Raw genomic sequence first — 52,401 nt, 5'->3', positions numbered from 1 at the left:
CAGATAGGTGATGTCCACACAGCAAACCTGATTTGGCCGGTCCACACGCAGGCCTCGCAACAAGTAGGGGTAAGCCTTATGTCCCTTCGTCGGCCGGCTGGTATTGGGCTTCTGGTAAATGGGCATCAGCCCCATAAGGCGCATGAGCCGACGGACACGCTTCTCGTTCACCTCGTGGCCCTCGTTTCGCAGGTGCCACGTCATCTGACGAACACCGAAGAACGGCGTCTCAAGGAACGGCACATCGATCAACCGCATCAGCGAAAGGTTACGCCCCGTCTCACCCTGCGGGGTGTAATAAAACGACGAGCGTGGGATCGATAGCAGGGCACACTGCTGACCGATCGACAGGTCTGGATGATCAGGTTCGATCATGCTCCGCCTCACTTGCCGCCCCAAGGCTTCAGCTTTCTTTCCAAAAAAGAGTTGGCCACTGCCAGCTCCCCGATCTTGGCATGCAGATCCCTGACCTGGTCTTCGTCGATCATCGGTGCCTTCCGGCTGCCGCGTTCGAAAACACCGGACGCTCCATCCAGCAGCGCGCGTTTCCACTGATTGATCATCGTCGGATGCACGCCGAACCGGCTCGCCAGCTCCGACACCGTCGCTTCGCCTTTAAGGGCCTCCAGCGCCACCTTCGCCTTAAACTCAGGGACGTGCTGCTTTCGTTTCGACATCATCGATCTCCTGAGTGGTGAAGATCAGCAGATAGCAAAGTAGAGCTTACGTCAGTGTCCAGTTTTCGGGGAGCACCTCAGTCCCCGGTGAAAATGCGCTTATCGAGGGCAGTTTTACAATGGACGGATCAGCCTCTCCCAAGCGCATCGACTGGATTGACAGCACAGGTGATGATGCGGGGAAGCTGATCCCAGCGATATACGAGCTTGAGGGAGATAGCTTCAGGTTCGCGGCGGCGGACCCCGATATGACGCGGCCAGAAGATTTCTCCGGCGGGCAGGGAATCACGATCCGCGCTTTTGTCCGCGTGTAGATCGACCGGTGACTATGGGCTCAGGCTGTGTGAAAACTCGGTCGGAGCTGGTGTCGCCGGGGAGGATGTTCTCTCATTGGTGCTGCTCTGATATTTCGTTCTGGGGTGAGGCCTTGAGGCCAGCTCCGTAAGGAGGATATTCTCTGCGGATTGCGGAAATTGACGTTTTTCACACAGTCTCGGCTCAAAGTAACATCCTTACCCGGGTAGGTGGATGTTCAGCCTATTTGGGTACTCTCGGCCCAAAGCAGCCCGTCAGCTGCGCCAGATGGCGTGACCCTCTCTGCAGTCAAATTCGCCACCCGTTCGAGTGGGATAGGTCAAGGAGCCTGCAAAGCAGAACAGTATCGACTCCAACCGCGCCTGTGGCGGCTGTCGCAGCGGCCTGAAGCTGCGTCCACAGGGGCCGACGGCCGTCACGCCTTCCGTTAAATCAGCTGCGATCGCGATGGCTTTCTCTCTGATCGCTTCAATTTCCGCCACGACCGCTTAAGCTGCATGCGCGATACTGCCGTCGTGCATCTCGATGAAGGCTGGCCTTCACGGGCAAAAGCCGGGGCCGTTGCGCGGCCTGGGTATGATCTTATCCGATCGCCAGCCCTAGGTGTTTGATCCCACGGTTTGATGGTGCGATCCTTTCCAGGGAATGGAAGGATGCCCTATGGGACAAATTCGTCATGGATGCGCCACGATCGAGCCATGGCACGCCACTGGTTCGAGTGACCATGGCGAGGGCACGCCGTCCGAGTTGCAATAATGAGGGCTTGCCCGCCATCGGCTCAACGGCAGGCCCGAATGATCGCAAGACGAAAGCCTGCCTGCCATTGGTTCAAAGGCAGGCTTGAGTGCTCTCGGAGTTGAGCAGGGAATCAGGGTCAATCCGAAGACTGTCGCCAGGTGGCGTAAGAGGTCATCGGTTGAAGACCGGAAGACGGGGCCGAGGGAGCCCCGTTCGACCGTTCTGACCGAGGGAGAAGAGGCTATTGTCGTGGCTTTCCGGCGCCACACCCTGCTTCCCCGGGATGACTGTCTCTATGCCCTCCAGCCCGGCATCCCGCACCTCAGCAGGTCGGCTCTTCATCGCTGTTTACGGCGGCATGGGATTTCCCGGCTGGAGGATGTCAGCGGCGATAAGCCCAGACGGCAGAAGTTCAAGCGCACCCCGATCGGATTTTTCCACATCGACATAACCGAAGTGCAGACTGCAGAGGTATGAGGAGGATCAGCAAACGATCCGGGGGATCGTTTGCCCGACGATTGGCTGTATCTCTTTGTTGGCATTGACAGAACGAGCAGGTTCGCTGTGACCCAACTGGTCGACAAAGCGGATCGAAAAACCGCCTGGGAGTTCCTCCAACACCTTCTCAGGGCCGTGCCCTACCGGATCCACACCATACTCACTGACTGAGCCATTGAGGCGCCATTGGCTCAAGCCCAATGGCGAAGGGCATCCGGTTCGCAGATCAGCCGCGCAACAGAAACCAGGTCTGGTCCCGCCCCATGCGCTTCGACATGATCTGCGAGGCGCATGGTATCGAGCACAGGCTGACAAAGCCCAATCACCCGTGGAGTTTGGAGGATCAGAAAACAGTCCGGGTATGAGCAGGGCAAGCATTTGATCCGGGGGATCAAATACCCTGCGATTGGTTTTCCCGACAAACGGTCAGGTCGGGCGGATGAACCGAACGATCAAAGACGGTGAAGCAGATCAGAAAACGATCCGAGGGATCGTTTTCCTGCTGAACGTCAAGCGCTTCCATTATCAGGGTCATCAGCAACTCAGGGCGCACCTTGGCGACTACATCTTGCGTCGGGGTTAACAGTCCACTGGACTGTTAACTGTTCCCTCCTCACCTACAACTACGCCCGCCGGCTGAAGACCCTGAACGGCCTGACGCCCTACGAATACATCTGCAAAATCCGGACTTCAGAGCCGGAAAGATTCATCCTCGATCCGATCCACCAGATGCCGGGACTGAACACCTAGCAAAGGCCGTTCGGCTTTGCAGTGAGCGTCGGGCAGCAGCACCCGCGCAAGGGCGGGCACAGGCGAAGGAAATTATTCCGGCACCCTCAAAGATCAGCCTGCGGGGCGAAACACCCGGAACCGGGCCAGACAACCGTCGCATTTTGTTGCAACCAGTCATTTTTCTGTAGGGGGGTATTTAGGCGGGTATAAACCCTATTCCAGTGATTTATTCAATTAAATCAAAGGGTAATGGCGGAGCGGAAGGGATTCGAACCCTCGAGACGGTTCCCCGTCTGCACCCTTAGCAGGGGTGTGCCTTCGACCACTCGGCCACCGCTCCGCTGATCCGTATATGGAGGAGAGACGGCCTGAGCAAGAGGCAATTATCCTGTTCTCAGAATAATTTGCACTCAGGAGCGATTTTTATCTTCCGCCCGCTCCCGCATGGCCCGGCGATGCGCGTTGCGCGAGCGGCGGCGGTGCAAACGGGCTTTCAGGCGCGACCAGCCTTTGAAAAGGCCACGCCGTCCGGGGGCCTCAAACATCTCGTCGGGGCCATGCGGATCGAGAATTTCATTATCGGCCAGCCAGCCCTGAAATTCGGACAACTCCGGCACCTCATAGGGCACCAGACTGCGCGCCTCTCCGCGCAGCGCCTCGATTGTGTCGATCAGCGAGCCGCGGGCGGTATACTCAGCGGTGACCTTCTGCGGGGTCACACCGAGATGCTCTGCCAGAAGGCGTGCGCGCAGATCAGAGATCATTCTTGCGGCGTCCTGATCGGCATTCATCCCATCGCAAAGGATCACGTCGCATTCGCTGTCGAGCCGCATGGAGCGGTTGTTGATATTGGACGAGCCGACCCGCAGGCAGTCGTCATCAATAATCATCAGCTTTGAGTGGACGTAGATCGGCTTTCCGCCTGCGGTCCGGGGATGATAGATCCGGAAGCGGCCCCGATGATCGAGCCGTTGCAGCGCCCCCATCAGCCGCGCGCGCGCGGTATCCATGGCCAGCGGCTCCAGCCAGCCCTCAGAGCTGTGCGGGGCGATCAGCACCACCTCGGGGGGATCCTCCTCCATCAGCCGCCCTGCAAGAGCATGGGCAAAGCGGCGGGAGGCGAAATACTGCGCCTCGGCAAAGATCACCCGCTTCGCCCGGGCAATCATCGCCAGGGTGACCGCCTCAACCTCATGGGCAGGCGTGACACCGGCCATCTTGGGAATGGTCCGCGCAATGGCGAGCCTCACTCCGGTCAGATCGGGTTTCAGATAGTCCGGCCAGACGTCGGTCTCGGGCCGCACGGGGGACAGAAGATCGCCGCTGGCGCGCTGCCAGCGCTCGCGGGCCAGTTCCCCCATGGCTTTCGCCGCGGCCCCGTCAAAGACGGTGGCGCTGTCGTGCCAGGGCTCATGTGCCCGCCCGCCCGGGCTGACGCGGCGCGGATCCTCATCCAGATGCTCAGGCGTGTCCCAGCGGTTCATCGTCATATCAATGCCGCCGCAAAAGGCCAGGCAGTCATCAATCACCACGATCTTCTGATGGTGAGAGCCGGCAAAGGGATGGGCCGCATCGAGGCGCAGCGTGATCTGCGGATGGGCTTTCCAGCGCATCACCGTCATCAGCGTATTGCCGCGAAAAAGCGTCTTAAGCGCCCCGGTATCCCAGCGCAGCACCCGCACCTCCAGGCCCGGCCTGCGGTCTGCAAGCCAGAGAATAAAATCGCCCAGCGGCCCCGGACCGCTCTGCCCCTCCGGACCGCCCAGCTCTATGCGGGCGTCGAAATCCCAGCCGATCAGAAAGATGGAGTGCCGTGCCCGCAGCATCGCCGCCCGAACGGCGCCGAAATACTCCGCCGCGTCGATCAGGACCCGAAAGCGCTGCGCTTTGGCAATCTGCCAGCAGGTCTCTCCCGGGGTCAGCCAGGAGGCAGGTTCAATAGGACGATCAAATGACATAGTCGCCTCTGCGGTCTTAGGGTCCGCGGCACCAGGGTCGAGGCCAGGCAGGGGCCGGGAGAAGGGATGACGGGCTCTGCAGGGTTACGGGCGCGTTCGGAAAGTGACAGGCCTTAGGTCGGGGCGCAGACTGCGGAGCGGTCGCAGCTGCCTGGACTTGGAAACGCCGCCCCGCCCCGGGTGGTTCCAGACACCGGCCTGCAGGTTTCGCAGATCTGTTACACGAAGGGCATGGCGCGCTGTCTGCTGTTTTGCAGACGGGGAACCACCGCAGCCACAGCGTGTTAACGCCAGGGCTGCCGGTGGAACGCAGCCCGGGTTTTCGACAGGTATCATTGACGCGGAGGTTCGTATGGACGATCAGGCAGTGGGCTGGATTGCAGCCATCATCATCGGGGGTCTTGCGGGCTGGATTGCCTCGGCCGTGATGAAATCTGACACCGGAGTTTTTCTCAATATCATCCTTGGCATCATCGGTGCCGCGATTGCCAGCTTCCTCTTTGGCGTGCTGGGCGTCAGCTTTGGCGGCTGGATCGGCTATCTGGTGGCCGGGATCGTGGGCGCCTGCATCCTGATCTGGGGTGGCCGCGCCCTGCGCTCAAACAGGCCCTGATCACAACACAGGGCGGAGCGATAAAACCCGGCGCAGTTCGCTGCGCCGGGTTTCTTTGAACACGGCATTCCAGCGGATCAGTTCAGCTGTCCGGAACCGTCCAGGACTGCAGTTCTGCCCGTGTCCAGCGCGCATCGGCGCGCAGGGCCTGACCGGCATCCCGGCTGAAACTCAGTTCTGACAGCGGCAGCGAAACAGGTCTGCGGCTGTCTCTGAGATCTACCAGCACCCGCGCCTGCGTGCCGCCGCCCTGCAGCGCACAGACATGGCCCACCCGCTCCTGCGAGGGGCCGAAAATGGTTGCTCCGTTCAGGTTTCCGGCGGTCAGATCGGCAGCCTGAAGGGGGGTGTGTTGCGTCACATGCATGAGGTTTCTCCTCCGCTCTCACGGTCTTTGAGAAGGGGGAAACACCAGGCAGACCCAAATGGTTCCCGAAGCCTCAGCGGCTGCGGCAGTCACACTCTTGACCCGCAGCCTCTGAAGCTCCACCTTAGGGGCATGACAGAGGAAACCTTACCCCCTTTCCGTCGCGGCGTTCCGCGCTGAAACCGGCCTCAGGCCGGTTCGTCTGTCGTTTACCTTCTTATGAAATGATCACCCTGGGTCGGCCTGCCCTTCAGCGCCGCCCCATTTACGGAGCAAACCCATGTCCCCGATGCCCCATCCGCCGCCGATCCTGATCGATGCCGATAAACTGTCGTTTTTTGAATCCCTCGCTGAGGGGCTTGAGACCCGGTTCCCCGATCTGGCGGACCGCTTTCTGGAAGAACTGTCGCGTGCAGAGATCCGCCCGGCCGGCAAAATGCCCGCTGATGTCGTCGATCTTGGCCGTCAGGTCACCTATGTCGATGAAACCACCGGACGCGAGCAGACGATCACCCTCGTGCGTCCGGAAGAGGCCGACATCACCTCGGGCCGCGCTGCGGTCAATACGCCGGTGGGCATTGCCCTTCTCGGCCTGCGCAAGGGCGCGAGCTTTAACTGGCAGGCCCGTGACGGCCGCGACCATCAGCTGAAAATTCTGGCGGTCAACTGAGCCACAGAATGGAAAACGCCGCCCCGAAGGGCGGCGTTGACGGTTTTCGTTCAGATCAGTTGTCAGCGCGCGACTGGCGCTTACGCTCATGGGGGTCGAGGTAGCGCTTGCGCAGACGGATGACCTTCGGGGTCACTTCGACCAGTTCATCGTCATCAATATAGGCGATCGACTCTTCGAGCGACATCCGGATCGGGGTCGTCAGGCGGACCGCTTCGTCGGTGCCCGAGGCCCGAACGTTGGTCAGCTTTTTGCCCTTCAGCGGGTTCACTTCCAGATCGTTCTCACGGCTGTGCTCGCCGATCAGCATGCCTTCATAGACAGCTTCCTGCGCGCCGATGAACATCTTGCCACGCTCTTCGAGGTTCCAGAGCGCGTAAGCGACCGAAATCCCGTTGTCCATCGAGACGAGAACGCCCTGACGACGGCCCTGCATCGGACCCTTGTGGGGTGCCCAGCCGTGGAAGATCCGGTTCAGCACGCCCGAGCCGCGGGTGTCGGTCATGAACTGGCCTTGATAGCCGATCAGACCGCGCGACGGAACATGCGCGATCAGACGGGTTTTGCCCACGCCTGCCGGCTTCATCTCAACCAGGTCGCCCTTGCGCTCGCCGGTCAGCTTTTCGATGACTGCGCCCGAATATTCATCATCAACGTCGATGGTGACTTCTTCGATCGGCTCCATACGAACGCCGTTCTCTTCTTTGAAGATCACGCGCGGACGCGAGATCGACAGCTCGAAGCCTTCGCGACGCATGTTCTCGATGAGAACGCCCATCTGAAGTTCTCCACGGCCCGAAACGATGAAAGCTTCGCCGCCCGGGGTGTCTTCGATTTTGATCGCGACGTTCGATTCGGCTTCTTTGAACAGACGCTCACGGATGATGCGCGACTGCACTTTGGTGCCGTCACGACCGGCCAGCGGCGAATCGTTGATGCCGAAGGTGACCGAGATGGTCGGCGGGTCAATCGGCTGTGCCGGCAGCGGCACATCGATCGACAGATCGCAAAGGGTGTCCGCCACGGTGGCTTTGGTCATGCCGGCCAGGGTGACGATGTCACCGGCGACAGCCTCGTCCATAGCGGTCAGCACCAGGCCGCGATAGGCCAGGATCTTGGTGACGCGGAACTGCTCGATGCGCTCACCGCCACGGGTCAGGGCTTTCAGCGAAGCGCCGACCTGGATGGTGCCCGATTCCACACGGCCTGCCAGCAGACGGCCGAGGAAGGGGTCCGACGACAGCGTGGTCGCCAGCATCCGGAAAGGCTCTGCAGCGGCGGCCTGCTGCTTCGGAGCGGAGACATGGGTCATCACCAGATCAAACAGCGAGGTCAGATCTTTGCGCGGACCGTCCAGAACCGGATCCGCCCAGCCAGCGCGGCCCGATGCGTAAAGCACAGGGAAATCAAGCTGTTCGTCGGTTGCGTCCAGGTTGGCGAAGAGGTCGAACACTTCGTTCAGAACGCGGTCCGGCTCGCCGTCGGCTTTGTCGACTTTGTTGACGACAACGATCGGGCGCAGGCCGAGTGCCAGCGCCTTGGAGGTCACGAATTTCGTCTGCGGCATCGGGCCTTCGGCCGCGTCCACCAGCAGAACGACGCCGTCCACCATGTTCAGAATACGTTCAACTTCGCCACCAAAGTCGGCGTGGCCGGGGGTGTCGACGATGTTGAAACGGGTACCTTTGTAATCGACCGAGGTGGCCTTCGCGAGAATGGTGATCCCGCGTTCACGCTCGATGTCGTTGCTGTCCATGGCGCGTTCGGTAACGGCCTGGTTTTCGCGGTAGGTGCCCGCCTGTTTCAGCAACTCGTCGACCAGCGTGGTTTTGCCGTGGTCAACGTGCGCGATGATCGCGATATTGCGAATGTCCATTGAATTTCCCTGGATGCTGCGCCGCCGCACATACAGGAACGGGGCGCAAATGACTAGTCGGGACGGTGACGCAGGGGATTTAACCCGGCAGATACCAGTCCCGGCGATGATTCATTGCGATGACGATATTCAGAATGACGGATCCGATCAAAGACCAGATCACCAGATCCAGCGGCAGCAAAAAGGCCGCTGCCGCAAAGAGGCACAGATCCCAGATCATCTGAGTCCAGCCTGCCCGAAAGCCAAAACGGTCCTGCAGGATCAAGGCCACGATCCCCACACCGCCAAGGCTGGAGCCGTGCCGAAACAGGCCCAGCACCCCCACCCCGCCGATCGCGCCAAACAAAAGCGCGGCCAGGCCAGGATGCAGATAGCTGAAATTGGCCCCCGACGGCAGAATTTCAACCAGCAGCGAGACCGCCGCCACCGAAAGAAAGGTCTTCAGCGTGAAAACCATGCCGCGCCGGGTCCAGGCGAACCAGTAAAACGGCAGATTGATCACAAAAAATACCCAGCCAAAGCCGAAGCCGCTCAGATAGGAAATCATCAGCGCCAGGCCGGCCGTGCCCCCCGTGATCAGCCCCGCCGCCCCCAGCAGCATCATGCCAAAGGCTCCGCCGATGGCAGACACCAGCAGGCCCTGAAAGTCTTCAAAACGGGTGTAACGCGGGGAGGGATGCGAAATCTCGGCCATGGATCTTTCTCGGGCTGGTGTGACCCGCATGCTGCATCGCGGCATTTAAGTCAATCAACCTGACCCTCTGTCAGAGTGACGCAGATCCGCTATGCAGCAGACGCATAAAATCCGGGCACCAAAAGCAAACGGGCCCCCAAAAGGGGCCCGCCGCGGTCTGCCTGTGACGTTCAGCCCTTCAGGGCTTTGTTCAGATATTCGTCCACCTTTTCCAGGTAGCCCATGGTCGAGAGCCACTTCTGCTCGGGGCCGACCAGCAGCGCCAGATCTTTGGTCATGAAGCCGTCTTCAACGGTCTGCACGGTGACTTTTTCCAGCGTGTCAGCAAAGCGGGCCAGCTCGGCGTTGCCGTCGAGTTTCGCGCGGTGCTTCAGACCACCGGTCCAGGCAAAGATCGAGGCGATCGAGTTGGTCGAGGTCTCTTTGCCCTTCTGGTGCTCACGGTAGTGACGGGTCACGGTGCCGTGGGCGGCTTCGGCCTCAACAGTCTGCCCATCGGGCGTCATCAGCACCGAGGTCATCAGACCCAAGCTGCCGAAGCCCTGCGCCACGGTGTCCGACTGCACGTCGCCATCGTAGTTTTTGCAGGCCCAGACATAGCCGCCCGACCATTTCATCGCCGAGGCGACCATATCGTCGATCAGGCGGTGCTCATAGGTGATGCCCGCCGCTTTGAACTTATTGGCGAATTCTTCGTCAAAGACCTGCTGGAACAGATCCTTGAAGCGGCCGTCATAGGCTTTCAGGATGGTGTTCTTGGTCGACAGATAGACCGGCCAGCCCTTCATAAGGCCGTAGTTCATCGACGAACGTGCGAAGTCGATGATCGACTGATCAAGGTTGTACATCGCCATGGTGACGCCGGCGCCGGGGGCGTCGAAGACGTCTTTCTCGATGACGGTGCCGTCATCACCGACGAATTTGATCGTCAGCTTGCCCTTGCCCGGGAACAGGAAGTCGGTCGCGCGGTACTGATCACCAAAAGCGTGACGGCCCACCACGATCGGCTGGGTCCAGCCCGGCACCAGACGCGGAACGTTCTGGCAGATGATCGGCTCGCGGAAGATCACGCCGCCAAGGATGTTGCGGATGGTGCCGTTGGGCGACTTCCACATCTGCTTGAGGCCGAATTCTTCAACGCGCTGCTCATCGGGGGTGATGGTGGCGCATTTCACGCCCACGCCGTATTGTTTGATCGCGTTTGCAGCGTCGATGGTGATCTGGTCGTTGGTGCGGTCACGCTCCTCGATGCCCAGATCGTAATACTTCAGATCGATATCCAGATAGGGCAGGATCAGTTTCTTTTTGATGAAATCCCAGATGATCCGGGTCATTTCATCGCCGTCGAGCTCGACGACGGGGTTTGCTACCTTGATCTTGGTCATGCCATGCCCTTTCGAGGTTGGATTCGCCTGATCGCCTCATAGCCTGGGGCGCGGGCTTTGGGAAGTGTTGTATGCCATTGCATACCGAAAATTGCACTCACTGACCTTCACTTGCAGTTCAGCTCGTGCCCCGGTCCGGTAGCGCCCCCAGGGTGTCGCGTGCAAGCGCGATATATTGCTCTGCCACCGCCTCAGGCAACAACCGCCCGCCCTCGCGGTACCAGGTCGTCACCCCCGTCAGCATGGCGATCAGCGCCAGCGTGGCAAGCCGGCTGTCGCGCGGACGAAAGACCCCCGCCGCCATGCCGCGCTGCAAAATCGCCTCCAGATGATCTTCATAGGCGTGGCGAAGCGCTTCGACGGCAGCGAAATTCCCGGGGCTGAGACTGCGCAGCTCCATATAGGCGACAAAAACCGCATCACGGCGGCTGAGGTGGTGCAGAATATGAAAGCGCACAAAGCCCTCAAGTGCGGCCAGCGGATCGGGATCTGCGGGCGGCAGCGCGGCCAGAAGTTCGCGCAGATGCGTGATCATCAGATCGGCCAGAAGGCTTTGTTTGTCAGGGGTATAGAGGTAAAGTGCGCCTGCCTGGACCCCCACCTCTGCCGCAATCTGGCGCATGGTGACCGCGGCAAAGCCATGACGCGCGAAAAGCCGCTCGGCGGCTTTCAGGACTTTCGGGCCGGTGATCTGTGCATGAGAGCCGCTTTTTCGTGCCATGGAGCCTTTTTATCTGAACGAGCGTTCAGTTCAAGCAGCCTTGCTGCCCCCTGTGGCCCTGCGATAGACTGGACCGGACTGAAGAAGGCGAACCCTGATGCTGCGTGCTGCTCTGCTCCTTACGCTCGCTCCGATCCTGCTCGGAGCCTGCAACAGCCTGCCCGAGGCGGCGGCACGGCAGACGAAAATTGCAGCCGAAACGCCCTGGCCCAGGCTTCTGAACACCGCTGAGATGGACCGCGCCCTGCCCCCGGTAACCGCGTCGCCCCCTGCGGGAGAGAGCGCCGTGAACGCCACCGAGGCTGAGTTGAACGCCCGCAGCGCAGGCTTGAAATCCCGCGCTGAGGCGCTGCGCCGCCGCAGCGCAGAGTGACCGCGCTCAGCCGATCAGACGGCTCTTTCCGCCGCTGACCAGCTCATAATGACGCCGCAGACGGTCCAGCGCGATGCGCAGCACCACTTTGCCCGAGCGCGCAGCCCAGCCGAGGCGCTTCTCGGCGGTCTCAACCCCCTCCAGATAGCAGCAGCAGCGCAGCACCATATCGCCAAGGCCTGGCCCCAGCTCGCGCAGAGCCGCCGCCACCCGCTCCCGCGCGGACTGGCTGCCGGGCAGATCGCTGCCCGCCGCCCCCTGAATGCCGCCGCGCACGCCTCCGGTCAGAAAGCGGTCCCAGTTCTGCGCCACCCGCGGCCCCATCTGCGCAAGCTCAAAATCTTCGCGCAGACGCTCAGCAGCCGCGACCTGCTCATGGGACAAAAACGGCTGACCGTCTTTGTCGCGCCGCCGCCCGAGCAGCGCCACCGGGCTTTCCGAGAGGCTCACCCGCAGGCGGCGCGGCCCGACCTCCCCGGGGATCACCCGCTCGCCCCACTCGCGCTGCTGCTGGCCAAAGGGCGTCATCGCCTCTGCCAGACCCGGAGCGGCGGCGGCGGCCTCCTCCTCACTGGCCGCGAGGAGGCGGCGCAGCGCGGCCCGCCCCGCAGCGGTCATTTCATAAAGCGCCACCCGCCCGGTGCCACGGCAGGAGATCCAGTCCTTCATCACAAAACTCTGCGCCAGCGCGGTCGGAATCACGGCAGTGCGCAGCTGTCGCCCGTCGGGAAAGCTGCGCAGCACCATGGCTTTTTCCATCTCCGGGGCCACGGCCAGCTGCGCGCCAGGCTCTGCCAGACGGCGCAGGCCGCGCAGCCCCTCGGGCGAGAGGGGGGCGGGATCGCCCGACCGGGGGTTTGCAGGACGCATGTTGCGGGGCATCTCGCTCATTGCGGGGGTCTCCCTCTCCCATACCGGGGGCTGTCTCTCCGCCGCTGCAAGCCGGTTCAGCGCGGCATCGACCAGAGGGTCATCCCGCAGCCGCTCAACCCGGCGGACCTGACGCATCACGGTTGAGGGATGAACCCCCCGCCGCCGCGCCAGCTCACGCAAAGAGACCCCGTCGCAGGCATGATCGAGATAGATCTGCCAGGACGGCCCTCCCTCACGACTGAGGGTGGCGTGGACGTCTGCGGAAACCGGGCTGCGCATCTGAGAACCTTCAGGACTGGAGGACTTGGTCCGGTAATTGTTTCCAAAACTTGTTACCTGTTGGTTAATATTTACCAACCTGACCATATTCCCTTACAAAAGATAAATTTTGCCAAATCCTCCGCGCGCAGCGGAAACAATATGCGCAACGCCCGGTTGCATCGGGGCACAGTCTCCCGGTTCTCATCAGGAGTGTCGCCATGACGGAATCTCTGACCCGCCGCCTCAGCAGCCTGCGCCGCCCGGCGCTGATCCTGCGTGCCGCCCGCATCGGCGTAAGCGAGTATCGCCGCGAGCGCGATCTGAAGCGGCTTTTGAAAGCGCAAAGCGCGCCCGGACCGCGGGAGGCCCTGAGCGCGCTGTTGCACGAAGAAGAAAAACTTGAGACCACGCGCCGCGAGGGGGACTGCAGCTACAGCGTTGCTGCTCATGTCGATCTGCTGATCGCCCTGCTGGCCGAAGCGCGGCTGGCGACCGCCCTTCGCGCCTGAGGGTTACGAGCCGCGGTGCTTCAGCCGCCCGGTGGCGGGGATCAGTTGTTGCGCGATCCCCGCGCCCATCAGATAGATCGTGGTCACGATCAGACCCCAGTGTGCCCAGCTTTCGGGATGGAAATCGACCCAGGCCGCCCAGCCCGCAAAGAAGGTCCAGGCCAGCGCCATCGGCAGCGAGAGCCAGCGCCAGCGCTCGGTCCGCACGGGGTGGATGAACTTCAGCGGGAAGAACATCGCAAGCGCCAGCACCACCACCAGAATCAGGCTGATCCAGAAATCGGGCTTCAGCGCGAAGATCACAATGACCACCTGGTTCCAGCAGGCAGGAAAGCCCGAAAAGGAATTATCCTTCGTTTTCATGCGCGTATCCGAGAAATACAGCGCCGAAGTATAGGTGATGACGATGATCACCACCCAGCCCGTCCAGCCCGGCAAAAGCCCGCTCGCGAAAAGCGCATAGGCCGGGATGAAAACATAGGTCAGATAATCGATGATCAGATCCAGCAGCACCCCGTCGATGATCGGCGCATTGGTCCGCACCCCGTAGCGCCGCGCCAGAGGGCCGTCGATGCCGTCCACGACGAAAGCCACCACGAGCCACAGGAACATCAGATCCCATTTGCCCTCAACGGCGGCCAGCATGGCCAGCATGGCCAGAACCGCCCCGGTGGCGGTCAGCAGGTGGACGGAATAGGCTTTAAATCCGGTCATCATCGTATCGGTTTCACTTCTTCGGAGAGACGGGCTCACGCGCGGGGGTGGGCCTGCGCATATACTTCCATCAGCCGCGCGGCGTCTACGGCTGTATAGGCCTGGGTGGTGGAAAGCGACGCATGGCCGAGCAGTTCCTGGATCGCCCGCAGATCGCCCCCGGCGCTGAGAAGATGGGTGGCAAAGCTGTGGCGCAGCGCATGGGGCGTGGCCGTGGCCGGAAGACCAAGGCTTGCGCGCACCTGCTCCATGGCCCGCGCGATCATCCGCGCGCTCAGCGCGCCGCCGCGGGCGCCGAGAAACAGCGGCCCGTCGCGGCTGATGTCATAGGGCACCTGCGCCACATAATGGGCCACGGCTTTCCTTGCCGCGGGCAGCACCGGCACGATCCGCTCTTTGCCGCCCTTGCCGGTGATGCGCAGCACCTCGGGCAGCGGGCTGTCGCGGCCGGTCAGCGACAAAGCCTCTGAGATCCGCAGACCGCAGCCATAAAGCAGCGTCACCACCGCCGTATCCCGCGCCGCGATCCAATCTTCCCGGGCCTGATCGCCGATGGTGTCGAGCACGGCGGCGGCGGCATCAATGCTTAAAGGCCGCGGCAGTTTGCGGCGGTATTTCGGCCCCCGCGCCGACAACAGCGCCGTGGCATCCCCCCCCACCCGGTCGGAAAGCCAGCGGGTAAAGCTTTTCACCGCCGAAAGCCGCCGCGCCATCGAGCGCGCGCCAAGACCGCCGCCCTGCTCATCGGCCATAAAGGCGCGCAGCTCGCTCCGGTCCGCCACGGCCACCGCTTTGGGCGAGAGATCCTCTCCGCCGCGATAGCTGGTCAGAAACACCAGCCAGTGCCGCAGATCTGTCGTATAGGCAGCAATCGTCGCCTCACTGGCGCCATCCAGCGCGCGCAGATGCGCCAGCCAGTCGCTGAGCGCCGCGCGCAGAGCCTCGGGCAACAGAATGTCTTTGGTCATGCCAGCCAGCGCCTTAAAGTCAGAGAAAAGACGGATCCGAAGAACCGCAGAAGATCGGTGCCCTGGCGCGGTGCGAACTGCTCGCCCTCCGCCGATCCCATGACCAGCATCCCCGGAAGCCGCCCTGCCCCCAGATCCAGCGCCAGAACCGCCTCAGAGCGGATATGCCCCTCGGCGCGGCCATGCACCTCGCCCGCGCCTTCGATCACGCCGCGCAGGGTCACCGGCGCGCGATATTCGGTCATTTCGTTCAGATATTCGCCAATGAAGCCCGGCTCGACGATATGGATGACGCCGGAGTAGCGCTCCAGCACCGGATCACTGCCCCGCGCTTCCAGCACCAGACGCAGCGAATCAAGGCGCAGCGTCTCAGCCACCCGGGTTTCCAGACGCTCCAGAAAGACGCCGAAATCAGAAGGCTCCAGCAGTTCCAGCACGGCGCGATGAATAAGATTGGTCCCGGCCAGATTTTCATAGGCCGCCGCGATCACCGAGCGGTGCGTGGCCTCCAGCTGGTCCAGACGGCCTTCGAGCCGCTTCATCGCCGCGCCGCGCAGATCGATGATATTGCCGCCAAGGCTGCGCTCATGGGCGCCGACCAGCGCGCGCATCACATCCTTATCCGCCAGAATCACCTCCGGCCGGGAAAGAAGTTCTTCGCGCAGGTCATCTGTCAGGCGCGACCCGCCTGCCAGGGGCTTTTGTTCTGACATCTTCAGGGCTCCGGTACAGGCTGACGCAGGGCCAGCCTATACCGATCCTGTCAGTGTGTCAGAGGATTTTCTGACCGGTGGCCGCCACGTCTTTCATGAAGGCTTCCAGACCTTTGTCGGTCAGGATGTGGTTGGCCATGGCCTTGATGACAGCCGGCGGCGCGGTGGCGACGTCAGCGCCGATCAGCGCGGCCTCTTTCATGTGGTTCGCGCTGCGGATCGAGGCGGCGAGAATCTGGGTTTTGTAGTCGTAGTTGTCGTAGATCGAGCGGATGTCGGCGATCAGCTCCATGCCATCAAGGTTGATGTCATCCAGACGACCGATGAAGGGCGAGATGAAGGTCGCGCCCGCTTTGGCCGCCAGCAGCGCCTGATTGGCCGAGAAGCAAAGCGTGACATTGACCATAAAGCCGTCCTGCGACAGCACTTTACAGGTCTTCAGACCATCCCAGGTCAGCGGCACTTTGACGGTGATGTTTTCAGCGATCTCTGCGAGCTTGCGGCCCTCAGCGATCATCTCATCGGCTTTCAGCGAGACGACTTCTGCCGAGACCGGACCTTTGACGATCGAGCAGATCTCGCGGGTCACTTCGATGATGCTGCGACCGGATTTCGCGATGATCGACGGGTTGGTGGTGACACCATCCACCATGCCCAGATCGTTAAGCTCGGTGATGGCGGCGATATCAGCGGTATCGACGAAAAATTTCATGGTCTGTCCTCAGCTGGCAGCGGCATTTGCAGCGCCCCCCATACCATGCAGCCCGCACGGCGGAAACCCTCGGGCGTGTGATCAAAGGGGCCTGCGGTCTGTGTCCTTTGGAAGCGCCGGGGCCGGGAACAGAGGTGCCGAAGCCCGCAGGCCGCTGCCCGCAAAAGCCCTTTCGGGGGCGGCGGAGGGCGGCCCCTGCCCTGCCGCGCTGCCGCAGCGATCTGCGGGGCGGGCTGTATCAAACCCCTCGAACTTCGCGCCATGATCTGGCACCACTGTCACCGGGAGTGGCCGGTCGATGCCGCAGGGCAGAGCCGGGCGCAAGGCAGGGGCTGTCGCAACAGCAGTCCCCGGGGGAGTGAAACATGGCACAAAACCGCGACGATCTGATTTTCCGGCTGGAGCCGGGGCCTGTGCGCCGCGCGATTGGTCCGGGGCTTTTGCTGCTGACCTCGCTGGCCTTTGGCGTCGCGGTCTTCACCCTGCCCGAGGCCGGGCTTTTGACCCGCGCCGGCGTGGTGGCCCTTGCGGTCTATGGCGGTTTTCAGGCGGTGCAGCTGCGCCGCGCCGCAAAGGGCGCGATTGAGCTGCGCGAGGATGGGCTGCACTGCACCGGCACCGGCCGCCATCTCGTCTCACTCGATGAGATTGACCGCGTTGAGGCAGGCCTGAGCCTTTTGAAACCGGCGAGCGGCTTTCTGATCCGGCTCCGCGCGCGTCAGCCTGCTGCCCGTCAGCCTGGCATGTGGTGGATCCGTGGCAACCGGCTGGCCATCGGCGGGATCACCCCCAAGGGCGGCGGCAAGGCCATGGCCTCTGCTTTGTCAGAGCTGCTGCGCCTCAGCCGGAGCTGAGCGCGCTATTCAGGTGATCGGCAAAAGCGCCTGTGCGCGCATTTTCTCGGTGCTCATCTCATAGAAAACCTGCTCGCTCAGGCCGACCCAGAAGGCGGGGGTCCATTCCTGCCAGGTCTCCACCACCATCAGCGTATCCGCATCGGTGATATTGGGCAGATTGTGGCGCATCTCGGCAATCGTGCGATTGGAATGAACCGCCGCGCGGCTGCTATCCGTGCTGCGCGACCAGAGCACGCGAAACCCCGCGCTCGCCTCTGAGTACTGGATCAGCGTCACCCGCATCCAGCTTGGACGCTGCGCACCAGTGGCATAGCGGTAAACCCGGTGCATCCCGGTGATATAACCCGAATTGATCGACGCGCTTTCGCGCGAAATCATATCCGCCACCGCCACGGTTGCCTTTACGGCGGTGTTTTTGGCGCGAAAGCCGTCCCAATAGACGAAAAGCGCCAGAAAGATCCAGACCAGCAGCGGGGTGACGATAATCATTTCGGTGCTGATCACGCCCCGCTCATCGCGGGAAAACCGGCAGAAAAGGCTGCGCAGGGACTGCAGAATGGCCATGGCTTACCTCGGCTCGTTCACAAAGACCGACATCGCGGCCAGCTGATAACCGCCCGAGTCATCCAGCCGAAGCTGCAGCCCCAGCGGCGTGGTCGGGAAGGTCGGGTTGAAGACCGCACAGGCCCGCACCGCCACCAGTTCATTCGAGCCGCCCTGCACGAAATCGAGATAGGGCTGAATGTCGATGGTCCGGTCAACGCAGGTCGGCGTCGGATCGAGCCCCGCCCAGGTCGTCCGGTCGATCACATTCATCTCAAGCCGCAGATCGGTCAGGCAATCGGGCATGATGAAAGCAAGGCTGCAGAACCGCTCGCGCACCAGATCATGTCCGGGGTTAGAGCCCAGCACCCCGACCCGCAGATCGCGCACGGTCAGATCCAGCGCCCGCTCCAGCCAGACTTTGCGGATGGTGGCAAAGCCTGCCTCAAAGGAGGCCAGGAGGATCATCAGGATCACCGGCAGGCAGATCACGAAATCCATCGTGACATTGCCCTCTTCGCGGCGAAGATAGCGGCGCAGGGCCGCGAAAATCTTCATTGCGTCAGCCTCAGCGTCTGGGTCTGCGCCCGGATAGAGCGGAAAGCCTCGCGCAGATCGAGTCCGCGCACGTCATAAAACCGACCCGGCGAGACGCAGTTGCGGATCACATTGGCACCGCCCGCGGGGGCCTCAAACGCGATCCCGAACACCGCCACGTTCTGCGCTTTCAGCAGGCTGCAGAGGGTGTTCAGCCGGTTGTCCATCAGGGCCACGCCATGGGGACCCGAGCCGATCACCGTGCCTTCGCGGTTGCGCAGCCGCGCGGTCGCCGCGTCGAGCGTAATGCCCAGCGGGCGGCGGTAAAGCTGGTTGGCCACCCATTGCACCCGCAGTTGCTGCCAGACATCTGCCCAGTTCAAAGGCGTCCCGGCACCACCTGGCACAGTCGCAGTGCAGCGGTTGCTGCTGGTGCAGCTCTCACCCGCCCAGCGATGGGCATACCAGGCGCTCTTATGCGGGACATAATATTTCAGCGTCTCACGGGGGCGGTCATGATAGATCGAATAATTGCCGTCGGTATGGCGATAGATCGGCGACGGCCCGGACCGGTAGCCATCCTGCACATGTTCATTCGGCCAGTGCTCTCCATCGGTCATCAGCACCAGAACCTTCAGCGTTTCCCGGTCGTTATACTCCGAAGGACGGCCTTCAAAGGCTTCAGGGACATGGCCCTGACGGATCAGGTTGCTGACCACCGGCCGCGTGGACGGGTCCAGCATCGCCGCCCCCCAGCGCAGACCGGCATCGATCGAGGTTGCCCCGACCGCCTGAAGCGCATTGATCTGCTGGCGCAGTCGCGGAATGTCATTGCTTAACACACGGATGGTGTTGGCGGGCACATTGGGACACCAGATATTGGTGGTGCCCGGCGCCATATTGGTCCTGCTCCAGGAGTTCGAGGTATCGGACGAGTTATAGGTATCGGCATTGGCGTGCTGGGGCATCGGCGTGGCCGGAGAAAGCGCCAGCCGCGAATAGGCGGTCCCCGGCAGATCAACGCAATAAGACTGACTGTGCCGGTCGGTGATATTATACTGCGCCATCAGCGTGGAGCCTACAAAGACCTGCCCGTTGTAGGGCACCACCGAGACCGAGACCTTATCGCCCTGATCTTCGCCGAGCATATTCTCAACAAATTCAATCGCCGCCGACTTCAGGCGAGTAAGCTTAAGGTTGCTGTCCATCGAGCCCGAGAGGTCGAGCACGAGAACAATCTCCACATTGGTGCGCCGCTCTTCGGCGCGGCCCACATGGGTGGAGCGCAGCTCATCCACCCCCAAAAGATGCATGAACAGGTTGCGCGAAACGGCGCGGGTCCGGACCTCCACATCGCGGTAGTTCAGCCCGATATCCTGCTGCACCCCGGTCAGCGCATGGCTGAGGTTCTTCGCCTCAAACCAGTTGTGAACCACATCTTCCGGCGTTGCCACCTGCCGCATTGAGGCCGCCGCAAGCGCTGCGGAATCGGCCGTCGCCATGATCCGCGTGCGCTCGGCCTCATAGCGCATCAGATCCACGGCAGTCCCGCCGACAAACAGCATGATCATCAGCACCACGAGCGCGAGATAGATCATCGCCCCGCTTTCATCGCGGTGAAAACGCACCAGAGCCTGCGCCATGCGCCACCGCGCAGAGAGCCGCTTACCCGGGGTGAGATTTGAACCACTCATGATCTGCTTTCCTCGCAACACCTGCCGCCGCTGCAGAGACCTGGCACCGACTCTGGCGGTTGTCGCGTCTGGCTGTGGCATAAGTTTGACGGATTTTCCTCAATTCTGGCATTTTCAGGGAGAAGAAAACCCCCTGCGACCGCAAAGGATCGGGGATCATGGGGAAATTGCTGACGTTCAGATGCGCGCTGCAGAAGAAAGTAATCGAAAAAAGTTTTGCAAAGATGAACCCCCGGCAGCGGAGTTTTGTCTTTTCGGCTCGAAATTTATGAAGCGGGGCCGCTTCGGCAGCAACACCCTGGCTTGCCCGGGGGAGGGATGAGGTGCCTTCCCGCCACGTCGCGCACCCTGTGCAGAACATCACAGTCACCCGGTCTCTGCACTCACAGCGACGAGGGACTGACACCCGGCCGCTTTCCCTCTCGCAGCAATGTCAGGCCATGGACCGCCCCGCCCTTCGCGCGGACGGATGTCGGCCAGGAGGCTGCGCTGATGTCGGGGGGCGGTCCGGGCCTCGGCGCGCGCGGGGGACGTCAGGCCACCGATCATGTCACCATAAACGGAGCAGCCCGGACTTCTCAGACTTGCCAGCCCGCGTCGCTCAGCTCCCTTGCGCGACAGCGCGCACTGAGACCGCGGCGCGGATCGCCTGCCGTCAGCCCTCCCGCCCTGCACGCGGATCAAGGCTGTAGGGCCGGGCTGCCCCTGCGCGGCTGCTGGCCACCACCAGCGCGAAAAGCGGCGAGAGGCGCAGCAAAAGCCCGCCGGCCTCCTCGACGCTCATGCCGCTCACGGCGGCCAGCAGGCGGGCCACCGGCAGGGCGGTGCCGGGATCAGCGATCATGCCGCTGAACACATCGGCGCTGACCAGAAGGGCGGGCAGAATGCCCAGCCAGAAGCTGCGGGTGCGGCCGATGAAAACCGGGCTCAGCGAAGACAGGGGGCTGCTCATGTTCTGCTCTCCTTTGGCAAAGCGTTCAGACAGATCGCGGTTTCGGCCAGGCGCCGCGCGGTCAGCCCGGCGATCACCCGGCCCCCGGCGCGGTTCCAGCGGGGCAGTTCAGAACAGGCCCCCGCCCAGTCGCCCGCCCGTGCCAGACGCACCAGGGTCGAGCCGCAGGCCGCCCCGGTGCCGACATTGTAACTCCAGCTGGTCAGCGCGACCTGCACGCCCGTGGGCTGCGCGCCAAAGCCCGGCAGACAGCCCGCAAGCGCCTGATGATAGCTGTCCAGCGCCTGCAAAAGCCCCCGCTCACATTCGGCGCGGCTGCGCTGCATACCAGCGCTCACGCCCCGGGTCTCGCCGTAGCAGAGGGTCCAGACCGGCGGCTCGGCCAGCCGGTCAAGATAGGCCTCGGTGCGCAGCCCCTCCCAGGGCATGACAAAGGCTGCGGCGGCCAGCAGAATGGCCGCCTGTGGCAGCAAAGGCGCGGGCTCAGCCGCGGGCCCCGACCTTCGGCCCAGCAGCACCTGAAACAGACTGTTGATCACTGCGGCAAACATTTTCCCCTCCCTGAAAGCTTCAGGGAAAGGCTCTCAAAGCGGCATTAACCTTTACCTGGCAGAGCGTTCTGTGCCGCCAGGGTGCAGGAAGCATTTGCCAGCCGCCGCTGCCGGCTGTAGGAATCGAAGGTCTGAACGGGCGAATACGGGAGGCTCCGGCGTGCAAATCGCCTTTCATCTTGGCGCACATGCGACGGACGACGGGGCCCTTCTGAAGGTGCTGCATCAGAACCGCGCGACCCTTGGCGAACAGGCGATCGCCGTTCCCGGACCCGAGGCCTATCCTGATCTTCTGCGCATGGCCGCCCGCGGCTTTGCCGGCCAGCCCGCCCCTTCGGGGCAGGAGCGCGCAGCCCTTCTCAGCCATCTCGCTCCTGCGCCGGAGGCAGGCCCGGCCCCGGAGCGGCTGGTTCTGTCGTTCGAAAGCTTCCTCGGTTTTGCCCAGGACGCGGCCGGGGTTGAGGGCTTTTACCCCGCCGCCGAGGCGCGGGCGCGGGTGCTGGGTGATCTCTTTGCGGGCCATGATCTGCAGCTGTTCTTTTGCCTGCGAAATCCGGTGACGCTGCTTCCGGCGCTCGATCTGCGCCGCCGCGCCAGGGGGCTTTCCGGCCTGACGCTGAGCCCCGACGATCTGCCCGCCTGGTCCGGCCTTGCGGCGGCGCTGCGCCGGGCCCTGCCGGGCGCGCGGCTGGCCTTCTGGTGTGATGAGGATGCCCCGGTGGTCTGGCACCGCATCCTGCGGGCCGTGGCAGGTTTTGATGAGGCAAGTGACCTGCAGGGCGCGCTCGATTATCCCGCGGCCATGCTGGAGGCGGATCCGGAAGCCGCCCGCGATCTGCGGGCCTGGTTTGAGGCCCGCCGGCCTGCCAGCGATCTGGAGCGCGCGAAGGCATTGCGCAGCCGCCTCGCGCAGATGTCACCGCCTCCGGTGGTCAGCGCCGGGCTTGCAGGCTGGACCCCCGGCGATATTGCCCGGGTGACAGCCGCTTATGACGAAGACTGCGCGCGCATCGCCCGGATGCCCGGCGTCAGCTTTGTGCTGCCCCCCGGACCTTGAGGCCGGGGTCTCAGCGCTCTGCGCCCGTCACATCATGGGCGTGGATCCAGTCATAGCGCCCGACCAGCAGCCCCGGCGTGAACCGCGAGGCGAGCCGCAGTGCCAGATGTGCCGCCTCCCGCGCGGGGGATCTGAGGTGATAATTGCGCGCATTGGCGCTGGCCGCTGCAACCACCCGCGTCACCCGCGCCATCCGCCGGTTCTGATAAAGCTGCAGCGCCGCCGCAAGGCTGTCGGTGCCGCTGAGCGCCTCGGCCAGCACCCAGGCGTCTTCCAGCGCCATATTGGCCCCCTGGGCCAGAAATGGCAGCGTGGGATGGGCGGCATCCCCGATGAGTGCCAGCCCGGCCAGGGGGTTTCCTTCCGCAACCGCACCCCAGCGGGTGGCCACCGGATGACGAAAAAGCCCCCAGAGCCAGCAGGCCTCAACCTGCGACAGCCAGCCCTGTACCTTCGGCGAAAACCCTGCAAAAGCCGCGCGAAGATGTGCCGGATCATCGGGCTGCGACCAGCCCTCTTCGGTCCAGGATCTCCGCTCTTCCACAGCGACGATATTGCGCAGCGTGCCACCCCGCAGCGGATAGCTGACGAGATGGCGGCCCGGGCCCATGTGGATCTCGGCCTTCGCCTCAGCCCCGGGCGCCGCCGGGATCAGCGCGCGCCAGGCCACCTGGCCGGTAAAAAAGGGCTTTGACTGCGGCAGGAGCGCCCGGCGGATCACCGAATGCAGACCATCGGCACCGATCACCAGCCCGGCCTGCATCTGCGCACCCTGGGCACTGCGCAGCCAGGGACCCTCCGGCCCCATGCCCGCCGCCTCAATGCGCTGCAGGAGCCGGATTTCCACCCCCGCAGCACGTGCCCCCTGTTCCAGCAGAGCAATCAGATCAGCGCGGTGCACCAGCCGCCAGTCCTGGCGGGGCCGCAGGGCCTGCATCGGCAGCCGCGCCACCAGGGCATCATCCGCACCATTGCGCAGCTCAACCGCTTCAGAGCGCCAGGCCCCCGGGCCCGGGTCCAGCCCCAGCGCCCGCAGAACCGCGAGACCATTGGGGCTGATCTGCAGCCCGGCACCCGCCTCTGAAATCGCCGCCGCCTGCTCCAGCACAATGACTTTCGCACCGCGCAGAGCCAGGGCCCGCGCGAGGGTCAGCCCCGCAATGCCCGCCCCGAGAATGGTGACGCGCTCTCCGATCAGCATGGCTGCCCCTTTGCATGGCCCCACCCGCGCAGAACCCTCCCTCTGCCCCGGGGTGGTCCCCAAAAGCCTGCGCCGGGGAAAGCCCCGGCGCAGGCAGTCTTAGCTTGTATCTCCCGCGCGCTGCGCGGGGACGGCCAGATCAATCGTCGCGGTGAACCCGCTCGCGGCGCTCATGACGTTCCTGAGATTCAAGGGTCATAATCGCGATCGGACGGGCATCGAGACGCTTCAGACTGATCGGCTCTCCGGACATTTCGCAGTAGCCGTATTCGCCGTTATCGATCCGGCGCAGGGCCGCATCAATCTTGCCGATCAGTTTGCGCTGACGGTCCCGCGTGCGCAACTCCAGCGCGCGGTCGGTCTCTTCAGAGGCCCGATCTGCAATATCGGGCACATTGCGTGCACTCTCACCAAGGTTGTCGAGCGTCTCTGCACTCTGGTCGAGCAGCTCCGTCTTCCAGTTCAATAACTTACGACGGAAATATTCCAGCTGCCGATCATTCATGAAAGGCTCGTCCTCGGCGGGACGGTAATCGTCTGGCAGAAAATTCTCTGCTTTCATGAGCTCTCCCCGGTTGAGGACGGGCCGGATGGTCTTGTCGGATACGGTCATTCGGCCCCTCCTTCGTGGCGGCTCATTAGCGCAGGCACATGGGAATGTCACGGTGATTCTGCCCCGGTCTGCGACTTGCGGCCGCACCCCTCCGTGCTATTGTCGCGCCCGATTGCCAGAAGAAAGAACGGCGGAGCTTCGATGAAATTCACCTCGACCGACAGCTATATTGCCACCGGAGATCTGACCGTCGCGGTCAATGCGGCGGTCACGCTGCAGCGCCCGCTTCTGGTGAAGGGAGAGCCCGGCACCGGCAAGACCGAGCTTGCCCGCCAGGTGGCCGACAGCCTCGGGCTGAAGATGCTGGAGTGGAATATCAAATCCACCACCCGCGCCCAGCAGGGGCTTTACGAATACGACGCCGTCTCACGCCTGCGCGACAGCCAGCTGGGCGATGAACGCGTCCATGACGTGAAGAACTACATCAAAAAGGGCAAGCTCTGGCAGGCTTTTGATACCGATGAGCGCGTCGTCCTGCTGATCGATGAGATCGACAAAGCCGATATCGAATTCCCCAACGATCTGCTGCAGGAACTCGATAAGATGGAGTTCCACGTCTATGAAACCGGTGAAACCATCCGCGCGAAACAACGCCCGGTCGTTATAATCACCTCCAATAATGAAAAAGAACTGCCCGACGCCTTCCTGCGCCGCTGCTTTTTCCACTATATCCGCTTCCCCGATCAGGAAACGCTGAAACGCATCATTGAGGTCCACTTCCCCAGCATCAAAGAAGACCTCCTCAGCACCGCGCTCAGCCAGTTCTTCGAGATCCGCGAAACTCCCGGGCTGAAGAAAAAGCCCTCAACCTCAGAGGTCCTCGACTGGCTGAAACTCCTGCTCGCAGAAGATCTCACCCCCGAAGACCTCAAGCGCGAGGGCAACAGCCTCCTGCCGAAGCTGCACGGCGCGCTTTTGAAGAATGAACAGGATGTTCATCTGTTTGAACGCCTCGCGTTCATGAGCCGGCGCGGCGCGCGCTGAAGCCTCAAGGAGGCCGCGCCACGGGCGCGGCGGCCTCCGGCGGGAGTATTTGGAAAAACCCAAAGATCAGATAGCTCTTCCTGCTTTGGCTTTTATAAAAATACTCCGGGGGAGGCCGCGCCCTGCGCGGTCGGGGGCAGCGCCCCCTGCCCCCCTGGCCCATGCGGAAAATCGCTGTTTCACAGGCGGGCCTGATGGTCTAAACCCCGTCCAACTCATCTTTTGGAACAGGACGCGATGGCACGGCATCTCATCACCTCTGCCATTCCCTATATCAACGGGATCAAGCATCTGGGCAACCTCGTGGGCAGCCAGCTGCCGGCGGATCTTTATGCCCGCTATCTGCGCGGACGCGGTCATGAGGTACTGTTCCTCTGCGCGACAGACGAACATGGCACACCGGCAGAGCTGGCCGCCGCCAAGGCCGGAAAGCCGGTCGATGACTTCTGCCGCGATATGTATGAGGTTCAGGCAGAGATCGCCGATGGCTTCCGGCTGTCGTTTGACCATTTTGGCCGCTCCTCCAGCCTGCAGAACCGGCATCTGACGCAGCATTTTGCCTCGCAGCTCGCGAAAAACGGCATGATCTCGGAAGTCACTGAGAGCCAGATGTATTCGGTCACCGACGGCCGCTTCCTGCCGGACCGCTATGTTGAGGGCACCTGCCCGAACTGTGGCTACGATAATGCCCGCGGCGATCAGTGCGACAACTGCACCAAGCAGCTTGATCCGGCCGATCTGATCAATCCGCGCTCGGTGATCTCGGGCTCGACCGAACTGGAGATGCGCGAGACCCGCCATCTGCATCTGCGCCAGTCGCAGATGAAAGAAAAGCTGGCCGAGTGGATCGAGAGCAAGAAAGACTGGCCGATCCTGACCACCTCGATTGCGAAGAAATGGCTCAATGATGGCGACGGTCTGACCGACCGCGGCATCACCCGCGATCTGGCCTGGGGCGTGCCGGTGCAATATGAGGCTGCGCCCTGGTCTGGCATGGAAGGCAAGGTCTTCTATGTCTGGTTTGACGCGCCGATCGAATATATTGCCTGCTCGCAGGAATGGGTCGATGCCGGCAAAGGCAGCGATTGGGAGCGCTGGTGGCGCACCGACAAGGGCGCAGAGGATGTGACCTATACCCAGTTCATGGGCAAGGATAACGTCCCCTTCCACACGCTGTCCTTCCCCTCGACGATCTTCGGCTCGGGCGAGCCCTGGAAGCTGGTCGATTACATCAAGAGCTTCAACTATCTGAACTATGATGGTGGTCAGTTCTCGACTTCGCGCGGGCGCGGGGTGTTCCAGGATCAGGCGCTGAGCCTGCTTCCGCCCGATTACTGGCGCTGGTGGCTGCTGAGCCATGCGCCGGAAAGCTCGGATGCCGAATTCACCTGGGAGAATTTCCAGGTTTCGGTGAACAAAGATCTGGCCGATGTTCTGGGCAATCTCGTCAGCCGCGTCACCAAGTTCTGCCGCGCGAAGTTCGGCGAAGTGGTGCCGGAGGGCGGCGAATTCGGGCCCCAGGAAGAAAAGCTGATTGCTGAGCTGGAAACCCGCATCCGCGCCTATGAGGGCTATATGGATGCGCGCGAAGTGCGCAAATCGGCGGCAGAACTGCGGGCGATCTGGGTGGCGGGCAATGAATATCTGCAATCCTCTGCGCCCTGGACGGTCTTTAAGACCGATCCGGTGCAGGCGGCGGCGCAGACCCGTCTGGCGCTGAACCTGATCCGGCTTTACGCCGTGCTCTCGCGTCCCTTTATTCCGGATGCGGCGGCCTCGATGCTGGCCTCGGTTCACAGCGAGGACTGGTCCTGGCCGGAGGATCTGCGCGCCGCCCTTGGGGCGCTGCCGGCAGGTCACACCTTCACCACGCCGGAAGTTCTGTTCCGCAAGATCTCGGATGAGGAGCGGGTTGACTGGCAGGCCCGTTTCGCCGGGACCCGCGACTGACCCAAAAGGCGCCCTGCGGGGCGCCTTTTTCATATCTCTTTTGATCCCCTGCCGATCTGCAGCGGGCCTGCCCCGGCTGTGCAGGCTAAAACAGGTCAGGCAGGGTCGCAGCACGCGTCGCCAGAGAAAATTGCCCTGAAAAGGGCCGCCATGCGGGGACGGCGTGACGGTTTGAACCGGATCGGGGCGGCCTGGCGCGGAGGGTCAGTCCAGCCGCTGAACGGCCAGAACCGCGCCGGGGCCCGGTTGCTGCACGATCACCACGAGGGGTTCATCCCCCTCAATTGGCAGGCGCAGCGAGATCGGGGCCTGGCCCTGCCAGTCGGCCAGCCGCGTCCAGGAGGTCACCACATTGCGGTAAGTGATGGTCTGCCCTGCGTTTTCGCCGCGCTCAATCTCGACCTCACTGCCGGGAAGATAGCGCACCAGATGCAGCACGGCGGGGTGCGACAGCGGCGGATCGGCGGAGACTTCGATCTCAAGATCCCCCTCTTCGCGCTTCAGATGCAGGCCGACGGGCACAGGACGGGTGGCAAGTTCGGCGATCTGCGCACGAATCTCGGCCTCGCGCGCGCCCTGCAGACGCTCAGATCCGTTGAGAATCACCTGGGGAGTGTAGATCATCTTCGCCCCTGCCGCGAGCGCGTAGCGCTTTTGCCGCGTGGTATGAGCCGGATCGGCGAAGGCATCCTCCCAGCCGAGATAGTCCCAGTAATCCACATGGAGCGCCAGCGCGATGACGCCCGGCTCATCGGCCAGACGCGCAAAGACCTCATCCGCGGGGGGGCAGGAGATACAGCCCTGTGAGGTGAAGAGTTCCACCAGAACCGGGCTCTGCGCCCCCTCTCCGGCAAGGGCACCACTCAGGCTGAGAAGGGACATCGCGAGCCCTGCGCCGGCCGCGCGCAATGGCCGGCAGAATTGCTGAAATCCCTGATCTGTCATCACGTCCCCCGGGGTGCCCTCCCTGACCGTGCTTAACCTGACCGGAGGGTGGCTGCCAATCAAGCATTTGCGATCCGGATTTGAGGAATTCTCCCGCAGATCCCGGCGCTTGACCCAGAGGCAATCATGAGCGATTCAGGGGCGCAGGATAGGGCTGGATTTTCGGCATACAATTGCATACAACCAGCGCGACTCCCGCCCGCGGACCCCGCGGGCCAGGATCCCAGCAGGACCGCAAGCCAGGAGGCCTCCGCCATGACCGTTCAGGTCGGACACGACAGCCAGAATACCCGTAAGACCCTCACGGTCGGCGGGAAATCTTACAACTATTATTCGATCCCGGCTGCCGAGGCCGCAGGCCTGGGCGAGTTCTCGAAGCTCCCCGCCTCGCTGAAGGTCGTGCTCGAAAACATGCTGCGCTTCGAAGATGGCAAGACCGTTTCGGTCAATGACATCAAAGCCTTCTCCGACTGGGGCAAGCTTGGTGGCAAAAACCCGATCGAGATCGCTTATCGTCCGGCCCGCGTGCTGATGCAGGATTTCACCGGCGTTCCGGCGGTGGTGGACCTCGCAGCCATGCGCGACGGCATCCTGGGCCTCAAAGGCTCGGCTGCGAAGATCAACCCGCTGGTTCCGGTGGATCTGGTCATCGACCACTCGGTCATGATCGACGAATTCGGCAACCCGCGCGCCTTCCAGATGAACGTTGATCTGGAATATGAGCGCAATATGGAGCGTTACCAGTTCCTGAAATGGGGCCAGGGCGCGTTCAACAACTTCCGCGTTGTTCCCCCGGGCACCGGCATCTGCCACCAGGTGAACCTGGAGTATCTGGCCCAGACCGTCTGGACCGATACCGATCAGGACGGCAATCTGGTTGCCTACCCTGACACCCTTGTGGGCACCGACAGCCACACCACCATGGTCAACGGCCTTGCGGTTCTGGGCTGGGGCGTGGGCGGCATTGAGGCGGAAGCCGCGATGCTCGGCCAGCCGGTTTCGATGCTGATCCCGGAAGTCGTCGGCTTCAAGCTGACCGGCAAAATGGTTGAAGGCACCACCGCGACCGATCTGGTGCTGAAAGTTGTGCAGATGCTGCGCAAACACGGCGTGGTCAATAAATTCGTCGAATTCTACGGCGAAGGCCTTGATCACCTGCCGCTGGCGGACCGTGCGACCATCGCCAATATGGCGCCGGAATATGGCGCGACCTGCGGCTTCTTCCCGATCGACGATGAGACCCTGCGTTACCTGCGCAACACCGGCCGCGACGAAGACCGGATTGCTCTGGTCGAAGCCTATGCCAAAGAGAACGGCTTCTGGCGCGGTGCGGATTACAGCCCGATCTATACCTCGACGCTGGCGCTCGACATGGGTGAGATCGTTCCGGCCATCTCGGGTCCGAAACGTCCGCAGGATTACCTGCCGCTGACCGACTCGGCGGACACCTTCTACAAACTCGTCTCGTCCTATCGCGGCATCGACACCTCGGTGGATGCCAAAGAGATGTCCGATGAGGGTGGCCCGGTTGTCGCTCCGCCGAAAGACCCGCGCAAAACCGTGCAGGTTGAAGGCAAAGACTATGCGATCACCGACGGCTCGGTGGTGATTGCGGCGATCACCTCCTGCACCAATACCTCGAACCCCTATGTGATGATCGGCGCAGGCCTGGTGGCCCGCAAAGCCCGTGCGCTTGGCCTGACCCGTAAGCCTTGGGTGAAAACCTCGCTGGCACCGGGATCGCAGGTTGTGGGGGCTTATCTTGAGGCCGCAAACCTTCAGGAAGACCTCGACGCGCTCGGGTTCAACCTCGTGGGCTATGGCTGCACCACCTGCATCGGCAACTCGGGCCCGCTGGGCGATGCGGCGATCTCGAAAGCGATCAACGACAATGACCTCGTGGCTGCGGCTGTGCTTTCGGGCAACCGTAACTTCGAAGGCCGGATCTCGCCGGATGTGCGCGCGAACTTCCTCGCTTCGCCGCCGCTGGTCGTGGCCTATGCCATTGCAGGCGATATGAATATCGACCTGACCAAAGACCCGATCGCTCAGGACAAAGACGGCAATGACGTCTTCCTGAAAGACATCTGGCCGACCAACAAAGAGATCTCGGATCTGGTCCATGCGACCGTGACCCGCGAAGCCTTCCAGTCGAAATACGCCGATGTTTTCAAAGGCGATGAGAAATGGCAGGGCGTGGAAGTTGTCGAGGCTGAGACCTACGACTGGCCGCCGCAGTCGACCTATATCCAGAACCCGCCCTACTTCCAGGGCATGGGCCCGCAGGCCGGTGTCATCTCTGACATCACCGACGCCCGCGTTCTGGCCGTGCTCGGTGACATGATCACCACCGACCACATCTCGCCCGCAGGTTCGTTCAAAGCGACCACCCCGGCCGGGAAATACCTGACCGAGCGTCAGGTTGCGCTGAAAGACTTCAACTCCTACGGCTCGCGCCGCGGCAACCATGAAGTCATGATGCGCGGCACCTTCGCCAATATCCGCATCAAAAACGAGATGCTGGACGGTGTTGAGGGCGGCTACTCCAAGGGCCTGAACGGCGAGCAGACCTCAATCTATGATGCGGCCATGGAATATATGGACGCGGGCGTGCCGACCGTGATCTTCGGCGGCATCGAATATGGTGCAGGCTCGTCGCGCGACTGGGCGGCCAAGGGCACTGCGCTGCTGGGCGTCAAAGCCGTGGTGGCCGAGAGCTTTGAGCGGATCCACCGCTCGAACCTGGTGGGCATGGGCGTGATCCCCTTTGAGTTCACCAATGGCGAGACCCGCAAATCGCTGGGTCTGACCGGCGATGAGGTGATCTCGATCGGTGGCCTGGCCGGTGATCTGAAGCCGCTGTCGAACGTGCCGATGACCATCACCTATAAAGATGGCACCGTGAAAACCACCCAGATCAAATGCCGGATCGATACCGCCATTGAGATCGAATACGTCCAGAACGGCGGCGTGCTGCACTATGTGCTGCGCAACCTCGCAAAGTCGTAAGTCTTTCACAGACCTAAGAAAGGGGCGCTTCGGCGCCCCTTTTTTCATGCGCTGAATGCGCGGACCGCGTCCCCGGCCACACGAGCTGTCACAAAATTCCGATTTGACTCTGCCCCCTCGCGGATTAGCCTGAGCCGGATCGTTCAGAATGGTGACAGAATGCCAAGATCTCTCCTGCCCGCCGCGCTCCTGCTGGCTTTCGCCCTGCCCGCCTTCGCGCAGACCGCTCCGCCTGCGGCGCCCCCTTCGCCGGGGCCTGCGGCCCCCGCGCTCAAGCTCAGCGGGGCTGAGTGGAAGGTGACGCGCCTTGCCGCCCTGAGCGCGATTGAGGGGGAGGCCCCCAGCCTCAGCTTTGGCAAAGATGCCCGCGTCTCGGGCGCTTCCGGCTGCAACCGCTATATGGGCGGCTATACCCAGGACGGACAAAGCCTGACCTTCACCGAGCTTGCCGGGACCATGATGGCCTGCCCGCCCGCCCGGATGGAGCTTGAGCAGCGTATGCTGGGCGCGCTTGGAGAGGTGACGGGCTTTCTGATCACCCCCGGCGGCGCGCTGGAGCTTTATGGCGCAGCGGGCCTGCTGCTGCGGGCTGAGCGCTGAAGCCGCTGTAAGGCCTGCAATTTTCGCCGCGCCCTCTTGACCTTGCGCCGCATTTCCTGACATTGGGCGGGCGTGCGGACGTGGCGAAACTGGTATACGCAGCAGACTTAAACGTGATTTGAGTGCCCCTCGGGAAACCGGGGGTGCAGAACCGCTCAAAGTCGGGGAAAGCTACGGGGGAGACCCCTTGCCAATCCCGAGCCAAGCCTTTGGCAACAAAGGAAGGTGTAGAGACTGGACGGGCGGCACCTGACACCCTGCTACAGGGAATGGTGAAGGGACAGTCCAGCCCACGAACGCCCCTCACCGGGCGGCGGCGAAAGCCGAAGTGGGATGAAAATCTGCCACCCGAAAGGGTTTACGGGTTCGAGACCCGTCGTCCGCACCATTTGCCCCCCTCCCCCCGTGAGCCCCCCTCCGGGGCGGGTTGGACCGCCCTCCGGAAACCGCGTTTCGCCCTGGCCTTCGGCAGAAATATGTCCGGGATCCGCCGAGGCTGGGTGAAAACGTCAATTTCCGCAATCGGCAGAGAATACCTCCTTCCGGAGCTGCCTCACGGACTCACGCCAGAACGAAATCTCAGCGCCGCAGCAATGAGAGAACATCTCTCCCCGGCCACACCAGATCCGACCGGGTTCCCCCCCTCCGCCGGGCGTGCAGGGCCGACGCGGACTGATTTTCCGATCCTCAGAGGCTACGTTCTCCCCGACGTGACGGTTTCAGCCCCCCCGCTACAGCGCCAGCCGCCTGTCCCGGCGATCCAGGTCCCGCCAAAGCCATCGGCGGTGACCTTCACCACCTCAACGCCCAGAGGTCTTTGGTGTGCGGGCGGGTGCAAAGCTTCGCCCCCTGACCTCCGGCAGATCACCCATCGGCGCCAGCCCGATTTCGGTAAGATGTGTCCCGAAGCCCCGGTCTTCTGCGCCACCATCCCCCAGGTCAGGCCGGCGATCCTGTCTTACACTGCAGTCCCGTCCCAGGCGCGGATGCCCCTCGCCGCCTCCGGCACCAGACAGGGCCGCGGCCCGAAGGCGTGATCGCGCAGCCAGTCCGCAAAGAAAATCCGCACCCCCAGGGCGAAGGCATTCGGCAGATTGCTGTCAGAGGGCGCGAGACAGGCACCGGTATCAGCGCGTTCAAACGGGCGAAGCCGGATCCTCTGCATTTTATCAGGCTGGCCTCACCGATGCCCCGGAGCTGACGCCCCATCAGAGCCGCCCTTGCATATTTTTTCTAACCGATTGCGACAAAATGCAATTTTTCGCAAATCCGCTCTTGCAGCGCCCCGCGCCACAGGCTATTCACTCCCCATGGCGGGCGGTTAGCTCAGTTGGTAGAGCGCTTCGTTTACACCGAAGATGTCGGGGGTTCGAGTCCCTCACCGCCCACCACTATAAGATTTTATCTGCGAAACCGCACCGGTAACCGGCGCGGTTTTTGTGGTTTTCGGGGCCTGCTCCTCCCTGTGCCCGCCCCGGTAACGGTGTCATAAAGGTGTGACCCGGCGCGCATAAGCGCAGGGCTGCCTGAACTTTCCGGAGCCCTGAGTCTATGCCCTCCCCCCTCTCCGCCTCTGAAGCCACCCAGGCGGCGCTGCCGCGTGTCGGCATCGTCATCCTGGCGCTTGCCATGGGTGGCTTTTCCATTGGCACCATTGAATTTGCGGCCATGTCGCTGGTGCCCTATTTCGCCGCCGATCTGGGCGTGGATGCGGCCACGGCGGCCAATGCCATCTCGGCCTATGCGGTGGGTGTGGTCTGCGGCGCGCCGGTGCTGGCCGTTCTGGGGGCCAGGCGCTCCCGCCGGACACTTCTGATCGGCTTTATGGGGCTTTATGCGCTGGCCAATCTGGCCGCGGCCTTTGCGCCCGACTGGCAGAGCCTGCTGATCTTCCGCTTTCTCTCCGGTCTGCCGCATGGCGCTTATTTCGGGGTGGCGGCGCTGGTCGCGGCCTCGCTCGTGCCGCCGAACCGGCGGACCTGGGCGGTCTCGATGGTGATGATGGGGCTGACGGTGGCGACGCTTGTGGGGGTTCCCGCCGCGAGCCTGCTGGCCCAGGGACCTGGCTGGCGGTGGGGCTTTGGGATTGCCGCCCTTCTGGCGCTGCTCTGTGTGGCGCTGGTCACGCTTTACGCTCCGAAAGATCAGCCCGATGCCGGGGCAAGCCCCGCGACCGAGCTGGCAGCCCTCGGCAACCGTCAGGTGCTTTTGACGCTTCTGACCGCAGCCGTCGGCTTTGGCGGGCTCTTTGCCGTCTATACCTATATCGCAAGCACCCTGCAGGAGGTGACACTTGCCCCCGCCTGGGCTGAGCCGATGATGTTCACCATCACCGGGCTTGGCATGGTGGTGGGGACCCTGGTCATTTCACGCGTGGCAGACCGCAACCCGCTGCGCTCGGTGGGGGTGATGATGCTTTTGTCGATGGCCATGCTGCTGGCCTATCCCATGAGCACGGGAAGCTTGCCGATGATGGCAGTGACGCTTTTTGGGGCGGGCTTTGCGGGGGCCGTGGGGCCCGCTATGCAGACCCATCTGATGGATGTGGCGGGCAAGGCGCAGACCATGGCCGCCGCCATGCATCACGCGGCTTTCAACGCCGCCAATGCGCTCGGGCCTTTCCTTGCGGCCATGGCGGTCTCGCGCGGTTATGGCTTTGCCTCCTCGGGCTATGTCGGTGCGGGACTGGCCTTTACGGGCTTTCTGATCCTGTGTTTCACCGCCTGGGATGACCAGCGCAGCCGCCTGAAGGCCGCCTGATCTTTTCATCCGTTGCATGAAGAAAAGCCCGGAAGGTTTTCACCTTCCGGGCTTTTCTTTGCCGCCCCTCAAAGCCGGGCCCAGGGAACGAAACCCGGCCCCGGGGGCCGCGCAGGCTTATTTTGCCGGGCGGATGCGCCAGATCATATTGCCGCGGTCATCATCCTGGCCGAGCGATTTATTCACCGCCCAGACGGTGCCCTGACCATCAGCGCGCAGCTGGTTCGGGCGCGATCCGGCATCCAGATTGGCGGTCACTTCGCCTTTGGTATTGACCACCGTGATCGTGCCCGAGCCACGGTTGGCGACAAAGGCCTGACGGCTGACCGGCTCAAAGGTGACGTTCAGCGGCTGCGCACCGACCGGGACATCATGCAGAATGCGGCCGTCCTCAGCGCTGACGATCAGCAGGTTGTCGCTTTGCTGCGAGGCCACGAAGATCAGCTTTTCCTGCGGATCATAGGCGACGCCCGATGCCGCCAGAGCCCCCGGCAGCGGCAGCACTTTGACCGAGCCGCTGTTGAGGTCAATCACCGCGGCTTCATTGCTCGACATCGAGACATTCACGAGGATCCCCGATGCCTCATCCAGATCCAGCGCCATCGAGGACCATTCCCCGCCACGGCGGCTGGTGGTGATCTCAATCGGGTCCAGCTTTTCGAGGGTTTTGGTGTCAAAAACCTCGATGCGGCTGGTCCGGGTGGCCGCCACATAGGCGCGCCCCCGGGTTTCATCCACGACCACATCGCGGCCATGGCTGACGCTGCCCGGCTCAAACTGCTTCACCAGGGCCATCTCTTTGGCATCATAAACGGCGATGCTGTCCTGGCGGGTGTTGCTGACCCAGAGGCGGTCATGTTCGGTATCGATATCAATACCGTAGACCGCGAAGAGACCCGGATCCGCGGCCGCCCCCTCCGGGCCCGGACGCCCCGAGGCCGGGGCTTCGGGCGGCGAGACCTTGCCGGTGACCTTCAGGCTCTCGGCATCGAGACGGGTGATCTCAGACAGTTTCACCGGCGGGCGACCCACCGCGGAGGTGACATAGACCGCGCCGGTCTTCTCATTATGGATGACCTGATAAAGGCCATTGGCGACCGGGCCGGAGGTGATATCAAATTTCTCTGCCCCCGCCAGATCGAGCTTTGGCGAGATTTTCACCGTCACGATCTGCGCGGCGGCCGGTTTTTCCGCCAGCATGACCACCGGCTGCTGACCCGTCGCCGCCTCAGCATCCAGCGTCATCTCAAAGCTAAAGCGCCCCTCGGCATCGACCAGGATCGGGCCTTCTGCGGTCAGAACCGTGGTGCCGCGCATCAGGGTGATCTCCTGACCCGGCACCAGACGCTCACCGCTGATGAGCACTTTGCTGCCCGCATAGACCGGCGCGCCCGGCTGGGCGGCGGCGGCGCGGACCACAGGCGCAAAGTCTTTCGCGACCGGGGTATAAAGGCTTTCGGCCGAAAGCGGGGCTGCGAGGCTCATCAGCACCAGGGCCGAGGCCCCCGCGCGCAGGCTGCTCAGAAAGGTCATGGATCACCTCATTGTCAAAAGCATCCCTCCCCTCCGGGGCGGTATGCAACCGTCGATGCGCAGCAGGTGCTGCGGTGGCGCAGGACACCTCCCCGGGGGCAGATCTCGCTTTGCCGTTCTGGCCCGGATCAGGGGCCGGGATTGCGCCCGGTTTACATACCTGACAAATTCACCAGGAGAGCAAAATTGTGACAACCTGTCACGTCCCCGCATCCGCTGGTTATTTTCCGACAGATATCATAAGAATACTCTCTGACCTGAGATGCCTCCTTCGCTGCAAGACTGTGATATGACCGAAGTTTCCCCCCAGATCCTCGTCGTCGAAGATGCCCGCGACATCCGTGGCCCGCTCTGCCTTTACTTGCGGCGCGAGGGCTTTCGCACCCTGGAGGCGGGCTCTGCCGAGGCCGCGCGCGGCCTTCTCACCGAGGCGCAGGTTCATGCGGTGATCCTCGACATTACGCTGCCCGGCGACAGCGGACTTGTGCTCTGCGCGGAACTTGCGCGGGCGGGGGGGCCTCCGGTCATCCTGCTGACCGCCCTGGCCAGTGATGAAGACAGCATCATCGGGCTGAATGCGGGGGCCGATGATTATGTGGTTAAGCCCTTTAACCCGGCGGCGCTTGTGGCCCGGCTGCGCTCGCTGCTGCGGCGCGTGCCGCCCGGGGCGCAGGTGGCCCCCTCGCGGCGGCGGCGCTTTGCCGACCGCCTGCACGACCCTGACCGCCAGGAAGTGACCCTGCCCGACGGCAGCCTGCAGCATCTGACCAGCGGCGAGAGCCGTCTGCTGGGCATGTTCCTTGATCACCCCGATGAAGTCCTCAGCCGCCAGCGGCTGATCGACCGGGTGCGCGGGCGCGATCTCGGGGCTTTTGACCGCACCATCGACACCATGGTCAGCCGCCTGCGCCGCAAGATCGCCGATGGCGCGGCGGCAGAGGGTCCGCGCATCATCGCCACCGAATGGGGCGGCGGCTACCGCCTTTGCGCGCCGGTGGAAGCGGTCGAATGACCGCGCTGCAAAGGCTTGCGCAGCATCTGCGCCCGCGCGGGCTGGCGGCGCAGTTTGCCCTGCTACTCATGGGGGCAATTGCGGCAGCGCAGCTTCTGGCGCTGCTGCTTTTTGCCGGAGAGGGGTCGGATTTCGACCGTCAGGCCCGGATGCATCAGGATCTCGGGCGTCTGATCGCGCTTTTGCATGCGGTTGAGCAGGCGGATGAAGATGTGGTCACTGAGATCATTGAGCAAAGCAACACCGGCTACACCCGCTTTTTCCTGGCCGAAGAGCCGCTCGATACCGCAGGGGCCACGCCGCTTTTGAACCTTGCCGCCGATCTGCGCCGCGCAACGCCGGGCAATACGGTGCTGGTCCACAGCCCCGGCGTGGCGGATCTGCGCCCCGATCAGCCGGTGCTGATGATGATTTCCATCGGGATCAACGCGGGGCCTTTTCGCGGCGAATGGCTCAACAGCCTGGTCTATCCGCTGCCGCATTCGCTGGCCTGGCCGCGCAAATGGGGCTTTGTGATCCCGCTTTTGATGTCGGCGGCAGGCTGTCTGGCGGTGGCGCTTTATTTCACCCGCCAGCTCACCCGCCCCCTCGCCCGCGCGGCAGAGACCGCGCGCCTCGCCGGAGCGGGCGATCACAGCCAGCGCCTGACCGTCAGCGGCCCGGCAGAGCTGCAGGATTTCGCCCGCGCTTTCAACGCCATGCAGGCCCAGATCGCCGGATTTGAGGCGACGCGCCGCACCATTCTGGCCGCTGTGGGCCATGACATCCGCACCCCCGTCACCTCGCTGCGGCTGCGCGCCGAATTCATCGAAGACCCTGAGCTGCGCGAGGGGATGATCCGCAGTCTCGAAGAGATTTCCGTGATCACCGAGGATCTTCTGGGCAGCGTGCGGCGCATCTCCGACCAGGAGGGGCTGCGCGACACCGATCTGACGGCGCTGCTGCAGGATCTGTGCGAGGAAACCGGCGTGCGTTTCCTGGGCGGCCCGCCCCTGATCCTGCCGCTGCGCGAAGTGGCGATGCGGCGGGCTTTGCGCAATCTGATGGTCAATGCCATGCGCTATGCCCGGGACGCTGAGGCGGTGATGCAGCTCGGCAGCGACATCACCCTTGAGCTGCGCGATCGCGGGCCGGGCCTCTCCGCAGAAAAGCTCGCCCTGCTGAACCGCCCCTTTGAGGCCGCATCCGGCGGGCGGCAGTTTGCCGGTGGCGGCACCGGGCTGGGGCTTGCGATCTGCGAAAGCGTGCTGCGCGCCCATGGCGGCACGCTCACGCTGAAAAATCGCGAGGGCGGGGGGCTGAGCGCCGTGGTGCGCCTGCCCCTGCCCGCCCCGGCTCAGGCGTCTTCTGAGGGGGCTTCGGCCAGCGGGTGACGGGTCAGCACCAGCTCGCGCAGGCGGTCTTCGAGGACATGGGTATAGATCTCGGTGGTGCCCAGATCGGCATGGCCAAGCAGCGTCTGAATGGCCCGCAGATCGGCGCCGCGCGCCAGCAGATGGGTGGCAAAGGCATGGCGCAGGGTATGGGGCGTGACCCTTGTCGGATCCATCCCGGCCGCGACCGCCAGCTCTTTCACCAGCGCATAGAACCGCAGCCGCGTCAGATGCCCCTCGGCTGAGCGCGAGGGGAAGAGATAGCGGCTCTTCTGCCCCGAGCCCGCCTCTGCCGCATCGCGCAGCACCAGCCAGTCCGCCACCGCCGCCCGCGCCGGCCGCGACAGCGGCACCATCCGCTCGCGCCCGCCCTTGCCGCGCACCAGGATCATCGCCGGATGGCCGCGCACCGCCGCCACCGGCAGCGAAACAAGCTCCGTCACCCGCAGCCCCGTGGCGTAAAGAAGTTCCATCAGACAAAGATTGCGGACCCGGTCCGCACCCTCACGCCCCTGGGTCTGGGTGGCGGCGATCAGCCGGGCAACCTCCTCCTCCGAGAGGGTTTTCGGCAGCTTTTTGGCGCGCCCCGGCCCTTTGAGCCGCAAAGCCGGATCGGTCTTCACCCAGCCCTCATCAAAGGCAAAGCGGTAGAGCTGGCGCACGGCGGAGAGCCTGCGCGCGCGGGTGGCCTGCGACAGCCCTTCGGCTTCGCAGCGGATCAGCCAGGCCTCAACATCTGCCTGGGTGGCGGTGTTGAAATGCAGCGCCCTGCCCGCAAGATAACCTGCGAAATCCATCAGATCGCGGCCATAGGCCAGGCGGGTGTTCTTTGCCGCCCCCGCCGTGGCGGTCTGGGCCTCAAGAAAGCTTGAGATCCAGCGTTCCATCGGGCTGTCCATCAGCCTCTCCGTTCCAGGATCAACAGTTGCAGCGCCGCTTTGCGCGCCGCGGTCTCAAAGCCAAGGCGGCGCAGCGTTACCAGCCCCTCGGTCACGGTGCGCAATTCGCCCAAAGCGCCGACGGTGACCTGATCAATCGCCAGGAACGCCGCCTCGCCCAGACGTCCGTCGCGCAACAGCCCCTGCGCCGCGCCGGAAGGCAGCGGCGGCTCTCCCGCGCCGGGAAAAGCGCGGGCGATGGCGCGGGCCAGATTGTCGGGCGGCGGCGGCGAGGTCGCACGGCCCTGGGCCAGCCCGGCGAGAAAAGCGGCTTCTTCCGAAGGCGGCACTTCTTCGGGCAGGATGGTGGCAAATTCGGTGCTCAAAAGCCGCAGCCGGAAGGCCAGCTCACGCGGCTCTCCCCCGGGCCAGGACATCTCGCGAATGCGGGAGGCGTAATGCTCGGCAAAGGGCACCTCCAGCTCCATCGAGGCCATCTCGGTCCAGGCGGTCTTCAGCGCGGCGGCGGCCTTCTCCGGATCCGCCGCAGAGAGCGCTTTTTCAAACCTTTGCACGGCCTGAACCCGGCTCCAGACCCCGCCGGAGGCGGCGGCGCGGCGCTCGGTGTAAAGGCGGAAAAGCTGCGCAGGCGCGATGCCTCCGGTGCGGGCCAGACGCTCTGCCGCTTCGATCTGTGCCTTCCAGCCGGTGGCCGGGGTCAGATCACCATGGGCAAAGGCCAGCGGCTGACCGGCAGGCGACAGCGCCTCGCCGATCGCCTCATAGAGGCGCAGGTTCAGCGGGGTGACACGGGCGGGCGGAGGAAGCGGGTCTTCCTCCTCATAGGCCTCGGGGCGGATGAAGCGCTGCAGCACCTGGACCTCTTCATCGGCCACATGACCAAGCGCCTGAGCGGTCGCGAGGGTGAGTTCTGCCGCCCCCCAGTCGCCGCCGCGCGCAAGACAAAAGATCCGCGCCGAGAGCGTGGGCGAAATCCGCGGGCTGGCCCGCTGCGCCGCACAGGCGCGGTCTTCGGTGCCCAGCAGCAGCGCAATATCAAAGGCCCGGCGAAAGAGATCCGGCGTTGGCGGGCCGGCCGCCGTCACCAGCTCCTGCGCCGCCTCGAGTGCGCCAAAACTCAGCAGCCGGTCGATCCGCGCCAGCAAAAAGCCCCCCTGCCCGTCGCCGTTCATCGGCGGATCAAGCTCAGCCAGCATCAGCATCTGGATCAGATCGCGCAGCGCCGGCAGCGGCTCAGGCCCTTCATCGCGCAGCTTTGCCTTCAGCACCTGCGCATCCGAGCGCGCCCAGAACTGCGGATCAATGCCGGTGACTTTCGCTGTCAGCGCGCCAATCCCGTCAGGATTGCGGGCGGACAGCGGGGTTGTGACAATGGCCTCAGGCGCACCAAGCGGGCGCAGCGGGGCCTCCGGCACCACACGCGGGGCGGGCCGGGCCACCGTATCGGAAAGCCAGTCGATCGCCGAAAGCGGCCGGCCCTGGGCCAGCGCCGCCCCCGGCCCCAGCAAGGCAGCCGTCAGCAGGAGAGCGCGCAGCCCCTCAGTTACCATCCGTTCCCGCCTGAGTGGAGGGCGCGGCCTGAGGCTGTTGGTCAGCGGGGGCCAGATCCAGCGGTTGCGAGACCTGTGCGGGTTCCGGCGTCATATCGCCGAAATAGGCAAAACCGGTGAGACCTGCGAAGCCCAGAACGATCAGCACCAGGAGAACCTTAATCAGACGCATTTCACTTCCTTGCCTGCATTTGCCCGTAGAATTGGCAGCCCGCCCGGAGGTGCGCTGCCTGTCGAATATATATGGTCTTTTTGTGAAGATCACGCCATTCAGGACCGAAAGATCAAACACAAGGGGAAAGCCCCGATGAAATGGCGTCTGCGCAAAACGGTCGTGCTGGTGGGCATGATGGGTGCGGGAAAAACGGCCGTCGGCACCCAACTCGCCCGCATGCTGCAGGTGCCGTTCCGCGATTCGGATGACGAGATCGTGAAGGCAGCCAATATGTCGATTGCCGAGATTTTCACCCGCGACGGCGAAGCTTTCTTCCGTCAGAAAGAATCACAGGTCATCGCGCGGCTGCTGGCCGATGCGCCTTCGATCCTCTCAACCGGCGGCGGTGCCTATATGGCACAAAGCAACCGTGATGAGATCAAGGCAGGCGGCGTGGCGGTCTGGCTGCGCGCCGATGTGGATCTGTTGTGGAACCGCGTGCGCCACCGCAACAACCGCCCCCTGCTGCGCACCGCCAATCCCTATGAGACGCTGCGCACGCTTTATGCTGAGCGCGAGCCGGTTTATGCCCGGGCTGAGCTGATCGTCGACAGCGAGCATGGCTTGTCGATTGACGCAACGGCCCAGCGGGTGGTTGAGGCTTTGTCCACCCGCGCCGATGTGCTGGAAAGGATCTGAGATGAGCGTAACGGTTCCGGTCAACCTGGGTGATCGCAGCTATGAGGTGCGCATTGGCGAAGGGCTTCTTGCCCGCGCCGGAGCGGAGCTCTCGCCCTTTCTGCGCCGCAAAAAGGTGGCGATCCTGACCGAAGAACGGGTGGCGGCTTTGCATCTGCCCGCGCTTCAGGCGGCCCTGGATGCGGAAGGCATCGCCCATAACACCCTCGCGCTGACACCGGGTGAGGGCACGAAGTCCTGGGCCGGCCTTGAGCAGGCCTGCGATTTCCTGCTCGACGAAAAGATTGAGCGCCGTGATCTGGTCATCGCCTTTGGCGGCGGCGTGATCGGCGATCTGGCGGGCTTTGCCTCGGCCATCCTGCGCCGCGGCGTGCGCTTTGCGCAGATCCCGACCTCGCTTCTGGCCCAGGTCGACAGCTCGGTCGGCGGTAAGACCGGGATCAACACCCGTCACGGCAAGAACCTGATCGGGGCTTTTCATCAGCCGACCGTGGTGCTGGCCGATACCGGCCTTCTCGGCACCCTGCCGCCGCGCGATCTGCTGGCGGGCTATGGCGAAGTGGTGAAATACGGCCTGCTCGGCGATGCCGCCTTCTTTGAGCGCCTTGAGCGCGAGGGGCCCTCGCTGGCCAAGGGCGACGGCGCGGCGCGGCTTTACGCGGTGCAGCGCTCGGTTGAGATGAAGGCCGGGATCGTTGAGCGCGATGAAACCGAACAGGGCGAGCGCGCGCTTTTGAACCTGGGCCATACCTTCTGCCACGCCCTCGAAGCCGCCACCGGCTATGGCAACCGGCTGCTGCACGGCGAAGGCGTGGCCATCGGCTGCGCGCTGGCCTTTGAGCTGTCGGCGCGCCTTAGCCTTTGCAGCCAGGAAAGCCCGGGCCGGGTGCGTGCGCATCTTAAGGCCATGGGCATGAAGACCGATCTGTCGGATATTGAGGGCGATCTGCCGGGGGCAGAGGCGCTTCTTGATCTGATGGGTCAGGACAAAAAGGTCGTCGATGGTAAGCTGCGCTTTATTCTGGCGCGCGCCATAGGCGAGGCATTCGTTGCCGATGACGTCCCGCGCGAGGCGGTGCTGTCGGTTCTGAGGGACGCACTTACGGGGAGGTAAACGCGTGCTGGGGGGAGTGAAGATTGTGGAACTTGAGGGGCTGGGACCTGGCCCCTTTTGCGGCATGCTGCTGGCGGACTTGGGCGCTGAGGTGACGGTGATCCACCGCCCCCAGGCCGCCGATACGCCGGGCGCGGTGGATGAAAATCTGCTCGACCGCGGCAAACGCTCGATCGTGCTGGATCTTAAAGATCCGGATGACCGCGCGGTGGCGCTGCAGCTGATCGCCCGCGCCGATGCGCTGATTGAGGGTTATCGCCCCGGCGTGGCCGAGCGTCTGGGCCTTGGGCCTGAGGACTGCCACCGGGTGAACCCGCGCCTCGTCTATGGCCGCATGACCGGCTGGGGCCAGCAGGGGCCGCTGGCAAAGGTTGCGGGGCATGATCTGAATTATATCTCGCGCTCCGGCGCGCTCTGGTATGCCTCCGCCACTGGCAATGCGCCGCTGACGCCACCGACGCTGGTGGGCGATGTGGGCGGCGGGGCGATGTATCTGGCGGTCGGGATCCTGTCGGGCGTGCTGAATGCGCGCAGCACCGGCAAGGGCACCGTGGTCGATGCCGCCATCGTCGATGGCTCGGCCCATATGATGGCGCTGTTGCATTCCATGCGCCCCTCAGGCGCCATGGTGACGGCGCGCGGGCAATCGGTGCTCGACGGCCCGCACTGGAACCAAAGCTATCTCTGCGCCGACGGCGGCTGGGTCACGGTTCAGGCGCTGGAGCCGAAGTTCTATGCGCTCTTCCTTGAAAAGCTTGGGCTTTCTGACGATGAAGCCATGGTAAAGGGCCATTACGACCGCGCCGCCTGGGCCCCGCTGAAAGAGCGGCTGAAGCCCATATTCGCCGCACAGCCGCGGGCGCATTGGGACGCGCTCTTTGGCGGCAGTGACGCCTGCGTGGCCCCGGTGCTCTCGCCCGAAGAGGCGCAGAGCGATCCGCATATCGCCGCGCGTGGCATCTGGCAGGGCGAAAATCTCGCCCCCGCCCCCGCGCCGCGCTTTGACGGAGAGACCCGCAAACCCGGGCCAATTCCGGCGCGCGGGGCAGATTCGTCACAGATCCGGGCCGAACTTGCGGCAAAAATGTAGGCGGAGCCCGCTTTTCTTGACCAGGCAGGGATTTTAGGCTAATCCCCGCAATGGGTGCACGGAACCGCCGTGCGCCCCTTTTTCGATGCTGGGGCGCCCTGACCGAACGCGTCCCGTTCCATTTGCGGTCCGATGCCGCATCCTAAGGACGCCTATGACCCTTTTTTCTGACCTGAAACTCGATCCCAAAGTTCTCCAGGCTGTTGCAGAAGCGGGCTATCAGACGCCCACCCCGATCCAGGAGCAGGCGATCCCCTACGCCCTGGAAGGTCGGGATGTTCTGGGTATTGCGCAGACGGGCACCGGCAAAACCGCCAGCTTCACGCTGCCGATGATCACCCGTCTGGCCAATGGCCGGGCGCGGGCGCGGATGCCGCGTTCGCTGGTGCTGGCGCCGACGCGCGAACTGGCAGCTCAGGTGGCGGAAAACTTCGACACCTATACCAAGCACCTCAAGCTCACGAAGGCCCTGCTGATCGGCGGCGTCTCCTTCAAAGAGCAGGATCTGCTGATCGACCGTGGCGTGGACGTGCTGATCGCGACCCCCGGCCGTCTGCTTGACCATTTTGAGCGTGGCAAACTGCTGCTGACCGGCGTGCAGATCATGGTGGTGGATGAGGCCGACCGGATGCTCGACATGGGCTTCATTCCGGATATCGAGCGCATCTTCCAGCTGACGCCCTTTACCCGTCAGACGCTGTTCTTCTCGGCCACCATGGCGCCGGAAATTGAGCGCATTACCAATACCTTCCTGTCGAACCCGGCCCGCGTTGAAGTCGCACGTCAGGCGACGACCTCGGAAAACATCGAGCAAAAGCTGATGCATTTCACGCCCTCGCGCCGTGAACGTGCCTTTGGCGAAAAGCGCGCGCTGCTGCGTCACCTGATCAACAGCGAAGGCGATGCCTGCAGCAATGCCATCGTGTTCTGCAACCGCAAGATGGATGTGGATGTTGTCGCCAAGTCGCTGAAAGCGCATGGCTTTAACGCAGCACCGATCCATGGCGATCTGGAGCAGTCGCAGCGTATGAAAACGCTCGAGTCGTTCCGCGAAGGTGAGTTGCGCCTGCTGGTCGCCTCGGATGTGGCGGCCCGTGGTCTCGATATCCCGGCCGTGAGCCATGTGTTCAACTTCGATCTGCCGAGCCATGCGGAAGACTATGTCCACCGCATCGGCCGCACCGGCCGGGCCGGCCGTCACGGCAAGGCCTTCTCGATCTCGATCCCGGCGGATGAGAAATATCTGGCCGCCATTGAGGCGCTGATCAAACAGCCGATCCCGCGCGGTGACGTGCCGGAGAACCTGTTTGACGACAGCCCGGATCGCGGCGATCACCGCCAGCCCCGCTCGCGTGAGCGCAGCCGTGATCGTGGTGAAAAGCGGGAGCCGCGCCGCGAAGAGCGCCGTGCCGAGCGTGTCGAAGAGGTCGTGGCACCGGTCGAAGAGATCCGCCGCGAGGAGCCTGCCCGCCGCGAAGAGCGCGCTGAGCGCCCGAGCCGCCAGGAGGACCGCCGCGAAGAGCGTCGTGAAGAGCGTCGCGAGCCGCGCCGTGACGACCGCCGTGACCGCCGCGACAATGGCCCCTCGGTTCTGGGCCTCGGCGATCACGTGCCGGAGTTCCTGACCCGCAGCTTCGCCACCGTCCTCAAAGCGACCGAAGCCGCCATCCAGGCCAATGCCGATGCCGATGAGGCCGAGAGCGTCTGAGGCGGCTTCCTGCCCTGAGGAACAAAGATCAGGCCCGCCCCGGTGATCCGGCGCGGGCTTTTTCTATGGGCAAAGGTCACGTCCGGGACCTGCTCTCCCGGCGCCTGCTTATGCTCTGCGCGACAGATCTGCTTTCGGAGGCCACGTCGTCAAAGCGCAGCAGGGCCTGCCCCCTTTCGCCACGGCTTTGCGCTGACCGCCCTCTTCCTGAAAACTGAACCCCGCCTGCCTCTCCGGCCTCTGAAGTTCTTCCATGACGCTTCCGCGCAAGCTGCCATGGAAGAACGGGTATCAGGAGGCTGAGAGCCCCATTTGCCAAAGCGGCGCGAGCCCCGGCCCCGGCGCGGGGCCATCAGAAAAGCGCCCTGCCCCCGCAACCGGCGCTGGCTTTTTCTTTACGGACCCCGGCCACTCACGCCATAGTTGCGCGACCTTCACCGGAGTGCTGCGATGCGATGCCTTCTTTCTGCCCTGCTGATCGCGCTGGCCCTGCCCGCTGCGGCACGGGATTTGCGCGATATCTGTGAGCGCGAGGATCGCGGCCAGATCCTGGACTGCCTGATGGCGCAGCATCAAAGCCTCGACCGGGAGATGGCGCGGAACTACAGCCGGCTGATCGCGGGGCTGACGGGATTTGAGCCGGAGGATGTGCCGCGCCTGCGGGCGGCGCAGCGGGCCTGGATCGCCTTTCGGGACGCCGATTGTGAGGTGGCGCAGTTCCGTGATCGCGGCGGGCGCGAGGAAAAGATCTATCTCGCCGAATGCCTGATCCTGCGCACGGGCACCCGCAATGGAGAGCTGCGCCACTGGGTGAACAGCCTGCCGCGCTGATAGGAAAAAACGCGCCGTCTCCGGCGCGTTTTTCTTTTGCTTTCAGGCAGATCAGGCGAGGCGCGACACCACGACCGTCACCTCGGGCTTTTTGCCGATCTCTTCCATCGAGATCTGGCGGACCACGCGGCGGATGCCCTCATCGAGCTTGTCGTCGTCGCGCAGGATCTTGCCACCTGCACGCTCAAGGAACTGCGCCAGCTCTTCTTCCAGCGATTCCGAAAGCGGACGGCCCGATTTGCCGACCTCCGGCACGCCCTCAAGTTCCGCCCAGGGCTCACCCAGCGGGCTGTCCTGTTCGTCCATGATCAGCGTGATGATGACATGACCGTTCAGCGCCATGCGGATCCGGTCCCGCACCACACCGTCCATCGCGCCGATCAGCACCGAGCCGTCGAGATAAACCCGGCCGGTTTCGATATATTCGACCACCTCATGGCGGTCTCCGGTCAGATCGACCATCATGCCGTTGGTGATGATGGCTGCCTTGCGGCCCCCGGCCTGCACAACTTTGGTGTGCTCGCGCAGGTGGCGGTGCTCGCCGTGCATCGGGATGACCAGGGCCGGATTGGCCAGGCGGTGCATCTCCTGCAGGTCGGGGCGGTTGGCGTGGCCCGAGACGTGATAGAGACCGTTCACATCGTCGATGACATCCACGCCCATCTCGGAGAAGGCGTTCATGATACGCAGCACGCCGCGCTCATTGCCCGGAATGATCCGCGACGAGAAGAGGAAGGTATCGCCCTCTTTCATCGTCATGCCGAGGTATTTGCCACGCGAGAGCTGCGCCGAAGCGGCACGGCGTTCCCCTTGGGTGCCGGTGACGATCAGCATGACCTTATGGCGCGGCAGTTCCAGCGCTTCTTCCGGCTGGATCACCGGGGGGAAGCTGTCGAGAACACCGGTCTCGAGACCCACGGTGACCATTTTGCGCATCGCGCGACCCATGAGGACCACTTCGCGCCCCGCCGCCTTCGCAGCCTCTGCCAGCGCCTTCACGCGGGTGATATTGGAGGCAAAGGTCGTGGCGGCGATCATGCCACCGGAATTTGCCACCAGCTCGGTGAGCGGGCCGGGCAGCGTGCTTTCCGAGCGGCCCGGATGCAGCGAGAAGACGTTGGTGGAATCGCACAGCAGCGCTTTGACGCCTTCGCGGCCGATTGCACCGAAGGTCTCGGGATCCCAGGCCTCACCCACGCCAGGCGCCGGGTCGATCTTGAAGTCACCCGAATGCAGGATGCGGCCTGCGGGCGTCTCGATCAGCAGGGCCGAGCTTTCCGGGATGGAATGCGGGATCGGCACATATTGCACTTTGAAGGGACCGGCCTCGACCCATTCGGGGCGCGGCTCAACGATGGTGACGTTGTTCGGATCCTGGCCCTGATCTTCCATCTTCAGCTTGGCCAGCGCGCCGGTGAACTTGCGCGCATAGACCGGCGCGCGCAGCCGCGGCCAGAGATGGCCAAGCGCGCCCACGTGGTCTTCGTGGCCGTGGGTGATGAAGATCGCCTCGATCCGGTCTGCCCGCTCGGCCAGCCAGGAGACGTCGGGCATGATCAGATCGACGCCGGGCGTGGTCTCCATATCCGCGAAGGTGACACCCAGATCAATGACGATCAGGCGCTCGCGGCCTTTCGGGCCATAGCCATAGACGTAGCAGTTCATGCCGACTTCCCCGGAACCGCCAAGGGGAAGATAGATCAGGCGGTTGGCACTCATGCGGACTCCAGTCTGCGGTTGTGGTCAAAGATCAGCACCAGCCCGTGCATCGTCAGATCGTCTTCGACCGCGTCAAATACTTCGGTTCCCTGTTCAAACAGGGGCGCCAGGCCCCCGGTGGCAACCACTTTCATCGGGCGGTCACGCTCGGCGCGGATCTGGCGCACGATGCCTTCCACAAGCCCGATATATCCCCAATACACCCCGGACTGGATACAGGCCACCGTATTTGTGCCGATCACCTTTTCGGGAAGGGTAATATCGACATGCGGCAGGGCCGCTGCGGCCATATGCAGCGCCTCAAGCGAGAGATTGACCCCCGGTGCGATGACCCCCCCGATATAGGCTCCGTCGCTGTCGACCACGTCAAAGGTGGTCGCGGTGCCGAAGTCCACCACGATCAGATCGCCGCCGTGACGATCAAAAGCGCCATGCGTATTGACCAGGCGGTCGGGCCCCACAGAGGCGGGCTGATCGACGCGCGGCGCATGCGGCAGCGCGCAGTCGGGCTTGCCGACCACATAGGGGCGGCAGTCGTAATAGCGGTTGCACAGCACCCGCAGGTTAAAGACCACCCGCGGCACGGTCGAGGAGATGATCGCCTCTGAGATCGTCACCTCCAGCCGGTGCAGCTGCACCAGGCTGGAGAGCCAGACGTAATATTCATCCGCCGTGCGCTTGTGGTCGGTGGCAATCCGCCAGGTACACAGGAAGTTCTCGCCGTCCCAGATTGAGAAAACGGTATTGGTGTTGCCACAGTCGATGGCAAGAAGCATGGTCGGTCCTCCTCCGCGGGGCCGGAGCAATCCCCCATGCGGGCTCCGGCTGCGTCGTCGTCGGTGATGATCCGCCCCGCAGGGCGGCTCAGAAGTAGATATCAGCCGCCGGAATCGCGATGCGCCCGGTGGTGGTTTCAAGGATCAGGGCCCCGGTGGCATCGATTGAGCGGAAGATGCCGCTGTGGCTCTCGCGCGCGGTGCGGGCGAGGATTTCGGTGCCGATCCGCACGGCGCCCGCAAGCCAGGCCTCTCGCACGGGGGCAAAGCCATAGGCACGAAACAGCGCCTCATACCGCGCAAAGGCCGGGGCGATCCGGTCCAGAAGGGCCTCAGGCGTAAAGCGCTGCCCCGTTTCGGACAGCACCGAGACCGGGCGGGTCGCGCCTTCCTCAACCGCAGTCACATCGGGCGCAGAGATCAGATTGACGCCGATCCCGACCGCCAGCCAGCCGCCCGGCAGCCCCTCCAGCAGGATGCCGGAGATCTTGCCGCCATTGACCAGCACATCATTGGGCCATTTCAGCCCGATCCCGGCGTCAGAGCCGGTCAGCGCCACCAGAGCATCGCGCAAAGCGAGCGCCGCGATAAAACTGCGCAAAGCGGCCTCTGCCGGGCCGCCTGTGGGCTTCATCAGAAGCGTGCCGTAGAAATTCCCCGCAGGTGAGGCCCAGGGCCGCCCCCGCCGCCCGCGACCCGAGCTCTGCGACAGGCCGAGGATCCACTGCGGCCCCTCCCCCGCCGCGGCACGGCGGGCGGCCTCAGCATTGGTGGTATCGACCTCAGACAAAACAACCCGGCCGGTTCCCACCGGCCAGGTTGCTGCTGTCTCAGGTGCTTTCGCCTCAGCGGACAAGCGACTGCGCCGCGCTGAGTGCCGGAGCCTCAATGCCAAAGAGGTTCACAACGCCGGCGATCACGATGAAGGCCGAGGCCAGCATCAGACCATATTGCACCGGGCTCATCTTCGTCTCCAGCACCTCGCCCTCGCGGCCGAAATACATGAAATAGACGATGCGCAGGTAGTAATAGGCGCCGATCACCGAGGCCACTGCCCCCAGGATCGCAAGCCAGGTCATGCCCGCGTCCACGGAAGCCATGAGCACCGAATATTTCGCGAAGAAGCCGATGAAGGGCGGCACGCCCGCCAGCGAGAACATCAGCACCAGAACGACCAGCGCCTTCAGCGGCTCAGCCTTCGAGAACTGGTGGAAGCCGTCAAGCGAGGTGAAGGGGCGGCCATCCCGCTCCATCGCAAGGATGAAGGCGAAGGTGCCGATATTGGTGACCACATAGATCGCCATATAGACCAGCATGGCCTGAATACCGGCCTCGGTGCCGACGGCCAGACCGATCAGCGCATAGCCCATATGGGCGATCGAGGAATAGGCCATCAGACGTTTGATGTCTTTCTGACCGATCGCAGCAATCGCGCCGACGTACATCGACAGCACCGCCAGCGCCGCGATCACCTGGCCCCATTGCGAAGGGATGCCGCCAAAGGCGTCATGGCACAGCCGCGCGAAAAGCGCGATGGCGGCCACTTTCGGCGCGGTCGCAAAGAAGGCGGTGACCGGGGTCGGCGCGCCTTCATAGACGTCCGGGGTCCACATATGGAAGGGCGCGGCCGAAACCTTGAAGGCCAGACCTGCCAGCATGAAGACCATGCCGAAGAGCATACCCAGCGGCAGATCCGCGTTCACCATCGACAGGATGCCCGCGAACTGCGTGGTGCCCGCATAGCCATAGGTCAGCGACGCGCCGTAAAGCAGCAGACCCGACGCCATGGAGCCCAGCACGAAATACTTCAGACCGGCTTCGGTCGAGCGCGCCGAGTCGCGGCGCAGCGAGGCGATGACGTAAAGCGCCAGCGACTGCAGCTCCAGGCTGACGTAAAGCGCCATGAGATCATTGGCCGAAACCATCATCATCATGCCGAGCGTCGCCAGCGCCACCAGGACCGGATATTCAAAGCGGTCCATATCCCACTTCTTCACGAAGTCCTGGCCGATCAGCAGAACGGCGGCAGAGCCTGCAAGGATCAGGATTTTCGAGAACCGCGCGAAGGCGTCATTGACCAGCAGGCCGCCGAAAGCGGTCTGGCTGCCCTCAAAGCCGGTGCCGATCCAGAAGGCGATCACCAGGAAGAAGGCGGCGAAGCCCCAGGTCAGGGCTCCGGTCAGTTTGTCTTTGCCGGTGTAAACCGCACCCAGCAGCGCGATGATCGCGCCAAGGGCCACCACAATCTCGGGCAGGAAGATCGCAAGATCCGCAGAGGTCATGGGCGGTTCCTCAGTTCACAGCCGCCGCCGCTGCCGATTGAACGGCAGGCAGCGCAGCTTCATAGTTGGAGATCAGGGCCGAGACGCTCGGTCCGATGATATCAGTCACAAGGCTCGGATAGATGCCGAGCAGCAGGGTCATGACGACGAGGGGGGCAAACATCACCCGCTCACGCAGATCCATATCGGTGATGGTCTTCAGGCTGGCTTTCAGGAGCTCCCCCCAGACCACGCGGCGGAAAAGCCACAGCGCATAGGCCGCCGAGAGGATCACCCCGGTCGCCGCGATCAGCGCGATCAGCGGATTGACCTGGAAGACGCCCATGATGGTCAGAAACTCACCGATGAAGCCCGAGGTGCCCGGAAGGCCCACGTTCGACATGGTGAAGAACAGGAAGACCAGCGCATAGGCCGGCATCCGGTTCACCAACCCGCCATAAGCGTCAATCTCACGGGTGTGCATGCGGTCATAGATCACGCCGACACAAAGAAACAGCGCGCCCGAGATGAAGCCGTGCGACAGCATCTGGAAGATCGCGCCGTCAATGCCCTGCTGGTTCACCGCGAAGATGCCCATGGTGACATAGCCCATGTGCGCGACCGAGGAATAAGCGATCAGCTTTTTCATGTCGTTCTGCACCATCGCCACCAGCGAGGTATAGACAATCGCGATCACCGACATCCACAGCACCAGCGGCGCCAGCAGATCCGAGGCCACCGGGAACATCGGCAGCGAGAAGCGCAGGAAGCCATAGCCGCCCATCTTCAGCATGACCGCCGCCAGCAGAACCGAACCCGCCGTCGGCGCCTGAACGTGGGCATCGGGCAGCCAGGTATGCACCGGCCACATCGGCATCTTCACCGCGAAAGAGGCAAAGAAGGCCAGCCACATCAGCGTCTGCGCACCGCCCATAAGCTGCCAGCCAAGGATCGGGAAGGCGTCGGAAGCGAAGTTGAAGGTCAGCAGCGTCTCAATATCGGTGGTGCCCGCCTGGACATACATCGAGATCATCGCCACCAGCATCAGCACCGAGCCGAGGA

General features: G+C 63.5%; 49 protein-coding genes, 2 tRNA genes and 2 pseudogenes (1 of these 53 cut by a window edge). 21 read left to right on the top strand and 32 right to left on the bottom strand.

Annotated elements, in window-relative coordinates; genetic code table 11:
* Together EG244_RS06785 and EG244_RS06780 are read right to left on the bottom strand one after the other, a co-directional pair.
* A partial coding sequence (locus EG244_RS06785) for an IS3 family transposase (protein WP_148097621.1) occupies positions 1 to 375 on the bottom strand: 375 nt, incomplete at its 3' end.
* A gap of 8 nt (positions 376 to 383) precedes the next feature.
* Complete coding sequence (locus tag EG244_RS06780; protein WP_158617258.1) at positions 384 to 677, bottom strand: transposase; 294 nt, start codon at positions 675 to 677, stop codon at positions 384 to 386.
* 95 nt (positions 678 to 772) lie between these two features.
* On the opposite strand from EG244_RS06780, the pseudogene EG244_RS21445 reads away from it, so the two are divergent.
* Both EG244_RS21445 and EG244_RS20860 read left to right on the top strand, forming a co-directional pair.
* Positions 773 to 991, top strand: a pseudogene (locus tag EG244_RS21445) (TIGR03067 domain-containing protein); the annotation flags it as partial.
* An 814-nt stretch (positions 992 to 1,805) separates the two neighbouring features.
* A pseudogene (locus EG244_RS20860) lies at positions 1,806 to 2,978 on the top strand (IS481 family transposase).
* A gap of 232 nt (positions 2,979 to 3,210) precedes the next feature.
* On the opposite strand, the gene EG244_RS06760 reads toward EG244_RS20860, so the two are convergent.
* Both EG244_RS06760 and EG244_RS06755 read right to left on the bottom strand, forming a co-directional pair.
* Positions 3,211 to 3,300, bottom strand: a tRNA-Ser gene (locus tag EG244_RS06760).
* A gap of 70 nt (positions 3,301 to 3,370) precedes the next feature.
* A complete protein-coding gene (locus EG244_RS06755) occupies positions 3,371 to 4,918 on the bottom strand; it encodes a phospholipase D-like domain-containing protein (protein WP_124964250.1) in 1,548 nt (515 codons plus the stop codon).
* A gap of 352 nt (positions 4,919 to 5,270) precedes the next feature.
* On the opposite strand from EG244_RS06755, the gene EG244_RS06750 reads away from it, so the two are divergent.
* Entirely contained in the window at positions 5,271 to 5,531 is a 261-nt protein-coding gene (locus EG244_RS06750) for a GlsB/YeaQ/YmgE family stress response membrane protein (RefSeq protein WP_124964249.1), read from the top strand.
* 82 nt (positions 5,532 to 5,613) lie between these two features.
* Here the strand turns inward: EG244_RS06750 and EG244_RS06745 are convergent, their stop codons facing one another.
* On the bottom strand, positions 5,614 to 5,898 hold the full coding sequence (locus EG244_RS06745; protein ID WP_124964248.1) for a PRC-barrel domain containing protein: 285 nt from the start codon (positions 5,896 to 5,898) through the stop codon (positions 5,614 to 5,616).
* Positions 5,899 to 6,178: 280 nt separating this feature from the next.
* Here EG244_RS06745 and rnk point away from each other — a divergent pair, with 280 nt between their 5' ends.
* On the top strand, positions 6,179 to 6,568 hold the full coding sequence (rnk, locus tag EG244_RS06740; RefSeq protein ID WP_124964247.1) for a nucleoside diphosphate kinase regulator: 390 nt from the start codon (positions 6,179 to 6,181) through the stop codon (positions 6,566 to 6,568).
* A gap of 55 nt (positions 6,569 to 6,623) precedes the next feature.
* Here rnk and typA read toward each other — a convergent pair whose 3' ends face one another.
* The 4 genes from typA to EG244_RS06720 all read right to left on the bottom strand — a co-directional run bounded on the left by typA (position 6,624) and on the right by EG244_RS06720 (position 11,244).
* Entirely contained in the window at positions 6,624 to 8,444 is a 1,821-nt protein-coding gene (typA, locus tag EG244_RS06735) for a translational GTPase TypA (RefSeq protein WP_124964246.1), read from the bottom strand.
* Between the two features lie 79 nt (positions 8,445 to 8,523).
* A complete protein-coding gene (locus EG244_RS06730; protein WP_124964245.1) occupies positions 8,524 to 9,138 on the bottom strand; it encodes a YitT family protein in 615 nt (204 codons plus the stop codon).
* A 170-nt stretch (positions 9,139 to 9,308) separates the two neighbouring features.
* Positions 9,309 to 10,523, bottom strand: a complete 1,215-nt coding sequence (locus EG244_RS06725; RefSeq protein ID WP_124964244.1) for an NADP-dependent isocitrate dehydrogenase — start codon at positions 10,521 to 10,523, stop codon at positions 9,309 to 9,311.
* A 118-nt stretch (positions 10,524 to 10,641) separates the two neighbouring features.
* Positions 10,642 to 11,244 (bottom strand): TetR/AcrR family transcriptional regulator, encoded by a 603-nt coding sequence (locus tag EG244_RS06720; protein ID WP_124964243.1) that lies wholly within the window; start codon positions 11,242 to 11,244, stop codon positions 10,642 to 10,644.
* A gap of 97 nt (positions 11,245 to 11,341) precedes the next feature.
* Between EG244_RS06720 and EG244_RS06715 the strand changes: the two genes are divergently transcribed.
* On the top strand, positions 11,342 to 11,617 hold the full coding sequence (locus EG244_RS06715; protein WP_124964242.1) for a hypothetical protein: 276 nt from the start codon (positions 11,342 to 11,344) through the stop codon (positions 11,615 to 11,617).
* Positions 11,618 to 11,623: 6 nt separating this feature from the next.
* Here EG244_RS06715 and EG244_RS06710 read toward each other — a convergent pair whose 3' ends face one another.
* Positions 11,624 to 12,769 (bottom strand): DUF6456 domain-containing protein, encoded by a 1,146-nt coding sequence (locus EG244_RS06710; protein WP_233588923.1) that lies wholly within the window; start codon positions 12,767 to 12,769, stop codon positions 11,624 to 11,626.
* A 200-nt stretch (positions 12,770 to 12,969) separates the two neighbouring features.
* On the opposite strand from EG244_RS06710, the gene EG244_RS06705 reads away from it, so the two are divergent.
* A complete protein-coding gene (locus EG244_RS06705) occupies positions 12,970 to 13,260 on the top strand; it encodes a DUF6477 family protein (protein WP_124964241.1) in 291 nt (96 codons plus the stop codon).
* Positions 13,261 to 13,263: 3 nt separating this feature from the next.
* Here EG244_RS06705 and EG244_RS06700 read toward each other — a convergent pair whose 3' ends face one another.
* Genes EG244_RS06700 through fsa form a run of 4 tightly spaced genes read right to left on the bottom strand, consistent with a single transcriptional unit; the run spans position 13,264 to position 16,367 of the window.
* Positions 13,264 to 13,977, bottom strand: coding sequence for a CDP-alcohol phosphatidyltransferase family protein (locus tag EG244_RS06700; protein ID WP_124964240.1), 714 nt, complete (start codon positions 13,975 to 13,977; stop codon positions 13,264 to 13,266).
* Positions 13,978 to 14,009: 32 nt separating this feature from the next.
* Positions 14,010 to 14,942: a tyrosine recombinase XerC gene (locus EG244_RS06695; RefSeq protein WP_124964239.1), complete on the bottom strand. Its 933-nt coding sequence runs from the start codon at positions 14,940 to 14,942 to the stop codon at positions 14,010 to 14,012.
* Positions 14,939 to 15,655 carry a DUF484 family protein gene (locus tag EG244_RS06690; protein WP_124964238.1) on the bottom strand — a complete coding sequence of 239 codons (717 nt, stop codon included), beginning with the start codon at positions 15,653 to 15,655 and terminating at the stop codon, positions 14,939 to 14,941. Before EG244_RS06690 ends, EG244_RS06695 begins: the two co-directional genes overlap by 4 nt.
* A 58-nt stretch (positions 15,656 to 15,713) precedes the next feature.
* Complete coding sequence (gene fsa, locus EG244_RS06685) at positions 15,714 to 16,367, bottom strand: fructose-6-phosphate aldolase (RefSeq protein WP_124964237.1); 654 nt, start codon at positions 16,365 to 16,367, stop codon at positions 15,714 to 15,716.
* 365 nt (positions 16,368 to 16,732) lie between these two features.
* Here fsa and EG244_RS06680 point away from each other — a divergent pair, with 365 nt between their 5' ends.
* Positions 16,733 to 17,221, top strand: coding sequence for a hypothetical protein (locus tag EG244_RS06680; protein ID WP_124964236.1), 489 nt, complete (start codon positions 16,733 to 16,735; stop codon positions 17,219 to 17,221).
* 9 nt (positions 17,222 to 17,230) lie between these two features.
* Here the strand turns inward: EG244_RS06680 and EG244_RS06675 are convergent, their stop codons facing one another.
* The 5 genes from EG244_RS06675 to EG244_RS06655 form a co-directional block, all read right to left on the bottom strand.
* Entirely contained in the window at positions 17,231 to 17,788 is a 558-nt protein-coding gene (locus tag EG244_RS06675; RefSeq protein WP_148097620.1) for a TadE/TadG family type IV pilus assembly protein, read from the bottom strand.
* 3 nt (positions 17,789 to 17,791) lie between these two features.
* Positions 17,792 to 18,325 (bottom strand): TadE/TadG family type IV pilus assembly protein, encoded by a 534-nt coding sequence (locus EG244_RS06670; protein ID WP_124964234.1) that lies wholly within the window; start codon positions 18,323 to 18,325, stop codon positions 17,792 to 17,794.
* Positions 18,322 to 19,998: a vWA domain-containing protein gene (locus EG244_RS06665; protein WP_158617256.1), complete on the bottom strand. Its 1,677-nt coding sequence runs from the start codon at positions 19,996 to 19,998 to the stop codon at positions 18,322 to 18,324. Before EG244_RS06665 ends, EG244_RS06670 begins: the two co-directional genes overlap by 4 nt.
* Positions 19,999 to 20,653: 655 nt before the next feature.
* The gene (locus tag EG244_RS06660; RefSeq protein WP_124964232.1) at positions 20,654 to 20,950 is read right to left on the bottom strand and encodes a hypothetical protein; all 297 of its coding nucleotides are present in this window, start codon (positions 20,948 to 20,950) and stop codon (positions 20,654 to 20,656) included.
* Entirely contained in the window at positions 20,947 to 21,501 is a 555-nt protein-coding gene (locus tag EG244_RS06655; protein WP_124964231.1) for a lysozyme, read from the bottom strand. The genes EG244_RS06660 and EG244_RS06655 overlap by 4 nt, the downstream gene beginning before the upstream one ends.
* 160 nt (positions 21,502 to 21,661) lie before the next feature.
* On the opposite strand from EG244_RS06655, the gene EG244_RS06650 reads away from it, so the two are divergent.
* A complete protein-coding gene (locus EG244_RS06650) occupies positions 21,662 to 22,558 on the top strand; it encodes a hypothetical protein (protein WP_124964230.1) in 897 nt (298 codons plus the stop codon).
* A 10-nt stretch (positions 22,559 to 22,568) separates the two neighbouring features.
* On the opposite strand, the gene EG244_RS06645 is transcribed toward EG244_RS06650, so the two are convergent.
* Together EG244_RS06645 and dksA are read right to left on the bottom strand one after the other, a co-directional pair.
* A complete protein-coding gene (locus EG244_RS06645; RefSeq protein ID WP_124964229.1) occupies positions 22,569 to 23,759 on the bottom strand; it encodes an FAD-dependent monooxygenase in 1,191 nt (396 codons plus the stop codon).
* Positions 23,760 to 23,898: 139 nt separating this feature from the next.
* Positions 23,899 to 24,321 carry an RNA polymerase-binding protein DksA gene (dksA, locus tag EG244_RS06640; RefSeq protein ID WP_124964257.1) on the bottom strand — a complete coding sequence of 141 codons (423 nt, stop codon included), beginning with the start codon at positions 24,319 to 24,321 and terminating at the stop codon, positions 23,899 to 23,901.
* Between the two features lie 192 nt (positions 24,322 to 24,513).
* Between dksA and EG244_RS06635 the strand changes: the two genes are divergently transcribed.
* Positions 24,514 to 25,356: an AAA family ATPase gene (locus tag EG244_RS06635; protein WP_124964228.1), complete on the top strand. Its 843-nt coding sequence runs from the start codon at positions 24,514 to 24,516 to the stop codon at positions 25,354 to 25,356.
* A gap of 237 nt (positions 25,357 to 25,593) precedes the next feature.
* The gene (metG, locus tag EG244_RS06630) at positions 25,594 to 27,306 is read left to right on the top strand and encodes a methionine--tRNA ligase (protein WP_124964227.1); all 1,713 of its coding nucleotides are present in this window, start codon (positions 25,594 to 25,596) and stop codon (positions 27,304 to 27,306) included.
* Positions 27,307 to 27,510: 204 nt separating this feature from the next.
* Here metG and EG244_RS06625 read toward each other — a convergent pair whose 3' ends face one another.
* The gene (locus EG244_RS06625; protein WP_233588922.1) at positions 27,511 to 28,188 is read right to left on the bottom strand and encodes a DUF1223 domain-containing protein; all 678 of its coding nucleotides are present in this window, start codon (positions 28,186 to 28,188) and stop codon (positions 27,511 to 27,513) included.
* Positions 28,189 to 28,506: 318 nt separating this feature from the next.
* Here EG244_RS06625 and acnA point away from each other — a divergent pair, with 318 nt between their 5' ends.
* Together acnA and EG244_RS06615 are read left to right on the top strand one after the other, a co-directional pair.
* Positions 28,507 to 31,260: an aconitate hydratase AcnA gene (acnA, locus tag EG244_RS06620; protein ID WP_124964225.1), complete on the top strand. Its 2,754-nt coding sequence runs from the start codon at positions 28,507 to 28,509 to the stop codon at positions 31,258 to 31,260.
* A gap of 159 nt (positions 31,261 to 31,419) precedes the next feature.
* The gene (locus EG244_RS06615) at positions 31,420 to 31,860 is read left to right on the top strand and encodes an META domain-containing protein (protein ID WP_124964224.1); all 441 of its coding nucleotides are present in this window, start codon (positions 31,420 to 31,422) and stop codon (positions 31,858 to 31,860) included.
* A gap of 958 nt (positions 31,861 to 32,818) precedes the next feature.
* Here the strand turns inward: EG244_RS06615 and EG244_RS06610 are convergent.
* Positions 32,819 to 33,025, bottom strand: a complete 207-nt coding sequence (locus EG244_RS06610) for a hypothetical protein (RefSeq protein ID WP_124964223.1) — start codon at positions 33,023 to 33,025, stop codon at positions 32,819 to 32,821.
* 150 nt (positions 33,026 to 33,175) lie between these two features.
* On the opposite strand from EG244_RS06610, the gene EG244_RS06605 reads away from it, so the two are divergent.
* Both EG244_RS06605 and EG244_RS06600 read left to right on the top strand, forming a co-directional pair.
* Positions 33,176 to 33,251 (top strand) — tRNA-Val (locus tag EG244_RS06605).
* Between the two features lie 160 nt (positions 33,252 to 33,411).
* Entirely contained in the window at positions 33,412 to 34,620 is a 1,209-nt protein-coding gene (locus EG244_RS06600) for an MFS transporter (protein ID WP_199737826.1), read from the top strand.
* Positions 34,621 to 34,737: 117 nt separating this feature from the next.
* Here the strand turns inward: EG244_RS06600 and EG244_RS06595 are convergent, their stop codons facing one another.
* A complete protein-coding gene (locus tag EG244_RS06595; RefSeq protein ID WP_124964222.1) occupies positions 34,738 to 36,153 on the bottom strand; it encodes a YncE family protein in 1,416 nt (471 codons plus the stop codon).
* A gap of 289 nt (positions 36,154 to 36,442) precedes the next feature.
* On the opposite strand from EG244_RS06595, the gene EG244_RS06590 reads away from it, so the two are divergent.
* Together EG244_RS06590 and EG244_RS06585 are read left to right on the top strand one after the other, a co-directional pair.
* Positions 36,443 to 37,165 carry a response regulator transcription factor gene (locus EG244_RS06590; protein WP_124964221.1) on the top strand — a complete coding sequence of 241 codons (723 nt, stop codon included), beginning with the start codon at positions 36,443 to 36,445 and terminating at the stop codon, positions 37,163 to 37,165.
* Positions 37,162 to 38,538: an ATP-binding protein gene (locus EG244_RS06585; RefSeq protein ID WP_158617255.1), complete on the top strand. Its 1,377-nt coding sequence runs from the start codon at positions 37,162 to 37,164 to the stop codon at positions 38,536 to 38,538. The genes EG244_RS06590 and EG244_RS06585 overlap by 4 nt, the downstream gene beginning before the upstream one ends.
* Here EG244_RS06585 and EG244_RS06580 read toward each other — a convergent pair.
* Genes EG244_RS06580 through EG244_RS06570 form a run of 3 tightly spaced genes read right to left on the bottom strand, consistent with a single transcriptional unit; the run spans position 38,502 to position 41,159 of the window.
* Positions 38,502 to 39,437: a site-specific tyrosine recombinase XerD gene (locus EG244_RS06580; protein ID WP_124964219.1), complete on the bottom strand. Its 936-nt coding sequence runs from the start codon at positions 39,435 to 39,437 to the stop codon at positions 38,502 to 38,504. The two genes, EG244_RS06585 and EG244_RS06580, sit on opposite strands and share 37 nt — an antisense overlap.
* Positions 39,437 to 40,987 carry a hypothetical protein gene (locus tag EG244_RS06575; RefSeq protein ID WP_124964218.1) on the bottom strand — a complete coding sequence of 517 codons (1,551 nt, stop codon included), beginning with the start codon at positions 40,985 to 40,987 and terminating at the stop codon, positions 39,437 to 39,439. The genes EG244_RS06580 and EG244_RS06575 overlap by 1 nt, the downstream gene beginning before the upstream one ends.
* A complete protein-coding gene (locus tag EG244_RS06570; protein ID WP_124964217.1) occupies positions 40,977 to 41,159 on the bottom strand; it encodes a hypothetical protein in 183 nt (60 codons plus the stop codon). The genes EG244_RS06575 and EG244_RS06570 overlap by 11 nt, the downstream gene beginning before the upstream one ends.
* Positions 41,160 to 41,270: 111 nt before the next feature.
* Between EG244_RS06570 and EG244_RS06565 the strand changes: the two genes are divergently transcribed.
* The 5 genes from EG244_RS06565 (at position 41,271) to EG244_RS06545 (ending at position 46,583) form a co-directional block, all read left to right on the top strand.
* The gene (locus EG244_RS06565) at positions 41,271 to 41,840 is read left to right on the top strand and encodes a shikimate kinase (protein WP_407644036.1); all 570 of its coding nucleotides are present in this window, start codon (positions 41,271 to 41,273) and stop codon (positions 41,838 to 41,840) included.
* Position 41,841: 1 nt separating this feature from the next.
* On the top strand, positions 41,842 to 42,954 hold the full coding sequence (gene aroB / locus EG244_RS06560) for a 3-dehydroquinate synthase (protein WP_124964215.1): 1,113 nt from the start codon (positions 41,842 to 41,844) through the stop codon (positions 42,952 to 42,954).
* 4 nt (positions 42,955 to 42,958) lie between these two features.
* Complete coding sequence (locus EG244_RS06555; RefSeq protein ID WP_124964214.1) at positions 42,959 to 44,044, top strand: CaiB/BaiF CoA transferase family protein; 1,086 nt, start codon at positions 42,959 to 42,961, stop codon at positions 44,042 to 44,044.
* A 154-nt stretch (positions 44,045 to 44,198) separates the two neighbouring features.
* Positions 44,199 to 45,752: a DEAD/DEAH box helicase gene (locus EG244_RS06550; RefSeq protein WP_124964213.1), complete on the top strand. Its 1,554-nt coding sequence runs from the start codon at positions 44,199 to 44,201 to the stop codon at positions 45,750 to 45,752.
* Positions 45,753 to 46,202: 450 nt separating this feature from the next.
* On the top strand, positions 46,203 to 46,583 hold the full coding sequence (locus tag EG244_RS06545; RefSeq protein WP_124964212.1) for a lysozyme inhibitor LprI family protein: 381 nt from the start codon (positions 46,203 to 46,205) through the stop codon (positions 46,581 to 46,583).
* 51 nt (positions 46,584 to 46,634) lie between these two features.
* On the opposite strand, the gene EG244_RS06540 is transcribed toward EG244_RS06545, so the two are convergent.
* The 5 genes from EG244_RS06540 to EG244_RS06520 all read right to left on the bottom strand — a co-directional run.
* A complete protein-coding gene (locus tag EG244_RS06540) occupies positions 46,635 to 48,302 on the bottom strand; it encodes a ribonuclease J (RefSeq protein ID WP_124964211.1) in 1,668 nt (555 codons plus the stop codon).
* Complete coding sequence (locus EG244_RS06535) at positions 48,299 to 49,078, bottom strand: type III pantothenate kinase (protein WP_124964210.1); 780 nt, start codon at positions 49,076 to 49,078, stop codon at positions 48,299 to 48,301. Before EG244_RS06535 ends, EG244_RS06540 begins: the two co-directional genes overlap by 4 nt.
* 88 nt (positions 49,079 to 49,166) lie before the next feature.
* A complete protein-coding gene (locus tag EG244_RS06530) occupies positions 49,167 to 49,868 on the bottom strand; it encodes a biotin--[acetyl-CoA-carboxylase] ligase (RefSeq protein WP_233588921.1) in 702 nt (233 codons plus the stop codon).
* 55 nt (positions 49,869 to 49,923) lie between these two features.
* The gene (gene nuoN / locus EG244_RS06525) at positions 49,924 to 51,360 is read right to left on the bottom strand and encodes an NADH-quinone oxidoreductase subunit NuoN (RefSeq protein ID WP_124964208.1); all 1,437 of its coding nucleotides are present in this window, start codon (positions 51,358 to 51,360) and stop codon (positions 49,924 to 49,926) included.
* 10 nt (positions 51,361 to 51,370) lie between these two features.
* On the bottom strand, positions 51,371 to 52,401 hold the 3' portion of the coding sequence (locus EG244_RS06520; protein WP_124964207.1) for an NADH-quinone oxidoreductase subunit M. Its footprint extends 511 nt past the window's final position; the window shows 1,031 of its 1,542 coding nt (coding positions 512–1,542); the start codon falls outside the window, past its right edge; the stop codon is at positions 51,371 to 51,373.

The organism is Falsigemmobacter faecalis, from assembly GCF_003863335.1.
Taxonomy (GTDB): domain Bacteria; phylum Pseudomonadota; class Alphaproteobacteria; order Rhodobacterales; family Rhodobacteraceae; genus Wagnerdoeblera; species Wagnerdoeblera faecalis.
Note: the sequence above shows the minus strand (reverse complement) of the source record. Positions and strands in the feature narration are given on the sequence as shown.

Coding starts and splice junctions, on each gene's coding strand:
- EG244_RS06780 (WP_158617258.1), bottom strand. CDS start 677: ATGTCGAAACGAAAGCAGCACGTCCCTGAGTTTAAGGCGAAGGTGGCG.
- EG244_RS06755 (WP_124964250.1), bottom strand. CDS start 4,918: ATGTCATTTGATCGTCCTATTGAACCTGCCTCCTGGCTGACCCCGGGA.
- EG244_RS06750 (WP_124964249.1), top strand. CDS start 5,271: ATGGACGATCAGGCAGTGGGCTGGATTGCAGCCATCATCATCGGGGGT.
- EG244_RS06745 (WP_124964248.1), bottom strand. CDS start 5,898: ATGCATGTGACGCAACACACCCCCCTTCAGGCTGCCGATCTGACCGCC.
- rnk (WP_124964247.1), top strand. CDS start 6,179: ATGTCCCCGATGCCCCATCCGCCGCCGATCCTGATCGATGCCGATAAA.
- typA (WP_124964246.1), bottom strand. CDS start 8,444: ATGGACATTCGCAATATCGCGATCATCGCGCACGTTGACCACGGCAAA.
- EG244_RS06730 (WP_124964245.1), bottom strand. CDS start 9,138: ATGGCCGAGATTTCGCATCCCTCCCCGCGTTACACCCGTTTTGAAGAC.
- EG244_RS06725 (WP_124964244.1), bottom strand. CDS start 10,523: ATGACCAAGATCAAGGTAGCAAACCCCGTCGTCGAGCTCGACGGCGAT.
- EG244_RS06720 (WP_124964243.1), bottom strand. CDS start 11,244: ATGGCACGAAAAAGCGGCTCTCATGCACAGATCACCGGCCCGAAAGTC.
- EG244_RS06715 (WP_124964242.1), top strand. CDS start 11,342: ATGCTGCGTGCTGCTCTGCTCCTTACGCTCGCTCCGATCCTGCTCGGA.
- EG244_RS06710 (WP_233588923.1), bottom strand. CDS start 12,769: ATGCGCAGCCCGGTTTCCGCAGACGTCCACGCCACCCTCAGTCGTGAG.
- EG244_RS06705 (WP_124964241.1), top strand. CDS start 12,970: ATGACGGAATCTCTGACCCGCCGCCTCAGCAGCCTGCGCCGCCCGGCG.
- EG244_RS06700 (WP_124964240.1), bottom strand. CDS start 13,977: ATGATGACCGGATTTAAAGCCTATTCCGTCCACCTGCTGACCGCCACC.
- EG244_RS06695 (WP_124964239.1), bottom strand. CDS start 14,942: ATGACCAAAGACATTCTGTTGCCCGAGGCTCTGCGCGCGGCGCTCAGC.
- EG244_RS06690 (WP_124964238.1), bottom strand. CDS start 15,655: ATGTCAGAACAAAAGCCCCTGGCAGGCGGGTCGCGCCTGACAGATGAC.
- fsa (WP_124964237.1), bottom strand. CDS start 16,367: ATGAAATTTTTCGTCGATACCGCTGATATCGCCGCCATCACCGAGCTT.
- EG244_RS06680 (WP_124964236.1), top strand. CDS start 16,733: ATGGCACAAAACCGCGACGATCTGATTTTCCGGCTGGAGCCGGGGCCT.
- EG244_RS06675 (WP_148097620.1), bottom strand. CDS start 17,788: ATGGCCATTCTGCAGTCCCTGCGCAGCCTTTTCTGCCGGTTTTCCCGC.
- EG244_RS06670 (WP_124964234.1), bottom strand. CDS start 18,325: ATGAAGATTTTCGCGGCCCTGCGCCGCTATCTTCGCCGCGAAGAGGGC.
- EG244_RS06665 (WP_158617256.1), bottom strand. CDS start 19,998: ATGAGTGGTTCAAATCTCACCCCGGGTAAGCGGCTCTCTGCGCGGTGG.
- EG244_RS06660 (WP_124964232.1), bottom strand. CDS start 20,950: ATGAGCAGCCCCCTGTCTTCGCTGAGCCCGGTTTTCATCGGCCGCACC.
- EG244_RS06655 (WP_124964231.1), bottom strand. CDS start 21,501: ATGTTTGCCGCAGTGATCAACAGTCTGTTTCAGGTGCTGCTGGGCCGA.
- EG244_RS06645 (WP_124964229.1), bottom strand. CDS start 23,759: ATGCTGATCGGAGAGCGCGTCACCATTCTCGGGGCGGGCATTGCGGGG.
- dksA (WP_124964257.1), bottom strand. CDS start 24,321: ATGAAAGCAGAGAATTTTCTGCCAGACGATTACCGTCCCGCCGAGGAC.
- EG244_RS06635 (WP_124964228.1), top strand. CDS start 24,514: ATGAAATTCACCTCGACCGACAGCTATATTGCCACCGGAGATCTGACC.
- metG (WP_124964227.1), top strand. CDS start 25,594: ATGGCACGGCATCTCATCACCTCTGCCATTCCCTATATCAACGGGATC.
- EG244_RS06625 (WP_233588922.1), bottom strand. CDS start 28,188: ATGTCCCTTCTCAGCCTGAGTGGTGCCCTTGCCGGAGAGGGGGCGCAG.
- acnA (WP_124964225.1), top strand. CDS start 28,507: ATGACCGTTCAGGTCGGACACGACAGCCAGAATACCCGTAAGACCCTC.
- EG244_RS06615 (WP_124964224.1), top strand. CDS start 31,420: ATGCCAAGATCTCTCCTGCCCGCCGCGCTCCTGCTGGCTTTCGCCCTG.
- EG244_RS06610 (WP_124964223.1), bottom strand. CDS start 33,025: ATGCAGAGGATCCGGCTTCGCCCGTTTGAACGCGCTGATACCGGTGCC.
- EG244_RS06600 (WP_199737826.1), top strand. CDS start 33,412: ATGCCCTCCCCCCTCTCCGCCTCTGAAGCCACCCAGGCGGCGCTGCCG.
- EG244_RS06595 (WP_124964222.1), bottom strand. CDS start 36,153: ATGACCTTTCTGAGCAGCCTGCGCGCGGGGGCCTCGGCCCTGGTGCTG.
- EG244_RS06590 (WP_124964221.1), top strand. CDS start 36,443: ATGACCGAAGTTTCCCCCCAGATCCTCGTCGTCGAAGATGCCCGCGAC.
- EG244_RS06585 (WP_158617255.1), top strand. CDS start 37,162: ATGACCGCGCTGCAAAGGCTTGCGCAGCATCTGCGCCCGCGCGGGCTG.
- EG244_RS06580 (WP_124964219.1), bottom strand. CDS start 39,437: ATGGACAGCCCGATGGAACGCTGGATCTCAAGCTTTCTTGAGGCCCAG.
- EG244_RS06575 (WP_124964218.1), bottom strand. CDS start 40,987: ATGGTAACTGAGGGGCTGCGCGCTCTCCTGCTGACGGCTGCCTTGCTG.
- EG244_RS06570 (WP_124964217.1), bottom strand. CDS start 41,159: ATGCGTCTGATTAAGGTTCTCCTGGTGCTGATCGTTCTGGGCTTCGCA.
- aroB (WP_124964215.1), top strand. CDS start 41,842: ATGAGCGTAACGGTTCCGGTCAACCTGGGTGATCGCAGCTATGAGGTG.
- EG244_RS06550 (WP_124964213.1), top strand. CDS start 44,199: ATGACCCTTTTTTCTGACCTGAAACTCGATCCCAAAGTTCTCCAGGCT.
- EG244_RS06545 (WP_124964212.1), top strand. CDS start 46,203: ATGCGATGCCTTCTTTCTGCCCTGCTGATCGCGCTGGCCCTGCCCGCT.
- EG244_RS06540 (WP_124964211.1), bottom strand. CDS start 48,302: ATGAGTGCCAACCGCCTGATCTATCTTCCCCTTGGCGGTTCCGGGGAA.
- EG244_RS06535 (WP_124964210.1), bottom strand. CDS start 49,078: ATGCTTCTTGCCATCGACTGTGGCAACACCAATACCGTTTTCTCAATC.
- nuoN (WP_124964208.1), bottom strand. CDS start 51,360: ATGACCTCTGCGGATCTTGCGATCTTCCTGCCCGAGATTGTGGTGGCC.